This is a genomic window from Planctomycetota bacterium, assembly GCA_026387035.1.
Taxonomy (GTDB): domain Bacteria; phylum Planctomycetota; class Phycisphaerae; order FEN-1346; family FEN-1346; genus JAPLMM01.
In genome coordinates this window covers 1-56,325 of sequence record JAPLMM010000004.1, presented here as the reverse complement: position 1 = coordinate 56,325, position 56,325 = coordinate 1, and the positions used below count along the sequence as shown (strand labels likewise).

General features: G+C 63.3%; 45 protein-coding genes and 1 pseudogene. 24 read left to right on the top strand and 22 right to left on the bottom strand.

The window, feature by feature from the left end:
* From NTX40_00295 to NTX40_00280, 4 genes are all read left to right on the top strand, one after another.
* Positions 1-2,089 (top strand): DUF87 domain-containing protein (locus tag NTX40_00295; GenBank protein ID MCX5647531.1); only part of this gene is annotated, 2,089 nt, incomplete at its 5' end.
* A gap of 553 nt (positions 2,090-2,642) precedes the next feature.
* Positions 2,643-3,491: a hypothetical protein gene (locus tag NTX40_00290; protein MCX5647530.1), complete on the top strand. Its 849-nt coding sequence runs from the start codon at positions 2,643-2,645 to the stop codon at positions 3,489-3,491.
* Between the two features lie 20 nt (positions 3,492-3,511).
* Positions 3,512-4,252, top strand: coding sequence for a hypothetical protein (locus NTX40_00285; GenBank protein ID MCX5647529.1), 741 nt, complete (start codon positions 3,512-3,514; stop codon positions 4,250-4,252).
* 99 nt (positions 4,253-4,351) lie between these two features.
* Positions 4,352-5,488 carry a glycoside hydrolase family 16 protein gene (locus NTX40_00280; protein MCX5647528.1) on the top strand — a complete coding sequence of 379 codons (1,137 nt, stop codon included), beginning with the start codon at positions 4,352-4,354 and terminating at the stop codon, positions 5,486-5,488.
* 72 nt (positions 5,489-5,560) lie between these two features.
* Here the strand turns inward: NTX40_00280 and NTX40_00275 are convergent, their stop codons facing one another.
* The 3 genes from NTX40_00275 to NTX40_00265 all read right to left on the bottom strand — a co-directional run bounded on the left by NTX40_00275 (position 5,561) and on the right by NTX40_00265 (position 7,598).
* Entirely contained in the window at positions 5,561-6,304 is a 744-nt protein-coding gene (locus NTX40_00275; protein ID MCX5647527.1) for a class I SAM-dependent methyltransferase family protein, read from the bottom strand.
* 46 nt (positions 6,305-6,350) lie between these two features.
* Entirely contained in the window at positions 6,351-6,890 is a 540-nt protein-coding gene (locus NTX40_00270; GenBank protein MCX5647526.1) for a hypothetical protein, read from the bottom strand.
* A gap of 78 nt (positions 6,891-6,968) precedes the next feature.
* A complete protein-coding gene (locus tag NTX40_00265) occupies positions 6,969-7,598 on the bottom strand; it encodes a tyrosine-type recombinase/integrase (protein MCX5647525.1) in 630 nt (209 codons plus the stop codon).
* Positions 7,599-8,541: 943 nt separating this feature from the next.
* On the opposite strand from NTX40_00265, the gene NTX40_00260 reads away from it, so the two are divergent.
* The 4 genes from NTX40_00260 to NTX40_00245 all read left to right on the top strand — a co-directional run bounded on the left by NTX40_00260 (position 8,542) and on the right by NTX40_00245 (position 11,926).
* The gene (locus NTX40_00260; protein MCX5647524.1) at positions 8,542-9,513 is read left to right on the top strand and encodes a radical SAM protein; all 972 of its coding nucleotides are present in this window, start codon (positions 8,542-8,544) and stop codon (positions 9,511-9,513) included.
* A 197-nt stretch (positions 9,514-9,710) separates the two neighbouring features.
* The gene (locus NTX40_00255) at positions 9,711-10,214 is read left to right on the top strand and encodes a hypothetical protein (protein MCX5647523.1); all 504 of its coding nucleotides are present in this window, start codon (positions 9,711-9,713) and stop codon (positions 10,212-10,214) included.
* Positions 10,211-10,771 (top strand): nucleotidyltransferase domain-containing protein, encoded by a 561-nt coding sequence (locus NTX40_00250; GenBank protein ID MCX5647522.1) that lies wholly within the window; start codon positions 10,211-10,213, stop codon positions 10,769-10,771. Before NTX40_00255 ends, NTX40_00250 begins: the two co-directional genes overlap by 4 nt.
* A 114-nt stretch (positions 10,772-10,885) precedes the next feature.
* Positions 10,886-11,926, top strand: coding sequence for an AAA family ATPase (locus NTX40_00245; GenBank protein ID MCX5647521.1), 1,041 nt, complete (start codon positions 10,886-10,888; stop codon positions 11,924-11,926).
* A 315-nt stretch (positions 11,927-12,241) separates the two neighbouring features.
* Here the strand turns inward: NTX40_00245 and NTX40_00240 are convergent, their stop codons facing one another.
* Positions 12,242-12,901, bottom strand: a complete 660-nt coding sequence (locus tag NTX40_00240; GenBank protein MCX5647520.1) for a helix-turn-helix domain-containing protein — start codon at positions 12,899-12,901, stop codon at positions 12,242-12,244.
* A gap of 242 nt (positions 12,902-13,143) precedes the next feature.
* On the opposite strand from NTX40_00240, the gene NTX40_00235 reads away from it, so the two are divergent.
* Complete coding sequence (locus NTX40_00235; GenBank protein MCX5647519.1) at positions 13,144-14,352, top strand: hypothetical protein; 1,209 nt, start codon at positions 13,144-13,146, stop codon at positions 14,350-14,352.
* Position 14,353: 1 nt separating this feature from the next.
* Positions 14,354-15,202 (top strand): NAD(P)-binding domain-containing protein, encoded by an 849-nt coding sequence (locus NTX40_00230; protein MCX5647518.1) that lies wholly within the window; start codon positions 14,354-14,356, stop codon positions 15,200-15,202.
* A gap of 189 nt (positions 15,203-15,391) precedes the next feature.
* Here NTX40_00230 and NTX40_00225 read toward each other — a convergent pair whose 3' ends face one another.
* The 9 genes from NTX40_00225 to NTX40_00185 form a co-directional block, all read right to left on the bottom strand.
* Positions 15,392-16,243 (bottom strand): tetratricopeptide repeat protein, encoded by an 852-nt coding sequence (locus NTX40_00225; GenBank protein MCX5647517.1) that lies wholly within the window; start codon positions 16,241-16,243, stop codon positions 15,392-15,394.
* Positions 16,244-16,490: 247 nt separating this feature from the next.
* The gene (locus NTX40_00220; protein MCX5647516.1) at positions 16,491-17,933 is read right to left on the bottom strand and encodes an RHS repeat-associated core domain-containing protein; all 1,443 of its coding nucleotides are present in this window, start codon (positions 17,931-17,933) and stop codon (positions 16,491-16,493) included.
* 558 nt (positions 17,934-18,491) lie between these two features.
* Positions 18,492-19,409: a tetratricopeptide repeat protein gene (locus NTX40_00215; protein ID MCX5647515.1), complete on the bottom strand. Its 918-nt coding sequence runs from the start codon at positions 19,407-19,409 to the stop codon at positions 18,492-18,494.
* A 55-nt stretch (positions 19,410-19,464) separates the two neighbouring features.
* On the bottom strand, positions 19,465-20,937 hold the full coding sequence (locus tag NTX40_00210) for an RHS repeat-associated core domain-containing protein (protein MCX5647514.1): 1,473 nt from the start codon (positions 20,935-20,937) through the stop codon (positions 19,465-19,467).
* A 72-nt stretch (positions 20,938-21,009) separates the two neighbouring features.
* A complete protein-coding gene (locus tag NTX40_00205) occupies positions 21,010-21,501 on the bottom strand; it encodes a hypothetical protein (protein ID MCX5647513.1) in 492 nt (163 codons plus the stop codon).
* Positions 21,498-27,800: a hypothetical protein gene (locus tag NTX40_00200; GenBank protein ID MCX5647512.1), complete on the bottom strand. Its 6,303-nt coding sequence runs from the start codon at positions 27,798-27,800 to the stop codon at positions 21,498-21,500. Before NTX40_00200 ends, NTX40_00205 begins: the two co-directional genes overlap by 4 nt.
* Before the next feature lie 277 nt (positions 27,801-28,077).
* On the bottom strand, positions 28,078-29,208 hold the full coding sequence (locus NTX40_00195) for a hypothetical protein (GenBank protein ID MCX5647511.1): 1,131 nt from the start codon (positions 29,206-29,208) through the stop codon (positions 28,078-28,080).
* Positions 29,205-32,183, bottom strand: coding sequence for a hypothetical protein (locus tag NTX40_00190; GenBank protein MCX5647510.1), 2,979 nt, complete (start codon positions 32,181-32,183; stop codon positions 29,205-29,207). Before NTX40_00190 ends, NTX40_00195 begins: the two co-directional genes overlap by 4 nt.
* A gap of 245 nt (positions 32,184-32,428) precedes the next feature.
* Positions 32,429-33,007, bottom strand: coding sequence for an RNA polymerase sigma factor (locus tag NTX40_00185; protein MCX5647509.1), 579 nt, complete (start codon positions 33,005-33,007; stop codon positions 32,429-32,431).
* 607 nt (positions 33,008-33,614) lie between these two features.
* On the opposite strand from NTX40_00185, the gene NTX40_00180 reads away from it, so the two are divergent.
* The 13 genes from NTX40_00180 to NTX40_00120 are packed head-to-tail and all read left to right on the top strand — an operon-like array spanning position 33,615 to position 46,300.
* A complete protein-coding gene (locus NTX40_00180; protein ID MCX5647508.1) occupies positions 33,615-35,216 on the top strand; it encodes a DUF1573 domain-containing protein in 1,602 nt (533 codons plus the stop codon).
* Between the two features lie 4 nt (positions 35,217-35,220).
* Positions 35,221-37,653, top strand: coding sequence for a hypothetical protein (locus NTX40_00175; GenBank protein MCX5647507.1), 2,433 nt, complete (start codon positions 35,221-35,223; stop codon positions 37,651-37,653).
* A 49-nt stretch (positions 37,654-37,702) separates the two neighbouring features.
* The gene (locus NTX40_00170) at positions 37,703-39,394 is read left to right on the top strand and encodes an ATPase, T2SS/T4P/T4SS family (GenBank protein MCX5647506.1); all 1,692 of its coding nucleotides are present in this window, start codon (positions 37,703-37,705) and stop codon (positions 39,392-39,394) included.
* The gene (locus tag NTX40_00165) at positions 39,395-40,600 is read left to right on the top strand and encodes a type II secretion system F family protein (protein MCX5647505.1); all 1,206 of its coding nucleotides are present in this window, start codon (positions 39,395-39,397) and stop codon (positions 40,598-40,600) included. It abuts the gene before it with no gap.
* A complete protein-coding gene (gene gspG / locus NTX40_00160; GenBank protein MCX5647504.1) occupies positions 40,590-41,015 on the top strand; it encodes a type II secretion system major pseudopilin GspG in 426 nt (141 codons plus the stop codon). Before NTX40_00165 ends, gspG begins: the two co-directional genes overlap by 11 nt.
* 8 nt (positions 41,016-41,023) lie before the next feature.
* Positions 41,024-41,536 carry a prepilin-type N-terminal cleavage/methylation domain-containing protein gene (locus NTX40_00155; protein MCX5647503.1) on the top strand — a complete coding sequence of 171 codons (513 nt, stop codon included), beginning with the start codon at positions 41,024-41,026 and terminating at the stop codon, positions 41,534-41,536.
* Positions 41,484-41,906, top strand: a complete 423-nt coding sequence (locus tag NTX40_00150; protein ID MCX5647502.1) for a type II secretion system protein — start codon at positions 41,484-41,486, stop codon at positions 41,904-41,906. The genes NTX40_00155 and NTX40_00150 overlap by 53 nt, the downstream gene beginning before the upstream one ends.
* Positions 41,869-42,414 (top strand): prepilin-type N-terminal cleavage/methylation domain-containing protein, encoded by a 546-nt coding sequence (locus NTX40_00145; protein ID MCX5647501.1) that lies wholly within the window; start codon positions 41,869-41,871, stop codon positions 42,412-42,414. Before NTX40_00150 ends, NTX40_00145 begins: the two co-directional genes overlap by 38 nt.
* A 5-nt stretch (positions 42,415-42,419) precedes the next feature.
* Entirely contained in the window at positions 42,420-43,298 is an 879-nt protein-coding gene (locus tag NTX40_00140) for a hypothetical protein (protein ID MCX5647500.1), read from the top strand.
* A complete protein-coding gene (locus tag NTX40_00135) occupies positions 43,295-43,768 on the top strand; it encodes a hypothetical protein (protein MCX5647499.1) in 474 nt (157 codons plus the stop codon). Before NTX40_00140 ends, NTX40_00135 begins: the two co-directional genes overlap by 4 nt.
* A complete protein-coding gene (gene gspL, locus NTX40_00130) occupies positions 43,765-45,144 on the top strand; it encodes a type II secretion system protein GspL (protein MCX5647498.1) in 1,380 nt (459 codons plus the stop codon). The genes NTX40_00135 and gspL overlap by 4 nt, the downstream gene beginning before the upstream one ends.
* A complete protein-coding gene (locus tag NTX40_00125; protein ID MCX5647497.1) occupies positions 45,141-45,662 on the top strand; it encodes a hypothetical protein in 522 nt (173 codons plus the stop codon). The genes gspL and NTX40_00125 overlap by 4 nt, the downstream gene beginning before the upstream one ends.
* A gap of 11 nt (positions 45,663-45,673) precedes the next feature.
* On the top strand, positions 45,674-46,300 hold the full coding sequence (locus NTX40_00120) for a tetratricopeptide repeat protein (protein MCX5647496.1): 627 nt from the start codon (positions 45,674-45,676) through the stop codon (positions 46,298-46,300).
* 246 nt (positions 46,301-46,546) lie between these two features.
* On the opposite strand, the gene NTX40_00115 is transcribed toward NTX40_00120, so the two are convergent.
* From NTX40_00115 to NTX40_00100, 4 genes and pseudogenes are all read right to left on the bottom strand, one after another.
* On the bottom strand, positions 46,547-47,077 hold the full coding sequence (locus tag NTX40_00115) for a hypothetical protein (protein MCX5647495.1): 531 nt from the start codon (positions 47,075-47,077) through the stop codon (positions 46,547-46,549).
* Between the two features lie 325 nt (positions 47,078-47,402).
* Positions 47,403-48,617 carry a site-specific integrase gene (locus NTX40_00110; GenBank protein ID MCX5647494.1) on the bottom strand — a complete coding sequence of 405 codons (1,215 nt, stop codon included), beginning with the start codon at positions 48,615-48,617 and terminating at the stop codon, positions 47,403-47,405.
* Positions 48,618-48,681: 64 nt separating this feature from the next.
* Positions 48,682-49,050, bottom strand: a pseudogene (locus tag NTX40_00105) (transposase).
* Between the two features lie 150 nt (positions 49,051-49,200).
* Positions 49,201-50,253 carry a S8 family peptidase gene (locus tag NTX40_00100; GenBank protein MCX5647493.1) on the bottom strand — a complete coding sequence of 351 codons (1,053 nt, stop codon included), beginning with the start codon at positions 50,251-50,253 and terminating at the stop codon, positions 49,201-49,203.
* Positions 50,254-50,255: 2 nt separating this feature from the next.
* On the opposite strand from NTX40_00100, the gene NTX40_00095 reads away from it, so the two are divergent.
* The gene (locus tag NTX40_00095) at positions 50,256-50,501 is read left to right on the top strand and encodes a hypothetical protein (protein MCX5647492.1); all 246 of its coding nucleotides are present in this window, start codon (positions 50,256-50,258) and stop codon (positions 50,499-50,501) included.
* Here the strand turns inward: NTX40_00095 and NTX40_00090 are convergent, their stop codons facing one another.
* From NTX40_00090 to NTX40_00070, 5 genes are all read right to left on the bottom strand, one after another.
* On the bottom strand, positions 50,502-52,214 hold the full coding sequence (locus NTX40_00090) for a substrate-binding domain-containing protein (protein ID MCX5647491.1): 1,713 nt from the start codon (positions 52,212-52,214) through the stop codon (positions 50,502-50,504).
* Between the two features lie 88 nt (positions 52,215-52,302).
* Positions 52,303-52,746, bottom strand: a complete 444-nt coding sequence (locus NTX40_00085; GenBank protein MCX5647490.1) for a hypothetical protein — start codon at positions 52,744-52,746, stop codon at positions 52,303-52,305.
* Positions 52,743-53,888: a hypothetical protein gene (locus NTX40_00080; GenBank protein ID MCX5647489.1), complete on the bottom strand. Its 1,146-nt coding sequence runs from the start codon at positions 53,886-53,888 to the stop codon at positions 52,743-52,745. Before NTX40_00080 ends, NTX40_00085 begins: the two co-directional genes overlap by 4 nt.
* Entirely contained in the window at positions 53,885-54,943 is a 1,059-nt protein-coding gene (locus NTX40_00075) for a hypothetical protein (protein ID MCX5647488.1), read from the bottom strand. Before NTX40_00075 ends, NTX40_00080 begins: the two co-directional genes overlap by 4 nt.
* On the bottom strand, positions 54,940-56,325 hold a 1,386-nt coding region (locus NTX40_00070; GenBank protein MCX5647487.1), incomplete at its 5' end, for a hypothetical protein. The genes NTX40_00070 and NTX40_00075, both read right to left, overlap by 4 nt.

Genomic DNA, 56,325 nt, shown 5'->3' with positions numbered 1-56,325 from the left:
CATGAAGATCGATGACGTCTTCCGCAAACTCAGGCCTGTGATGGGACCAAAACTCGACCTCCTCTGGCAGGAGTACGTGGTTTCCGACGCTTCAGTCCGCAGGGAAATCGAACGCGTCCTCCGCATCGAACTGGCTCAGAGGCTGGACGAGACCTTCGAGAGCAGTCAGGTTCTTCTCAAGCCCCCACCCGCCGCGCTGGTTGCCGGCGACTACCCGGCGGGCCAGGTGTACTACGCACAGGAACCGCAGTACCCTTTCGGCATACGCGAGGAGGAATTCATCCAGCACATCGGCATCTTCGGCCGCTCGGGCAGCGGCAAGACCAACCTGGCCTACCTTCTGGTGCTCGACCTCATCAGGGCCGGTAAGCCCTTTCTGGTCTTTGACTGGAAGCGCAACTACCGCGACCTGCTCTCCCTGCCCGAATGCGGCGATCTCGTCGTGCTGACCGTGGGCAGAAACGTGGCACCGTTCCACTTCAACCCGCTGATCCCGCCGCCGGGGACCCAGGCGACGGTGTGGCTGAAGAAACTCATCGAGATCATGTGCCACGCCTATTTTCTCGGCGAAGGCGTGACGGTTCTGCTCATGCGGGCCATCGACAGCCTGTACCGGCGATTCGGCGTCTACGACGGGGCGCCGGTACGCATGCCCACCCTGGCAGACGTCAGGAACTTCCTGCTCGAGCGGAAAACCAAAGGCAGGGAGGCCGGCTGGATGGAGTCTGCCATGCGCGCCGTGGAGGTCCTCTGCTTCGGCGAGATGGGCCGCGTGCTGAACAGCGAGGCCCCCTTCGACGTCGCGGACCTTCTCAACCGCCAGGTGGTCCTTGAACTTGACGCCCTGACCAACGCGGACAAGACCTTCCTGATCGAATCCCTGCTCCTCTGGATCCACCATTACCGCATGGGCCAGCCGGACCGCGAGGAGTTCAAGCACGCCGTCTTCATCGAGGAGGCCCACCACATCCTGCTGCGGAAGAAGCAGGAGGCCACGGGCGAAGAGACCGTCACCGACGTCATCCTGAGGGAGATCCGCGAACTGGGAGAGGCCATCATCTGCCTGGACCAGCATCCCAGCCTGATCTCGAAGCCCGCCCTCGGCAACACCTACACCACCTTCGCCTTTAATCTTAAACATCGCGGCGACCTTGCCATGATGCAGGATTGCCTCCTCTTGAACAGCGAGCAGACCGATTACCTGGGCCGGCTCGAAGTGGGCTGGGCGGTCGCCAAACTCCAGGGCCGCTGGTTCTGGCCGTTCCTGGTCAGGTTGCCGCTCGTCAAGATAGACAAGGGGCGCGTCAGCGACCAGACGATAAGGGAACGAGCAAATCTGTTGCCGACTCCCTCCCCTTTGGAACCATCACGTCGAGAGACACATTCCGCTCCGATTCCGGCGTCTGCGGCGGATTCCGGGCAAGACGCCACGCAAGATGACATTAAGATTACTATTCCAAAAAAGGAAAAAGGAGACGAGGGGATGATGGGGGATGAGTGCGCAATTCGGCTTACAACGCAGGAACGAAAATTTCTGATGGACGTTCAGGAACGTCCAACATCTTTTGTGGTGGATCGGTATTGTCGTCTGGCCTTACCGGCGCGAAAAGGCACTGCAATCCAGCGCGCCCTGATAGATCGGAGGCTTATCGAGTCGGCAAGCATCTCCCTCCGTGGCGGTAGTGGGAAAATCCTCGCCCTGACAGAAGAAGGAAGGCAGGCGCTTGGGCTGCCCAACGCCGCTTCAAACAGGAACGGCGGGCCGGTGCATACCTACTGGAAGCGCCGCCTTGCCGAGCACCTGAAATCCTGTGGCTACGAGGTCACCGAAGAGTATCCGATTGGCGGCGGCAAGACCATCGACCTCGTCGCCTCGCGCGGCAACGAGCGCATTGCCTTCGAGATCGAGACCGGTGAATCCGACGCGGCAGCCAACGTCCAGAAGTGCCTGGAGGCGGAAATGCGGACGGTTTTCGTTGTCGCCACGTCCACGAGCCGGAGGGACTCGCTTGCCAGGAGGCTCATGTCTTGTCCAAACACAACTGTAGTGACGGGAAGCGAAACACTCGAACGCTTCGTAACGGCGTAGCGCTGGCCGCTTCGCGCTTCAGCACCATTCTCGAAAGGCCTGAGGCCAGAACCCTCATACTCACCCCTTCGCGGCGCGGAACACGCAGATCACTTGGGCGAAAGGGGTATCCGTGACACGACTTCCCTCTGGTACAGTCGAAGAACGCCAGATCGGGGGCACGCCGAATCAGCCGCCGAATCAGCCCACTTGTCGATGAGCAAGAAGGGGTTCGCGGACAGGGGACTTTATTGGTCCAAGTTTGCCCACCGTGCTCAGGAACGACCGCGGTGCAAATGGTTTTGAACCATGAACCAAAAAACTCTTGACAACTTTCCCGTGAAAGCTATACTCGCTCTTATAGAATGAAAATCAGCAGAAAGAACGGTCGATTCTGCAATTCAAGAATTATGAGCGCGGACTCTGACTCGAGGGATTTCCGCAATTGTCTGTAACCGCGTGCTGCGTAGTCAGCATCGTGGTGCCGACCGCCAGGCGAGAACACAGGCACGGCGCTGCGAGACCTACGACCCCAACCGAGAAAGGGTCGAGGCAGCGCTAGGGGGATGTGGACATGCATCAAGCCAGCGACGGGCAAGGGGCAGTAACACCGCACGAGGCCTCTGGGATATCCTCGGGGGCACAAGAAACCCACGTCATATCCGAGATTATCACATGGATTGTCATAGTTTTCGTATTTCCTCTCGTCGCGGCGATATGGCTGCCAAACCCGTGGGACAAGCTCCCACTCTACCGTCGATACCTCTTCCTACTTCCGACATGGCTCGCCATACTGAAATTGATAGCCGAGATCCGAGGGGTGTCTCTGCGTGAAATGGTGGTGCGACTGGCAACCTTTGCAGAGCGTGCTGCGTGTGGACTAGCAGGGCGATTGGCTGATCTCACAGTGCGATTCGTCCGTTGGGTTGACAGTGCTATTCCACGGAAAAGATCTTTGGCTACCCGAATCATCCGTATCCTCATCGCCCTCGCGTTACTAGCTGTGGTATTAGCCGTGGTAACCCTACTCTACAATGTTTGGGTGCTGAATCTGCCGGCGCCAGATTTCGATTTCGGAGAATGTGTGTTTATGAGCCTCCCGGCAGTCGGCGGCGGTGAGGTGTTGCAGATTTCCCTTGCCATAGCCCACCCGGAACTTTACTCTGTTCAACTGACATCTCGCTACTGGCAGAGCGACGAAGAGCGATTGCACAGCAGGGCTTGGTCCCCTGGCCACGGCTACGCCCTGGTCAGGCTGCGGAAGCGAGACGATCACCCAGGGGAAGACCGCGACGGCGAAATCGAAATAAGACTTCATTGGAAAGTGCCGTGGGTGTCGTTGCCCGACAAGGTTGTGCGACGTGATGCGGTTCGGTACATCATCGAAAGGGGTGAGGCAGAGCGTATGGGTTCGCACCCATGAAAAGCTGGGAGGGAAGGCGCATGAAACAACAGGCCACATCCTTTTCCGGCCCCTGGATTCTTGCGGTGGTTGTGCTGAGCGTGTCCCTGGGCGGCTGTGCACCTGAGCCGCAATTTGAGGTATTCGTGACCCCCGACTCCGCCGTCGCCGCTGGAGGCAATGCCCTTGTCGGTGTTCGGGTGACGAACCCACCGCAAGGGCTGAGACTACACGCCATTGCTGAGAGAGGCGTATGCGAGCCCAGTGAGGACATGGATCTTTCTAGCCGTTACACCGCTCCGCAAGAGGCCGGAGAGGATAGAGTGACGCTGGAGGTTCGTCATGGGGCCAAGACCCTGTTTTCAAAAGCCCTGCTACTGACGATCCTTCCCCCGAGATCGGGCAGCCCTCCGCCCGTGCCCTCCCCGGAGATCAAGATCGTGACCGTTCGAGCGATCAAGATGACAACCGTTCCCCCGTACAGCGAACACGGAGGGGCAGAAACCGCGGCCAACATTGCGGGGAAAACATCAGGCGTTGATCCGAGCCTGTTTCGGGTGGTTGTATATGTTCTCACCAATGCCTGGTACGTACAGCCGCTCATTGAGAGCCCGGGTACCGAAATTGCGCCGGACGGCAGCTGGGGCACCTGGACGCATACGGGGACGCAATATGCGGCGCTGGTAGTGCGTCGAGGGTTTAAACCGCCGGCCCAAACACCTGTTCTGCCGTCCCTCGGGGACGACGTGGTGGCCATCACCGTCGTCGAAGGCCGAAGATAGTCTCCAAAATGGTTCAAAAAAACCGGGGAGGCAGGGCCACGGCCTCCCCCGCACCGCACGGGTGCTGGTGCATACTGTGGCAAGAAAGGATGAGGCACCATGAAAAGTAATCTCATCACTTTGTGGTTGGGGATAGGCGCGGTCGCAATAGTCTTCTGCACTCTCGCCGGGGCAACGGCTCTTGGTGACGAGGGGAAAGCAGGGGGCGCTGAGCCCGGCATCATCATTACGCGCTCGCCGCCGGACAGCGTGAAACCGGGCCCAGACTCGTGGGGCACCATCGAGGGCACCGTAAGCGGCGTCAAGCCGGACGACTACAGGGTAGTTATCTACGCGTACGGCGACATGTGGTACGTCCAACCGTTCGTGGCCGCCCCTTACACCGAGATCGGTAAGGATGGCAAGTGGAAAGCCGACACACATGGTGGGTACAAGTACGCAGCCCTCTTGGTCAAATCATCCTACAAGCCGCCGAGCACAACACGGGTGCTACCTGAGGTGGGTGGCGATGTATTGGCTATCGCGCAGGCTAGCGCCGGTGAGGAAAACAAGAAGGAAAAAACACTTCGTTTTTCGGGTTACGTGTGGCGCGTGAAGTCCAGCCAAATGCCGGTTGGGCCGGGGCCCAATTATTTCTCGGACAGTGCCGACAACGTGTGGGTTGATGACGAAGGTCGCCTGCATCTCAAGATCACCCACCGCAACGACCAATGGCAGTGTGCAGAGATAATATCGAAACAATCTTTCGGCTACGGCACCTACCGATTCCGCGTCGATAGCCGAGCCGATGATTTGGACCCAAACGTGGTCCTCGGCCTGTTTACATGGAGCGATGACCCGGCACAAAGCCATCGGGAGATCGACATTGAGTTCGCCCGATGGGGGCAAGCTGAGGACAAGACGAACGCGCAGTTTGTCGTCCAGCCCGCGCAACAACCTGGCCGTCTGATACGGTACCGAATCCCACCTGAGGTCACCCCCGGGATCCACAGTTTCACCTGGAGCAGCGACAAGGTGGTGTTCCGATCTGTTAAGGAGCAAGCGTCTGGTCTGGAGTCCGCGGGATCTCTGATCCAAGAGTGGACGTTTTCCCAAGAGGGGGTCCCGCAGGCAGGCGGGGAGAATGTACGGATGAACCTCTGGCTGCTCGGTGGACGAGCACCGAAGAACGAGCAAACCCACGAAGTGATCATCCGGCGGTTCGAGTTCGTGCCCCTGGACAGCCGTTCCCCCTAAGGCTCATGGTGGGCTGACGGGCGCTTGGCTATACGATGGGTACGTGTGCTCAAGTCTGCGCCACGAGGCCGGTCAAGGCTGTGCAGTGGTAGAAAGAATGCCCCCACTTCCGATGCAGAACACCTTTTCGGGCTCGAGCCAGACCTCCACTTCGCAGTACCCGCTCTCGGCCAGAAGCCGCTCAACCTCCGAGGGTTCTCGATAGACCAGCTGCCAGTTCCCAAGAAGGCTCATGGTTGAGGCCAGGCGGTGGCGGCGCATGTTGGCCAAGAGAACGATGCCGCCTGGTTTGAGTTTCTCGCGAACCCTCGTGAGCACCGACACGGCGGCCTCTGAATCAAAATAGTCCAGCAGGCCGGAGAGTACGGCTACATCCTGGCAGGCCGGCAGGGCGTCCGCACCGAGGACGTTGCCGCGAACGTAATTCACGCTTCCGTCCAGGTCTTTCTGGGCAGCCAGCATTCTTCCGTACCGAAGGGCTTCCGGGTCCCGATCCACACAGGTGGCTTCGACATGTATGCAGTCCTGCACCTGCTCGAGGCAACCGAGGATTTCGTGGCCTGGACCAGAACCAAGGCTCAGGAGATTCACGGTCCCGTCCCTCTGGGCACGCTCTAGGACAATCGCACAGAGTTCTTCCGTCAGAATCTGGAGCCGGTTCCTCGCGCCGCGGGCAGCCCGGCTCGACAGCCATAATCGGTCGAGCAGTGTTCGCGGCTCGTTCCGATAGACGATCTCCAAGCACCGCCAACTGCCGGGCTGTCGCAGAGACTCGCGCGCGAGTTCGCTCAGGTGCCGCACGATGGGCCTGCCCACCCTGACCGCCATGCGGGCGAGAATGCCATTCGGACGGCTGCAATTCTTACGCTTTCGTCTCCCACTCACAGTAGGGGTCCCCCAGGCGGATGCACCTGTTCTCTTTCAGGCGGACGTGTCTGACGCCAAGTTCCATCTCGCCGTGAGCGGCGTAGACGCCCATGAACCACTTGCACGCCACGGACCTGGCGCCGAACATCCTCGCGCCGTGCTCGATGACAGGGTTGTCCCGCACGTGGACAATGATGTGATGGTGGCGGCCCTTGATTTTCACGTGCACAAACTCGGGTTTCCCGAAGCCGATGAACTCGAGCAGCGAGATCACGGCCTTCTGCGTCGCCCACCCGCCTCGAGGCCGCAAGCCCATGTACTTGACGATCTCCTCGGCCGCGTCCTTGCCGGCCTGGTAGCCCAACTCGTAGACAAAGTCTTCGCCGAGTTTCTCGCCGATCGTCTGCAGGTTCAGCGCCAGGGCGCGGGACGGGAACAGCGTCCAGTTCATCTTGCCGAACAACTTGATGCGGCCCTGTTCCGTGCCGAACGCATTCGCCCACAGGAGTTTCTTCAGAATCCACGCCAGACCCAAACGACCACCATCGGAGTGCGCGCGTCCGGCACCCTCCGTTTACTAATTGCCGACGCGGCCTTAAATGCTTCCGATGGTCTAACGGTACAGCCGCTCGAGGGCCCGCCGGACGTCCGGGGCCATCACGTCCGCGTACACCTGGGTTGTCACAATCCTCGCGTGTCCCAGCTGCTTCTGGACCAGGCGCAGGTTGTAGCCGCTCGCCTTGTAAAGCGCGCAGGCGTAGGTGTGCCGCAGGCCGTGAATGGAATGGCGGCTCGGAAGCCCCGCCCGGGCCGCACAGCGTTTGAACGCCTTCTGGACCGCCCGCGTCGTCAGGCAGTTGCCGGTGTTGCTGGACCGGAGCAACGGATCTTCCTGTCCGACCAGTTCCCCTGCTGCCGTCTTCCAGTCCAGGTACTCGTTGAGGCACTGCCCGAACGAGGCACTGAACCAGACCACTCTCCGCCGGCCGCCCTTCCCAGCCCGGACAATGAGCCAGGGCTGGCGCTTGTCCGTAAACACGTCGCCGCACCTGAGCCGCGTGATCTCCATCACGCGCAGGCCGGTGGCGAGGGCCAGTTCGACGATGAAGTGGTCCCGCACGGGCACATTCTTTCCTGCTGCTTGCGCAGCCCGGGCCTCTTTCTTCGACGCGCAGCGCAGCCGTCTGACCTCTGCCGGCGTAAGACACTTGCCCGGATCCAGAACCCAATTGACCTGAGCCATTCTTCCCCACGCGTGTCAGCCCCCATTCCCCGAAGGTTCTCAAATGGTGCGAAAAGTGAACCTTTTCGGGATGGCCGGAAAGGCTGTCCGGGCCCGGCGCATGCGTAGTAGCGGCCCACGGCCTACTGTTGGCGCGAGGGGTTAATAAGCACAGCAGTCAAAGGGCCTGACGAGATAGGCTGGAAGGCTATGGGCAGAAAGCGTCACTCCGAATCGGAAAAACCGTAAGGGAGGACGCCGGCAGGAAGAAAACTCGGTTCAGACTTCGCACCAAATCTGAACCTTTTCAGGAAGACCGGTTGTCATCATAGGGGGCCATCGCGCCATGTCAAGCCAAATGGTGCGATCTAATGGGGCGACCCTAACGGGACGAACCACAAGTCAGGGTGCAAGGGTGTTGACATTCCGGCGCGGATTGGATAAGGTCGCGCAAGTTGCATCGATTATCCTGGTATGGGATGGGAGGCAGTCTCTTGCTAGGGGAGATGTGCGCCGACCCAAGAACACTTCGGTGCGGATAACCGCGGAGTCTCCGGCAGGGTTCTTGCGTCCAAACCGTACGTACCTCGAAAGGAGCGTGTGGTCATGAAGAAGCGGCCGAAGGCGAAAAAGAGTGCGCCCGGGAAAGCGAAGCCCATTGTCACGTTTCACCTGAAATGCATGGATGTCGACAATTACGGAAGGGTGGTCATCAAAGATCCAAAACTAGCACGGATGATTAAGAAACTAAAGAAGCAGAAAACTCGGGTACTCGCCGCGAATTCATACTGCCTGCCGGACAGTTTCTGCCCTCCCCCGGTAAGTGGAGGCGGCTGCGGCGGACATACGAATATCGGGTGCGGATGCCCTCGGCCCGATAGCATGTGCACATGCGTGGCGCAATGCGGGTGCCAACTGACGCTGTGCAATTGCGCCTGATCGCCCGGTTCAGAGGACATCGCGAATGCGGCTGACCGCACCGGACATGCTGGCCGCTGTTGCCGGCGATCGATTGCACCTTATCCTTTATCCCACCGAGGCCTGCAACTTCCGATGTTCGTACTGCTACGAGGTGGTCCGCGGTGGCAAGATGGCCTCGGACGTGGTTACAGGTATCAAGAACCTGCTGCGCGCACGGATGGCGGACCTGAGCGCGCTCAGTATATCATGGTTCGGCGGCGAACCTCTCCTGGCGCTGGACATCATCAAGGACATCTCGCGGCACATTCGGACCCTGATCTGTCGTAAGCCGCAGTTGGCATACGGCGCCGACATGACCACCAACGGGTACCTGTTGACGCCAGGCACGCTCAAGACGCTGGTGTGCCTCGGGGTCAGGGAGTTTCAAATTGCCTTCGACGGCCCCAGGGACGTTCACGACAAGAAGCGCGTGCTCGCCGGGGGCAAGGGCACGTTCGACAGGATCTGGGGAAACCTGCTCGACATACGGAACACCAGGGAACAATGCACGATTCTGGTTCGGCTCCATCTCGACAAAGAGAACTACCGGGCCCTTCCGCCGTTCGTCGACGAGTATGCACGCGTGTTCGGCGGCGATTCGCGGTTCCGTCTTTTCGCAAGACCGCTGTCTCGACTGGGATGTCCCGACGACGCGCACCTGCCGGTGTTTTCTCTGGAACAGGGCCACCGACGGGCCAGGCAAGTGCGCGCCTATGCCCAATCCAAGGGAGCCCGCTGCATCACGACCAGCCATTTCATCCCCATCTGCTATGCTGCCAGGCTCAATTCGCTTGCGATCCGGGCTGATGGCGCGATCAACAAGTGCACGGTGAAACTGTACCTTGATGAGAATCGGATAGGTCACATTCTTCCGAACGGATCGTTGGTGCTCGACCGGGACAGGCTGTTTAGGTGGTGCCGCGGCCTCGAATCCGGACGCAGATCAGAGCTGGCTTGTCCCGCCCTGGGGGAGTAGTCCAGGAGAGGGTTCCTTGGCACTACTTATCTCCTCTCCTGTCTCGGTATTCCCCCAATAGAGCCCCCTGCCAGGATTGTGGTAGCACGATCGGCGGTCGTTGGTGCCACGTAGTACCCACCAGGCCTTGATTTCCGCCCTCATGAAGACTGTTAGGCGTGGTGGCTTAAAAGGTTTGCGAGGAGGGCTCTCATGCAATGGCAGAGGGTGCCTGCGAACGCGTTCCTGACGGCAGTGCCGCCCTCTCAACTCGTCAGGAAGGGCTTCCCGCCCCTCATCCGCGCTTCAACGTTCCACCGCAGGCGCGCCGTAGAAAAGCGCAGATCTGCATGGGAGACAGCGACCAGCACCTCAAGATCGCAAGGGAGAAGCTCTCCGCATTACAGGAGGCCTACAGGAGGCACCAGCATACGGTGGTGGGTGACTTGGCCATCAAAGTCGTGGAGCAACTCATCGAAGCAGACGCGGCCGGTCATGGCATGCACTTCGGAACCCATCACGAGAGACAGGGCTTTGCCAACCGCGAGTATCCTCACCAGATCACCGTCGCCATGAGGAAGATATGGTTCGCTTATGGTGACCTGGGCTATGATGGCACGAACGGTCATCGCGCCCGACTGGTGATGAGACATCTCAAGACCTTTGCGCAATTCCTCGAGAAAAGACTGGGCAGGCGAATATGGAACAGCACAGACTCGTGAGCAGGATCGTGAAGACCGTTGGCCGGCTGCCTGGCGTGGTGGCCATTGTACTCTACGGCAGCTTCGCCCGTGGCGACCACGGCCCGAAGTCCGACGTGGACCTGCTCATCCTCGTGCGCAGGCCCAGCCAAGCCAGAGTCGTCAACGAATGCCTCGCAGAGCGGGAATTCGGCCGCGAGATCCAACCCACCATCCGCTCCCTCCAACAGATCAGAAAAATGGATACGGGCCTGCTCCGCAACATCTTCCGCGAAGGCAAGATTCTTTTCTTGAAGGAGCCACTCGATCTCCCCGCAGCCCGTCTCTTGGATCTGAAGCCCTTCGCCTTGTACACGTTCAGTCTGAAAGGCCTCCCCCAACCCCAAAAGGCCAGATTCAATAGACTGCTCTATGCCCGCAAGACCGCAGGATACCAGTATCGCGGCCTGCTGGCTGACCTCGGTGGCATCCGGCTGTCCAGCGGTTGTTTCCTTCTTCCCCGGGACGGCTGCCGCAGAATCGAGCTCGCTCTCAAACAACACCGCGTGAATTTCCAGTCACGGCAGGTATGGATCTGAGTTCTCATCTCGTGCCGCATGGTGACTTTCCACACAGCCCCGCTTGATCCGTCACCAGCATGCTCCGCGCCCCACAACGGACACATTTATAAAGTTTAGCTTCATATCGTCATTGTGAACGACCACCCCACGCGCATCATCCTAGATGACGCTCCGCTTCGTGAAGACTTCGTCCCGGCCGACCTGATTGCTCGCGACACGCAGGCAAGGCTCATCGAGGCACGCCTCGAGCCCCTGCGGAGCGGCCGAAAGCCGGTCCACCTCTGGCTGCATGGAGTTCCGGGATCGGGCAAGACAGCCACCGCAAGGGCGGTGCTGGCCCGGATTCAGCGAGAGACCGCAGTGCCCTGCCTGGTGGTCAACTGCTGGGTCAGGGACACCCTGTACGAGATTCTGGACCAGATCGTCACGGAGTTGAAGATCTTCCGCGCCGAAGAACACCGGTCCAGCGTGAAGATGGAGAGGTTGCAGCGTCACCTGGGCAACCGCTGTATGATCATCCTGCTGGACGAGATAGACAGGATCGCGCCCTGCGAGCGGGCCAGGGTTCTGTACAGCCTGGACGCCATCGGCAACACTGGCCTGATCTGCATATCCAACACCCTCGGCGCCCTCTGCGAGTTGGAAAAACGGATCGTATCGAGGATCAACCCCCGGACGGTCAGTTTCGAACCCTATTCAGCGGGAGAGGCCGTCGAGATGCTCACACGAAGGGCGGAACTGGCACTCGCTCAGAACGCGTGCCCGGCTCACCTCACAAAACGCATCGCGGCCGTAAGCAACGGTGATGCCCGCGTGGCGATTCAAACGCTTAGGAACGCGGCAGAGGCGGCCCAGCAGGCGGGACACGAGGCCATCATGCCGTCCGATGTCTCCGCCGGCTGGAACGATGCCCACGCAACCAGGTCCGGCCAGATGCTCGCCAACCTGACCGAGGATCACAGGATGCTCTGCCAGATCGCGCGCCAGCAAAAGGAAGTGCTCTGCACCGCCCTCTGGGAGACCTACCTGGACCGTTGCAGCCAGGCGAACCGCAAACCCATTGCTCCACGAACGTTCTCTGCCTACGTCAACCAGCTCGTTCGGCTTGGTCTGCTGACCTGTGAGCGAGCACGGGTGAAGGGGAACGTACGACTGCTAAGGGCCGACAAGTGACGCACTGACTTTGCCGCGACTCAACCGCCCGATTGCGGTCATTCTCGCTCCTGTCTGCAGATGCAGGCCCAACCATGGCGACACCCTGAACTTCGGGTCGCTTGCCGCGCCGTGCGCACTGTTGCCTTCAATCTCTAATCTGCTCTCGGCGTTGTGCCTCGGCGTGCATGGCTCTGGCCCTGTCCTTAACCGACCACCCCTGGTGGGCTTTCTGCTGCAGACAGGAACCGCTCCGGCCGCGAGTATCCACACCAATCAATCAATTGAAGTACGGAGCCACGTTGCTTGACCTTTGGGCCTTACATGTAAGGCACTCTATTTAATAGCCTTCGCGAACTCGGGCATCAGCTTCCCTTCAGCCCTCTTCAGGTGCTCCCTGTAGGTCTGTACGGATACGCCCATCGCCTTCGCAAGCTTCTTCAGGTCTGTCCTCTTGGGCCACGAGTAATAGCCGTGCTCCAGAGCAAGCTCAATCGCCCTCTTCTGTTGGCCGGTGAGTTCCGGAAACAGGTGCATGACGTACACGTCCCGCACCTGCGCTTTTCTCAGACTCAAGACGCTCACTTCTTCGATGTTCCTGTTGCGCTTTTGCGCCAGGATAAATGCGTTGATCGCTCCCCTGTCCCAACTGGCCAGCCGCCAGTATTCATAGCCGTCCAGGTCCACTTCCACAGGCCTGACCATGATGAGCCTGGGATTGTAGAACGTGGAGGGTATCCTGTCTTTCCTCACTTCCGTGAGGAACACGGTGTCGCCGTCAGACTCCATGTGCCTGACCCTCGGGTCTCTGGCGAGGCTGTTTATGAATGACCTGACGTCGTCCGGCCTGCCATACAGGGTGTGAATCTGCGGCGCGTAGGTGATGCCGCGTTCCGTGTAAACGCTGAACGGCATTCCTACGCTCATCGTCCTGAACTGCCTGCAGCGGTTTCCCATGATGCAGTCGTGCCTTATCTTCAACGTGGCGACCCACATGTTTGATATTGGTGGCGCAAGGATTTAATAGGCGCATGGTGGTTCGCCCGCATCGCTTCGGCTGTGGTGTACGCCAGAAAGGCCCCTTGGCGCAAGCACAAATTTCCTGGCATCGAGGAACCGCCGGGCCTAGCATACAAGAGGCTCCTCTGTAGTCGCTGCAGGAACGCTACGGGCTTTCGAACAAGGTGGTTTCGGTCAGCAGAAACCGTGCCAGCATTTCGGCTTGGGGCGAACCGGCAATGGTCGGAAAGACGCGCCTACTCGAGATTGCCGACCGTTTCGGCACGCCGCTGTACGTTTACGATGCGGCCAGGATCCGCGGGAAACTTGCGCGGATCCGCAACACGATCCGGTACCGTCCCCTTCGGATACACTTCGCGGTGATGAGCAACGCCAACCTGGCCCTGCTCCGTCTGGTGCGCGGCTGCGGAGCCGGAGTGCACGCCTCCTCGCCCGGCGAACTCGCGCTGGCCCTGCGCGCGGGATTCAGTGCGGCAGAAATCGTCGTGACCGGATGCAACTTCACCGAACCGGAAATCAAAAAGATCGCCCGGGCCCGCTGTGCGGTCAACGCGGACTCCCTCGGGCAACTGGAAAAGTTCATCCGGATCGGCGGGCTTAGGGAGGTCGGGATCAGGCTGAATTCGGAGATGAAGTCGCCCAGGGGGGCCATCAACGTGGCCGCCGGCCGCAACTCCAGGCTGGGCGTGGACAAAGCCGATCTCCCCAGGGCCCGACGGCTCGCGGAGCGCAGCGGCGCGCGACTCGTCGGTCTGCAGATGTACAGCGGCACCAACATCCTGGACCCGGGACATTTTCTTCGAGAACTGGACGAACTCATAGCGGCGGCACGGGAGATTCCCGACCTCCGGTACGTCGATCTTGGCGGCGGCTTCGGCATCCCCTACAGGGAGTCCGAGCGCCCCTTTGACTGGCGTGCGCTGGAGATGCAGGTCTCTCCTCGCCTGCACACGCTTTCCCTCAAGAAGCAGGCGCCCGTGGAACTGAAACTCGAGCCAGGGCGTTGCGTGACCGGCGACGCAGCCGTTCTGGTTGCCAGGGTCGTGGACGTCAAGAGAAGAAGCGGCACGGTGTTCGTCGGGTGCGACACGGGCCTCAGCAACTTCGCGCGACCGTACGTCTACGGCCAGTTCCATCGCACCACGGTGATTTACAGGAAACGAACCCGAGGAAAACGCTGTCGGCTGGTGGTCTGCGGCAACACGGTGGCAGCCGGAGACATCCTGTCAGAGCCCATCCCCTCGGCCCCGGCGCCCCGCGAAGGCGATCTCGTCGTTTTCCGCGACGTCGGCGCTTACGGGTTCTCAATGAGCTCGCATTTCTGTGGTCGGCTACGGCCTGCGGAAGTCCTGGTCGACGGCAAGGCATTCAGGCTCATCCGCAAGCGGGAAGGGACGAAGAGCCTGTGGCACGGGCAGGAGGCGTGAGGTGGGCATCACACGGACAGGAACCGTGTCCGTTCTCGGCGTTGGCAGAATAGGTTCAGCGCTGGTCCAGGCGTTTCTGTCGCGCGGAATCCTGAGGAAGAAACAGATCATTGGAACGCACCACGACCTTCGCAGGGCACGACGGATTCGCCGCGCGCTCGGCATCACTGTAGTCACGGACAACAGAGCCGCCGTGGCCAGATCAAACGTGGTCCTCCTGTGCGTGAGGCCCCAACAAATATCTAGCCTGCTCGAAAAAATGGCAGACTCCATCCTGCCCAGACACACGGTGGTGTCCGTGGCCGTGGGAGTCCCGCTTTCGTGGCTGAAAAAAAGGCTGCCCCGGTGCGGCGGCTTGTTCCACGTGCATCCCCCATCCCAACTGACGACCGGAGCGGCAGGCATTTCCTTCCTCGCTCACCCGAGAGGAAGCCCCGCTGCAAGCCTTCGGCAGGTGACAAATCTCTTTCGCGGTCTTGGTCCGGTCGTCTGCGTACCGGAGAAGCAGATCGACGCCTGTGCCGTATTTGCCGGCTGCGGCCCCGCTTTCTGGGCACACCTGGGACTTACGTGGGCGAAACTCTGCGGCCGGTTTGGCATTCCGCCCTCCATTGCCAGGCAAATAGTGGCTGCTACGCTCTCGGGGCTGGCCAGGGGGACCGAAGGAGGAACCGCGAATCTCGAGCGGCTCATAGAGAACGTAGCAACCCCGGGAGGGATAACGGAAGCAGGCATTCGTTTTCTGGACAAGGCGCGGGTGGAGGACATCCTGAACGCGATGGTGGCACACTGTCTCGCCCGAATCGTGAGCATCCGGGGGCAATTCAAGTCGGCGTCGATGGCGAAGTAGAGTCGCTCATCGTGGATATTCGGGGGCCAGGATACCTATTTTTCGTGAATTCCCGATACGGAGGAGCGACTTCACGGCCCTGGCGACCACGCTGCGACTCCTCGTTTTGCTGCGAAACTCCGCCGCCTGCCTTCAGCCGAAAATCTCCGCCAGAATCAGGTACTGCGTCCCCCGAATTCCCGATCAATGTTAACAATGTGCAGTTGCGGCTTGCTCAATCTCCTGCATCAGGTCCAATAGGGGCTGGTGTCCTGGTTTCCATCGGAGCGCCTGCTTGCAGGATTTGGCGGCTCGGCGAAAATCACCCCGCGCAAGATAACACTCTGCCAGACCTCCGAAGGCCCAGGAGTTCTCTTGGGGGTCTCCACTCCTTATGCACATGTCGTACGCACTGATCGCCCCCTTCAGGTCACCTAGTTCAAAGAGCGCTTGTCCAAGACCTCGCCACAAGTACGCCTCCTGGGGCATGCGCTTGATCGCCTCGCGCCACAAGCGCGCGGCCTCTTTCCAGTCCTCCTGGTGCATCGCGACATTGGCAAGGCCTACGTAGGCCGCCCCCCAATCGGCCTGCAACTTTAGGCACTTCTCGTAGCACTCCTGCGCCTTTCCTAAATCTCCGAGGTCAAAGTATGTATCCCCAAGCCAACACACCGTGGTGACATCATCCGGCCTCTCCTGAACCGCTTGTTGAAGTTGGGCAACAGCCTCTCGTGCCCGACCGGATTCTTTAAGGTATTTCCCGTAGCAGGCCAGCACGATAAAATCGTCATGCGCTTTCTCCATAGCGACAGCAAAGAGCCTCTGGGCTTGCGCCTTCTCTTTGGCTGCATGATAGAACATAGCTGCCTTAGCGACGGTTCTGGCATCCCACTGATCCAGGTTTGAAACCATCCCGATCGTTCGGAGAAAGTTTTTGTGACGACGGGACCAGCCTGCTTCAAAAGCTAGGTCGCGAATAGCCCCGCCTTGATCCAGGTGAAAGAGTCGTTGGCAAACAGTAGCTATGCCCAGACGCACGTACCACCACATGCGGTCAAGCATGGAACCGATCCTCTTGCCTAACATGGTCCTCTTTTGGGTCTGACTTCACCTGGACGGTGGTTTCGTCTTTTCCGTATTCTGCACCAACCCCGCCGCTCCACCACCACCACCATTCATTTTCTTTAGCCATTGCTTCGCTTCTCTTTACGCTTCCGCTTGTCGTCTCACGTCCTTTGCCGCACACTTTGCTTGCATGCGCTGCATTTCATTTGCCCAGTTAATATCGAGGCGTCGGGAATTCGTACCCCTACTCGTAGTACGGGTTGTTTTCCGGGCATTCTTTCGCGGTGCTTGCTGGCACCTCCGGCCCCACTGGTGTTTCAACCTCCGCCGGTGGCGGGTTTCCCGCACCCTGTTGCTTCCAGGGCAGATTTGAACTGCCGTCATCTTGTGCAGGTCCTTTTGGTGGCAGTCCTTCTTGCGGGGGGCCCTCTCGCCGCCTTCTCAACTCCTCCTCTCGCTGACGGGCTTGGCGCTCCTGGGCCGTCTTGCCGCCGCGCACCACATCACCTGGTCCATCGTCATCAGGCCAGTGGCGCCAACTATAGTTGTATTCGTACTTCTTTTCATAGTCGTATTTCTCCTCTCTCGCATAATCCTTGTAGGTGTCGGCCGGTTGCTCGGGGTCGTTGCCTATAAGTTCGTTTATGCCCCAAGAAACCAGACCACCCCCAACGACAACCTTCGCGATCGTTGATGCGGCCTTTAAAGCCCCCGGCGGCATATCTGGACTCCCGCTGGGGTCGGGCCTCCCAGGCGAGTACTGCCACTCTCCGCCATGTCCGATGTTTCCGATCTGCCTGGGCGTGTCCATCATCCGTGCCAGCGCATGCTGGGCAATCGCGAGCGTTCCCGCCGAAACATACAAAGGCAAGGTGCGCGCAGTAATTGCAACCTTGTCCGCCTTGGCGGCCATGAGACCTATATGTATATCTCTCAATGCCGCCTGCTCCGCTACAGAAGATGATGTCCTATGCGCTTGCAGGATGGCGGCCTCGGTCAGGATAACTCCTGTCCCCACAATACCGACTACCACGGCAGCCTCAGGGTTGGCGGCGATCACAACCGTCGCGGTGGTGCCTACGTCCACGAGGCCCAGCGGATCTAAAGCGATCGTGGCGCGGCTTCGGCAATACTCATACAAACTCATCCCATCGGCATAGCCCGCCGGGTCGCGGGTGATCCAGCCGAAGTAGGGATGATAGTAGCGATTGCGGACGTGGTAAAGGCCGGTCTCGTTGTCACGGTAGTAACCGCAGAAGAGGATGTTGTTGTCGTAGGAGGAGGTGCCGCGCGTCTCGGACCAGTCGTCGTCGTAAATGGTCATTTTGCCGTACGGGTCATAGACGTAGCGCTCCAAAGGCGTGCCGTCCGTGGCGAGTAGCGCGGTCACGTTCATATTCGCGTCATTCGCGTAATAGAGCCGCTCATCATCGCACAGGTCGTCCGAGTCGGTGTTCTTGTCGCGCAGCACCGGGGCATCCATGTAGCGCAGGGACCAGACGTACTGGTATTCCGGTTGGAGGGTTTGCGGTTCGGTGTTTTCGCTCGTCGAGAGGCGCGTCTCCAGGATCTGCCAGCCTGCGTTGTAATAGAAGTGGCGGAACTCATCAAAATCATCGTCGGTGTCCGTGTTAATGAACACCTTCGCCCGACGATTCAGGGCGTCGTACTCGTACCGCGCGATCACGGTTTCCCCCGCTCCGCCACACGGTCTACGCTTCATCGCTGATGCGCTGCAACTGGACGCCACATCTGGGGCAAAACCGCAGACTCCGGCTACGGCGCGTCAGTTCGTCGCAGGACTCACACCACCACCGATAACGCCGCTCCTCAGGGATTTTCACCCCACACCACCCGCAATAGGTCGGGGCCACCATCTCCCCCAGAAACTTGTCGCACGCCGGACACCGCCAGTTCCTTACATGGAAAACGCCTGCAAGGGCAATGAATACAAGCCACCCCGCCCCGAAGGCTATAACCAGACCCAAGAGGTCCTTCCCACTTTCAAGTTGGAGAACCAGAATAAGAACCCAGCCTGCAGACATATAAGCGACTCCGATGGCAAACATCCAAATGAGGCGTCTGCGCCGTCGCGCGAACTCCTCTAGAACGCGTTCATCCGGCGGTGGGCGCTCGCCTTCCGCGACGGGGACAGCCATCTTTCCTCTCCCGCACTTGCACTGTGTCAGCCGGTGCGTCCTGGTCAGATCAACTACACCTCATGGGGACAAGGCACTGACTATCGCTACGGCGTTTCAGGAGAAGGCCTGCCCGATTCGTCTCGGTGCCTCGCCAGGATACCACGCGCGCGCAGATTGGCGCGGCTCGCTTCACCTTTTCGTCCCTGGACGTCCAGAACATGTGCATATTCTTCAAGTAGCGGCACGAGGTCCAAGGCGTGGGTGCCGAGATTGGATTCCGCAATCCCGATTGCCCGCGCGAGGCATTGCTCAGCCTCCGTCCACCTGCCCTGCTTGGAGTACGAAGTTGCTCTATTGTCCCACACGTTGATAAGGCCGGGATCCTCCGACCTCCCGGCCTTGTCAGCCATGCTTATTGCTTCTTCGAACAACCCTTGGGCGGTCGTATGGTCGCCCTCCAGCGAGGCCACCATGCCCAGATTGCTGGTCGTAGCCACCAGGCGCATGTCGCCCGGCGGGAGGGCTTCACGGCACATGTCCAAAGCGCGCCGGTAGAGCGCCCGCGCTTCCGCGTAGTTTCTTTTCCTGGCCATCATCCACGCCAGCCGGCCTATGACATCGGCGGTATTCAGACGGTCTTCGCCTTTTGTTTGCTCCGATGTGACGAGGGCCGCCCGCAGGTTCGCCTCGGCTTCCACATCCTCTCCTTGAGCCTCATGCGCTGAGGCAAGCGCAAGGAATGCAGCAATGCAGTCCTCGTCGCTGTCCAGTTCGATCGCGCGATCGAGTGCGCCCCTGAAGCAATTCTCAGCCTCCTGATAACCTCCCTTGGCATACTCGCGCTCACCCATGCGAAGAAAACCTTGGCTCGACAGGCGCCCAATGCGGAAGTGGAGGTGCAGCGTTCCAGTAGCGAACAATACAACAACCGGCGCAAAGACAGTCACGACTACACCGGCAAGCAGCATCCACTTCCGCATCCGCTTGCGTTTTGGCAGCGCGGTGTTCGCTGCTTCCGTCACCGTCTCTCGCCTCGTTTCTTCCATTGGCGGCACTACCTGCTCAGTCAGGCCCTGCTCAGTCAGGCCACGAATAAATCTTGACCTCCACACCAGGCCCACCAACCACATGCCCTGATCCTACAGGGAGTGCGCCCGCACCTATCTCTACTGCGCCACCATAGGACCGCGTTTTGCCATCCATCGATTTTGTCCCCCCAAGAACACCTCCCAGCGTCACCCCCACGCCGACGTTCCCGCCTCCATTGCCGTGCCAATAGGAAAACGTACTACTCTCGGGAGCTATATCAAGCATTGATCGCTCGCGACGGACAACGGACACCCCGGAATGGAAGCAGGCGCTGGCCGAAGGGGAGCCTCCGCCGAGGCCGGGTTCTACGTACCAGCCGACCTTGAAGCCTGGGCCGTCTGCTCTCGTAGATACACGGAGGCCAATGTTAAATGTGTTGGCAATACCGGCTGATCCCTCAAGACTCAGCGCCCATTCGCCGGAAACCCACGTTTCGGTGTACGTAGTCTCCTGCTCGTATTTCGCATCCCACATCGCTCTCGCTTCTGGACTCATTTTGAGATGCTCTTCGGCGGCGCGGGAGACTTCTGAGTTCAAACCACTGAGAAGCTCAGCGTAGGGCGCATCTTTTCCCCAGAAGGGGTTGCCATAGTCTTTCAGACCTTTTTCCCAATCAAACTGGCTTTGGCCCGTGCTTCGGTTCCGCGTGTCAACACCGCCCGACTGCGGATACTTCTCCCGCAGCCGCCGCGCCAGTTGCGCCTGCTCTTCTTTCGAGAGGCCCTTCGCCCGCTCCTTCAACTCGTCCACGTCCTTGATCCGGCCGTTCTCAAGATCGCCGATGACCTGGTCGGCGGAATCCTTCGCCGTCTTCGACCCGTCGCCCTCCGCCGCCGCGCCCGGCTGGCCTGGGGCCGTGCAGAGACCCATCGCGTCCGTCACGCCCAGAGGTCCGCTGCGACAGTACTCATACAGACTCATGCCGTCGGCATACCCCGCCGGGTCGCGGGTGATCCAGCCCAGGTGAGGATGATAATAGCGGTTGCGGACGTGGTACAAGCCGGTTTCCCAGTCGTGGTAGTAGCCGCAGAAGAGGATGCTGTTATCGTAGGAAGAAGTGTTGCGCGTCTCCGACCAGTCGTCGTCGTAGATGGTCACTTTGCCATAGGGGTCATAAACGTACCGCTCCAAAGGCGTGCCGTCCGTGGCAAGTAGCGCCGTCACATTCATATTGGCATCATTCGCGTAATAGAGGCGCTGGTCGTCGCACAAATCGTCCGTGTCGGTGTTCTTGTCGCGCAGCACCGGCGCGTCCAGGTAGCGCGCCGACCAGACGTACTGAACCTCCGGCTGGAGGGTTTGCGGTTCGGTGTTTTCGCTGTCGGAGAGCCGCGTCTCCAGGAGTTGCCAACCGAAGGTGTAGTAGAAGTGCCTGAAGGAATCGAAGTCGTCGTCCGTGTCGGCGTTGATGAACTCTTTGGTGCGGCGATTCAGGGCGTCGTACTCGTACCGCGCGATCACGGTTTCCCCCGCGTCCGGCTCGCCGTCGGCGTACTCATCTTCCCGATATCCCTGTCCTTCAGGGATGGACCACTACGTCTTGGCGGGCCAAGCAACTCGCCAACCCGGAAGCAGCCGTTCTCTGATGAAATTCAGCCGCTTAATCAATCTCTTCGCATTGTCAGCAGTTGGTTCGGCCTTCACCGGGAAGATATCATCGAGAGGCCGCCCATCAAGAATTGCCTTGGACCAATCATCCATCAATTGACAGTAAACCTCTAGAGCAGAAACAGGATCGCCTGCTTGGTCGAGAACCAAATAGGCCGTTGGTAAGTCACCTTCGACAACCCAAAGCCATTCGTCGGTTCCCCGTATCCGCTGGCCAAAATGGAAGAGGAACACCGCGACAACACCACCTACACCGCATCCTAGGTAGATGCGTTCAATTGGCGGACACCACTGAAAGCCCTGCAAGTAATCAGTGGCGTTATGCAGCATCTCCTTCAACAGGCGGGTTTCCTCAGCATCTTCCCCCGCAATATTCTCGGCCGGGATGAGCTTTTCCAAGTCTACATGCCGCATCATTGGCCACCCCCTTGGCTACGAGCACCCCATCTCTTGAAGTCCCCCTTGTCCATATGATCCTGCATGTGCTCGTCATGCGGCTTGGGCTCAATATTGCTCAGCTCGTCCGTGCCTCCATCGGCTTTCGCTGTCTTATGAGAAACGTCTTGGTTTTGACCGGTTTCTGGATCTTTTGGCCACTGCTGGCTGTTTTCCTCTTCCCATTCCTTCCTTATGGTCTTGCTGGACTTGCCCTCCTGACAGGGCTTTTCCGTATTCCCTTCGCCTTCATCGGACGATCCGCCAACTCGAGCCGACGGGCAGGACATCGCATTTTTAAGAATCCACCCGCCCACCACGGTCTCAACAACGCCTATGACGGTTAGTTTGGCTCCAGCCGCAGTCATGACAGCTCCAGGTGCGCCTCCAACGAGCGCTCCGACCCCAGTTCCGCCGCCGGGCTCCACCCCTGTACCAACCACTGCTCCTCCTTTTGCTCCAGCGGCCATCGTAGCCAATCCCGTACCCATCATGGCACTTCCGAACGCCGTGTCTGCAATTCCTTTCGCGGTCAATGCCGCTCCACCAGCCGCAGCAGTGCCGTGCCCCAGATTCCGTGCATCCCTCTCCAGTGGCGTGGTCGGTGGCGCCACCTCGGACATAGGAATGCCCGTCGCCGCCTCAACAACTCCCAGTGCGCACTGCCCGACTACACCGGCAGCCGTTTTAGCAGCATCCCGCAAGTCACCATACCCGATCATTCCGAATGGATCGTAACGCACGCAAGGGGCACAACCAACATACTCATAGAGGCTCATGCCGTCCACATACCCTGCCGGGTCGCGGGTGAGCCAGCCGAACTGGGTATGGTAGTAGCGGTTGCGGACGTGGTAAAGGCCGGTTTCCCAGTCAAGATAGTAGCCGGCGAAGAGGATGTTGTTGTCGTACGAGGAAGTCTCGCGCGTCTCGGACCAGTCATCATCGTAGATAGTCACCTTCCCGTAGGGGTCATAAACATACCGCTCCAAAGGCGTGCCGTCCGTGCCGATGAGAGCCGTCACGTTCATGTTGGCGTCGTTCGTGAAGTAGAGCCTTTGATCATCACAGAGATCGTCATCATCCGTATTCTTGTCCCTGAGGACCGGCGCGTCAAGGTATCTCACGCTCCAGACGTACTGATATTCCGGTTGAAGCGTTTGCGGCTCGGTGTTTTCGCTCGTTGAGAGGCGCGTCTCCAGAAGTTTGGCCACGACGATTTCCCCCGACTTGACTTCCGTAAGCCGGTTCCACGCATCGTACTTGCAGGCGTACGTGCTTGTCAAGGCCGTCGGCTTGGGGACGGTCGTCATGTTGCCGCGGGCGCTATAAGCGGGGTCGGCCCACTGGGTCTGCTGGGGATCGGCCTGTTCGGTGATGGCGTTGCCGGGGGTGGCGTTCCAGATCTCGTTGACGAGGTTGTGGGTGCGGTCCTGGTCCACCTCTTCCGTGCCGGTATCCGAGTAGTCGCCGTCGCCGTTGGCGTCGATCTGGTAATCGTTCCAGGCGCCTGTGGGGGAGAGGCCCCAGGCCTCGTTACGGACCTTGTTCGTGATGTCGCCGCCGGAGAGGGTGCCGCGGTCGTAGGAGGTCAGGCGGTTGAGGTTATCGTAGGCGTACTTCTCGTCTTTGCCGGTGGTGAGGGTGAGGTCCTTGGAGGTGCGGTTGGAGTTGCGGTCGTAGGTGTACTCGAAGCGGTCGAGGTCGGCCGGCGTGCCGCCGTAGTAGCGCCAGAGTTGCTGTTTCGTGCGGCCGAGGGCATCGAGGCCGGCGTACGTGCCGGCCGTCTGGCCCCAATGGTCGAGGCGGACGTCGGGCTGCGTGTAGTCCTCGACGACGATGCGGCCTGCGCCGTTATAGGCGTAGGCGGCATAGACGTTGGCGTCGTTTGCGCCGCGCGTCCAAGCCGAGGCGAGGGCGGTCGGCCGCGAGACGGCGTCGCCCAGGCCGGAGGAGTCGCCGGCGTCATTATACAGCGCATAGACCCGCCGGGCCGCGACGGCGCTTGCGGGTCGGACGAGGCAATTGGCGCCGACGCTGGGGTAATAGACGCTCGTCAGGCGCCGGCCGTAGGTATAGACGCCGCCGCTCACCGTCGTTGCGAACGAATAAACGACGCGGATGCTGTCGGCATCCGTGGCGCCTTCGTGTTCCTGGGACTCTCCCCAAAGGATGCCGAAGGCGTCGTTGTAGGTCCGATATACCTGGTTCAGGGGCGTGCCGGAGCAATCGTTCGTCGGGTAGGAGGTGAGAAGGTACATCCGGCCGATGTAGTAGGCGTAGGCGATGGACTGGACGGCGGTGTCCACGCCGCCGGCCTCAGTGAGACGCTGGGCGGTCAGGCGGCGCAAGGTGTCGTCGTAGTCGAAGGCGAGGGCGGGACGATCGTTCTGGCCGGCGAGTTTCTGGAGGAGACGCTCCGTGGGACGGCCGTCCAGGGCGTAGGCGGTCTGGGTGTTGTCGTCGGTGTCGTCGCCGTCGGGGTACTTGGTTTGCGTCAGGAGGCCCGCGTGGTAGGGGCTCCGCGTGGAATCGTAAAAGGTGTAGGTCGTGACCTGGTCGTCGGAGTCGGTGGTCCAGACGCCGCCCGAGAGGGTCGTATCGTCCTTGTCGATGTCGGCGATCTGCTGGACGACGTTGGAGAGGCCGTCGTAGCCCGCCAGGGTGGTCCGCTCGTTGGCGCCGCCCTGGTCCTCCTCGGTCTTGACGGTGCGGCCGAGATCGTCGTACGTGGAGCGCGTGACGTAGCCCTTGGGATCGGTGACGGTCCAGGGGCGGCCGGCAGCGTCGTAGGCGGTGGTGGCGACGAGGACGGAGTCGCTGCGGGCCGGGGGCGTAGAGCCGTAGTCCGGCGCGGTGTCCTCGTAGGTCCAGGCGGTCGTGTTCGTGCCGTAGGAGGCCGAGCCGGTCAGGCGGCCGTAGTCGTCGTACCACGAGTAGGCCCACGTCTGGACGTAGTCGGCGTTGTCGAGGCTGATGCCGTCGTTGTTGATCGTGGTGCCGTCGGTTTTGACATGGTTGGCCGCGAGGGTGAGGGACTTGGTGGGGTTGCCGGTGCTGTCGTAGGTGGTGCGCGTTAGTTGGATGACGCCGTCGTCGCCGCCGCTCGTGGCGCCCGGCTGCGGGTCGCGGTACTGGAACTCGCCGCTCGCGTACTTCGTGGTCTCAAGTTCCTTGAGGGAGCGGCTTTCGGTCTGACGGCCGGCGCCGTCGTAGGCGTACTCGGCGGCACCCTGCCCGGGGCTGGTCGAGGCGACGAGGCGGGAATTGAGGTCGTAGTACTGGTCGGCCTTGACGTAATCCCCCGGGCCGTAGGCGACGTTATGGACGCGGGTTTGGTAGACGCGGCCCATTTCGTCGTAAGCGGTGGTCGCCAGGCTGGCGCGTTTGTCGTCGGTGGCGTTCTGGGCGTAATCGTCGTCGCCGAGGACGTTGGACCAGCCGCTGCCGAAGTTCGTGGTGTTAGAGAACTGAGCGACGGCGACGGTGCGGCCGAGGTTGTCCACGTCCTGGACGGTGTAGGGGTTCGTTTCCGGCTGGAGGCCGCGCAGTTGCCCGCGCCAGTTGTACCGGTAGATCGTCTGGACGTACTGGCCGGCGTTGTCGGCGTTGTAGTACTGGCGTGTGCAGGTGACGAGGCCGTCGCCGACGCCGCTCGTGCCGGAACCGGGCGTGGCCTCGTCAAAGAAGGCGGCGCTAGTCTTCTTGAGGGCGGGGTTGGTGGGGTCGGTGGCGTAGGTGGAGCCCATGTCTTGGCCCGTGCCGCTCACGCCGCGCTCGACGGACTCGACGCGCCCGAGGGCGTCGTAGTTGGTCTTGACGACCTGTTCGACGCTGCTCGAGGTGGCCGTGCCGCTGACGACGCTGATCGTGCGCGTTCGCCGACCCTGGGTGTCATGACGATGGAAGGTGCGGTAGTAGTTCGTGGTAAGAGTGCCCGTGCCGCTCGTGGGGATGTCGTGGTAGCGGTCCACGCTCTCCAGGAGCGAGGTGGTCGAGTTGTAGGCGTACCGTGTCCAGGTGACGTAGTCGTCCTGGCCTTCGCCCGTGTCGCTCCCGGTCGGGAGGTGGGTGGTGGCGTTGTATCCTTCCGTCACGCCGGCCGGGTCGAGCGAGTACATCTGGAGGGTCAGGTCGTCCTTGTTGGTCTTCTCGACGCGGATGGGAAGCGCGGCCGTGTGGGTCGCGGTGCTCCAGCCCGGATAGACCCGCGTCTCGTTGTCCTTGTAGGCAGTGCAGACGAGCGTGCCCTTGGGGTCCTCGGCCTTGACCTCGCGGCCGAGGTCGTCGAACTCGCGCTTGGCGACGAGTTGCAGCGAATTGTTGTCGGTGTGCGTAAAGGGCGCATTGCCGCTCCAGTCAATCCACTTCGGCTCATTGCCATCGGTGATATCCGTCGGGAGATCGTCCGTCTCCACGTCGATCATCGTGTAGGCGAGGCCGCCGGTGTCCTCATGGTACGAGTAGTAATTGACGTACCCCTCGCCGTCCTGGGTCCAGCGCAGGCGCCCCCGGTCGTCGTAGTACTCCTTGGTGACGACGGAGACACCGGGGCCGTTCTGTTCAGAGGGGACCGCTTCGCGCGTGACGGTCTTTTCCTGCATTTGCAGATCGGTGCCCGAATCGTGGAACGTGTAGGTCGTGGTGATTAAGAAGCGGGCGGATTCGGTGGCTTCGGTCGTGGTGGCGGTGTGATACACGTACGTCTTCCAGGGGAGGTACTTCGGGCGATTGGCCGCCCCGTCGCCGTATTCGACGACTCGGAGATAAATCGCTGTGGATACGTTGGAGTTTCCCTGTTTCACCCTCTCTTTTATCAGATACCCATCGGCATTGTAGTCGTACACATAGACGACGCCGCTGCTCTGGTTCATGATGCTTGCGCTCGTCCAGGTGTCCTGCACGTCCAGGAAGGTCGTCACCTCGCCGGTCGTGTCGATGCAGGTGTGGGCCGAGGGCAGGCGCTTCTCGACGACCTGGTTGGCATTCTGGCCCGCGGTCTCGCCCATGACGAACGATTGGCACCAGTACTTCGGGGAACTGTCCGGGTTGTCCACGAAGACTTGCCGCAGCGTGAGGCGGTCCTTGTTCAGGCCGTACACCGTTCGCGTCCCGGCCTCCGTGTGGTCCTCGACGACGATCCGCTGGACGGCGTTCAGATCGTCCACCACCGAATTGTTCATGTAATAGTAGGTCCGCGTTCCGAGGTAGCCCTTGTAGTCCTTGCGGACCGTCTGGGACTTGGCAAACCCCGTCTCGTCGAAGTTCGAGCCCCCATACGTCCCCCCAAGGGCCGCCGTGTCGAAGGGCTCGGGGTAGTATTTGTACGTCACGTTGGCGTAGTCCTGGAGCGTCACCGAGCCGGTGACGACCCCGTCGTCGTCCAGTCCCAGGAGTTGGGCCGCCGTCTTGCTCCCGTCGTCCATAGCCTTTTTGACCGACGCCGGCGCCAGGACCATCTTCAATTGGTGGGCGCCGCCGTTGCCGTCGCCCTCGCGGAAATAGCGGTACATCGTGATCTGCTGGATGGAGAAGTCCTCGTCGTCGGATTGGGTCAGGTCGTCCGACGTCGCTCGTTTGAAGACTTCGACCATGATCAGGTCGCCGTCGTCCCCGCAGTCGGTCGAGTAGCCGCTGTCGCTCTCGTAATACTTGTACTTGACGCGCTGGAGGGTCCGAGGAGTTGGGGTGTCACCGTTTTTGACGTCGATCTGCCTGAGCCGGCCGCCGTTCGGGCCGCCGTCCACGTAAGAATAGACGACCGACCACCCCTGGCTGGTCGTGACCGAAGTGATCCGGCCGGTGGAGGTCTCGTCGTCGTAGGAATAGGTGAGCCAGTTTGTGCGATACTCCAGGTCGGAAGCACCATACCGATCGGTGCGGTATCGGAGAAGTCCTTTCTCGTTGTCCTCCCAATCTTCGCTGAAATCGCAGAAGAAGAACGTTTCGCCGCTCTGGGTGAGCGTTAGCCTGTAATAGCCTTTCCCGTCTATCTCGTCCGGAACCACCAATGTGGCGAGGTAATCGGGAGGCGGTGTGAACGTCTCGCCGTCATTGCTGGTAAAGACTCGCTTGCAGAGGTGGTCCAGATAGAGTTCGATGTTCTCCGATCCTTCCACTGGACTCAGGAAAGTCGTCAGCCACGTGCACTTCCAGCCGACGCCCTGGATGTGCGCCCCTTGCTTGAGCGCGCTGCTGTAGTGGCGTTCGTGGAACCAGGAGACCGTCACGCCTGGCAGAAACGCGTCCGTGGCGCTCTCCGTCACGGTCCCATCCGCAAGCACGATTGGCTCCGGTGTGTCGGATGGGTCCTGCTTTTTAGGTGGCACGCCGTCCGGCACATTTCCAGGCAGATCGGGGCATGCCCAGGTGCACGGCGACGCAATCGCCATTGCAAGGGTCGCGCACACCCATCCCAACGCCAGCCTGGCTGCAAAGGACCGCACCGTCCGACGGGAACTACCGGTTGCCTTCCGCGCGTTCATGTCAATCTCCCTGACCGGTTACTTTACCCTATTGCCGACCCGAAAGAGGACCGGGGCAAACGCATCGGCCCTCTTTTCACTCCGTCGTCAGCGCCTCGTAGCGCCTCACCGCCTCTTCGTCTCCCCGCGCCCTGGCTGCATCGAGTCGCTGCTTTAACGTCTCGGCATGCAGATCGGCGGCAACCGCCTTCGCGCGCTCGGCTCTCAGGTCCGCCTCGATCCACAATCTGCTCGTGTCGCGCCGAAGTTGTTGAACGCCTTTGGCGAAAACCTCGTCCTCGAACTGGTGCCCGAGACCGTCCAGCGTTTCTGTAGCCTTCTCGTATTTCCCGACGAACATGTGGCCACGAACGATCTCGTCCAGAACCTGGAAACGGACCGGTGCGGAGGCTGCCAGAGCCAGTGCCTGGTCCAACCATTTCTTGCCCCGCAAGGGAGACGGGAACAGCACCGATGGGACGACCGAGTCGGCGTGAGCCCGGGCGAGGAGCCAACCGGCCTGCGCGTCAGGGCTGCCCGCCGCAGTCTCAACCTGCCCGTCGAGGTACGCCTGCCAGGCCTCAATCCCCCCTGCTGCGAAACGCACATACGTCAGAATCTTCGCCACCCCCAGGCGCGGCTGGCCTGCGGGGTCAATCAACTTGGCCTCGACCGTCTGCCGCGTCTCCGGCGTTCCGAGTAGCGCGGCCAAGTGCATGTAGTAGTCCCACGGCAGACTGGCTGTGAGTTCCCCCTTCCTCACCTTCGTGGCGATGGCGGCCGCCATGGCCGGGTAGCCCTTGCCCTCGCCGGTCAGTTCATACACCTGCATCAACTCGCTGACGATGTTGAGCGCACCCACGTCGGCTCTTTCCCGCGCCTCTTCGGAACCGACTTCGGTTTCGTAGGCTTTCATCACCCATTCCCGCGCCTTCTCCTTGTTGCCGGCCGAGTTCCATGCCGCAACAATCAGCCAGCACACGTTCCAGCGGATTGGCTTCTCAGCGTTCAGAACCAGCCACCGCTGCTCGAAAGCCTTCAGCAAGGGAGCAGCGCTTTCAGGGCGCCCGTCGGCCACGACCCTTGCCAGTCTCGCCAGTTCGACGTCGCCGCCTCCCTTCCAGGAGTCTCCGCTTCCGAACCACGCGAGGACAACATCGGCAGCCCGTTTCCGGTCCAACGAGGCGAGAGAATCGATGAAAGCAGTGAGATTCCCGATCTCCATCACTGCGAGCTCCTCGTCCGACGAGGCAAACGTCGTCTGGAGTGCAGCCAGCCACCGCTGCCGCTCCTCGGGGGGGAGGTCCTCGCCCACCCGGGCGGCGAACACCTTCCACAGCACCGGCCCCGCTTCGCGCATCTTCTCGGGGTCGCCCAGGAGCGAGTCTGAGATGTGTTTGGCGATAAGGAGGCGGGCGGCTTGCAGAGCGCCTCAAGTTCCCCGAGGTTCAGCCCCACGAGGACCGCTTCGCTCCCGCCGTAGGCGTCGCGGATGCGCTGGGCCCACTCGATGCGAGATTCGCTCGTGAGGTCTTGTCTCAGGGGCGCCACAAGTTCGCGCCACGCGGCGCTGCCTATCTCGCGCGCGGCCTCGGGGGTCGAGAGGTACCGCTGCTGCACGTGTGCGGCCAGGCGCTGCCGCACCGAGCGGCCCGCGTCCCCCGCGGCTAAGAGGCTGTTCGCCAACGAGGCGAGCGCGTTGGGCGCGTACTCCTGCCATGCGCTCGTGCTCTCGGCCCAGACGGCCGCCACGGCATCGGCCTCCTTGTCGCCCAGGGACTTGAGCGCCGCCGAAAGGCCCTGAACGTCGCCCAATTCCATTGCGGTCAGTACGCCGGCGTCCTCGACGCAGGCCGCCCGCAGTTGCGCGGCCCACGCGGCCCGGCGCTCGTCGGAGAGCCATTTGGCAACGTGCCCCATCAGTTCCTTCCATTGGCCGCCGCCGACGGCCCGCACCGCCTCAGCGTCGGCGAGGTACGTGCTCTCGACGTGCGCGACCAAGCACTCGCGCGCCGCCCGACCGGCTTCCGTGTCTGTCGTCAGACGAGACGCCAGTTTCGAGGCGAGTTCATTCGGCTTGAGCGATCGCCAGGCCGTGGTGGCTTGAACCCAGGTGGCCAACGGCTCCTGCGCCTGCTTATCCCCCAACGCCTTCAGGGCGTCTCCCAGGCCCAGGACATCGTCGAGTTTCTGCGCGGCCAGCACCTCGGCGTCTTGGACGTAGGCCGCCCGCAGCCCGGCCGCCCACGCGCTTCGCTTCTCCTCCGACAGGTCCGGAACCAACCGGCTGGCCAGGTCGCGCCACTGGGCGGCCGACACCGACCGCGTCGCCGCCGCGTCGGCCAGATAGGCGGTTTCCAGATGCGAGGCCAGACGCTGCCGCGCCGACGCACCCTCTTCTTTCACCGCGGCCAGAGTTCCGGCCAACGAGACCAGGTCCGGCGGCTTCAGGTCGCGCCAGCCGGCGGTCTGGTCCACCCAAAGCGCCACGACCGCTACTGCGTTCTCCTCGCCCAGGGAACTGAGGGCCCGTGAGAGACCTTGAACATCGGCCAACTTCAGGCCCGCGAACGTCTCCGCGTTCTGGACGTAGGCCGCGCGCAGGCCGTTGGCCCAGACCGTTCGGTTCTCTTCGGACAAATCCGCCCCGAGGCGCCCGGCGAATTCCCCCCACTCGCTGCTCGAGACGGAACGCGTCGCCTCGATGCTCGGCAGAAACTGCTCCTGGACATGGGCGGCTACGCGTTGGCGGGCAACCTGGCCTGCTTCCTTGGAGGCCGCCAGGCTCGACGCGAGCGAAATCAGGCCCTTCTGGTCGAGCGCCTTCCAGCCCTTCGTCCGTTCCACCCATGCAGGGGGCACCGAGTCCGCCTGCGCGTCGCCGAGCGACTTCAGGGCGGCGGTGAGGGCCTGCACGTCGCCGAGCATCAAGGTCTCAAACGCCCCGGCCGCTTCCGTGAACGTGGCGCGGAGCGTCGACATCCACCGCCCCCGGTTCTCGTCGGGCAAGTCCTGTGCCAGACGCACAGCCAAGTCGCGCCAGCAATTGAGCGGGACCGAGCGCACAACATCAGGGTTGGCCAGGCACGTGCTCTCCACGTGCGACGCGAGGTGCTGCCGCGCCGATTGCCCTTGCTCCTTTGCCGACGCCAGGCTCCCGGCCAACGAAACCAATTCCGCGGGGTTGAGCGTCTGCCACGCCGTCGTGGTCTCCACCCACGCGGTGACCGGCCGGTGCGGCTGTTGGTCGCCGAGGGCCGCCAAAGCGCCCGAGAGGGCCTGCACGTCCCCCACCTTGAGGCCCTGGAGCGCTTCGCCATTGTCCACGTAGGCCGCCAGGAGATGCCCGCTCAACCGTTCGCGGGATTCCTCGGACATCTTGCCGGCCAGCACGCCGGTCAGGTTCCGCCAATCCCCAAGGGAGACGGACTTCATGGCGGCGGCATCGGCTGTGTACGTCTGCTCGACGTGGGACGCCACCTGCTGAAGGGCCGCCTGCCCCGTTTCCTTCGCCGCCGCCAGGCTGCGGGACAGCGAGACCAGGTCCCCCGGCTTCAGGGCCTGCCACGCCGTCGTGGTCTCCACCCACGCGGTGACCGGCCGGTGCGGCTGTTGGTCGCCGAGGGCCGCCAAAGCGCCCGAGAGCGTCTGCACGTCCGCCAACTTCAGACCGGCCAGTACCCCACCGTCCTCGACGAACGCGGCCCGGAGACTCGCCGCCCAAGAAGCGCGAGATCCCTCGGAGAGGCCGGCCGCCAACACCCCCGTCAGGGCCTGCCACTGGCCGGGTTTGACCGAGCGTGTCGCGTCCGGCTGAGCCAGGTACACCTCCTGCACATGGCCCGCCACGCGCTGGACGGCCGCCTGACCCGCTTCAGCGGCCATCCGCGAGAACGTCGCCAGTTGGCACAGGGTGTCCGTGGAAGACGACTTGTACTTGTCGGAACCTTCCACCCAGGTGGCGCAGATGAGCCCGGCCGCCTCGCGGCCACCTGCACCGACCAGAGCCCGGCAGGTCAGGATGAGTTCGGCCTCGCTCATCCCCACGATGGAGGCGGGGTCCTCCCGGAGGGTCCGTAGCACGGACACCGCCAGGACGCCCGGCGAGTCGGCTTCTTCGGCCAACCCACGGCTCGCGGCCAGACCGAAGACCACGAATGCCGAGAGGACGGCTGCCCAAAACGTGTTGGTGTGGCGGTTCATTGGACTCCCCTTTCTCTGGTGAGGACGCCCGCCGACGGGCGGCGCACTTCCTCGCTCAGATAGTTAGTGTCACGTCGAAGGGGGAATGTCACAGGGGGGCGGAAAATTTTTTTATGGCTGGGCTCGGCCAGCCTTCCGTGAGCCCGGTCGGGCCTTTCAGGCAAGGTGCCGCCGGCCCGACGGCGGAAGAAGAATCACGGAACCCGCCCGGAAAATCCCGCCGAACGAGCGAAGAGGAACGGGCCTCATGCGTCAGGAGGCGCGGGGGGCCGGTTGGCTACCCCGTTGCCATTTTGCTGCTCTTCAAGACATTTGCGCAGCCGCTGGCGGGCCCGCCGACACCGCTCACGGAGAGCGCTCTTGGGAGCATTAATCACCTCTGCTATTTGACGGTACTCGTTGTCCAGGAAGTACTTGAGCGTCAGCAGCCTACGATCCGCCGCGCTCAACTGGGAAAGCGCGAACCGTACCTCATCCCTCAATTCGACCTTCTCCGTCCCTTCGGCACCCTGTGTAGGCCGCGAGCCGGAACCCCCCGCTTTTGCAAACCCGGCCAACACGTTTCGTCGTCTCATTTCCTGCTGGCGGATCCGCCGGCATTTGCGCCGGGTGACCGTATAGGCCCACGTGGTGAACTTGGACTGCCACTTGAATTGCGGCAAGAGCCCCCAGATGGTCAGCAGGATCTCCTGAACAGCATCGTCCGCTTCGCTTGGAGGAAGCAGCGCCATAGCCCATCCACGGACGAGCGGCTCCAGGCATGGGCAGAGATCCTCCCAAGCTGCCCGCTCGCCCGCTTGGGCGCGGCGGATCAGTGGTTCCAACGCCACCTCGGCCCTTCCAGGCCGAGGACTCCCCCTTGCTTCTCCCACCCGGCCTCCCCCGGGCCAACCCAGTTGCCTCTACGGCGCCTGCACAGACGTGTCGGAGCGACAGGTTGGATATGAAGTCAAATCCGGCATTGTTCTAAGTAATGAATTGGAAAGGCTTTATTTTATCGCCTAGCCATCCGTTCGCAAGAACCGCCTCCGGCCTACGACGTGCCGTCACGTACAATATGACAACTCTATGTTACTCTACGGCCATCCTGTGGGAGCGCCTCTCAACCCCACGCCGTGGGGCCGGGGCCTGACACTTCCCCCACATCTGGAGCCTTCGGCGGCGACCGGAGGCGTGCCATCGAGAAGCACGACAGAGACGCATGGCTGTCCGGCTTGGCACGAGCGAAAAAATTCTTGTGGCCCACCTGTGACACAAGGCCTTGGAGATGACACTAATAAGGGGAAAGTGACCCGAACTACACCCGTTGCGAGGGACCGTATGCGCCCAGACCCGTCCAACGACGCTCGGTGGCCAGGGGGAAGCGGAGGAAGTCCGGACTGCGGGACCCGCCGGACGGCGTGCAGCCAGCGCGTTTCGGCGGACCGCGTCGTGCGGACGGCCCTCGGTCTTCTCTTGTTGGTCGCCGCCGCCCTGAAAACCCATCAGTTGGCCACGGAACCGGTGCCGGGCGAGGGGCTGCTTTCAAGCCGCGGGTTCCAGATCGTCTGGGTCGAGGGCGAGATCCTGCTGGGGTTGTGGTTGGTGAGCGGACTCGCGCGCCGCGCGGCGTGGGCGGCGGCGCTCGCGTGTTTTGTTGTCTTCGTCGGCGTGACCCTCCCAAAAGCCCTCACCGGAGCGGACTCGTGCGGCTGTTTCGGCGCGGTGAAGGTTAATCCGTGGTACACGCTCGTTCTGGACGTGGGCGCGGTCGGGGCCTTGACCACCTTTCGTCCCAACCTCAAGAGCCGGCTCCAGCCGCCGCCCCGGGTCCGTCTGCAACCGGTCGCTGCGGTCCTGATCAGTCTGGCGACCGGTGCCGCCGCCGCGATACCGATCCTGCGCTACGAACCGGCGATGCTGTCCCTCGAAGGCACGGTGGTCGGAGGAGGCCGACCGGTGCTCCTCGAACCCAAAGAGTGGATCGGCAAGCCCTGCCCGCTCCTTGCCCACATCGACATCGGGTCCCGGCTCGCCAAGGGCCAATGGATCGTCGTGCTCTACCACCACGATTGCCCCCACTGCCAGGAGCGCGTACCTCAGTTCGAGCAAGAGGCGCGGGAGCGGGCAGAGAGGATGAACATCGCCCGGACGGCCATGGTCGAACTAGCGCCGTATGCGCCGCCCGGCCGCTCGCTGCTCCCGGCCGGAACGCCGTGCGTCCTGGGGCGCGCAAGCGACGAACGGGACTGGTTCGTCGCGACGCCGACCCTTCTAGCGCTCATCGAGGGAACGGTCGTCGAGGCGGTGGTCGGTGAAGGCCGCCCGGGTCCAGCGGAAGCGGGGCTGGCCGTGTGGGGCGGCGCGGCGGGGCAAAAACCCGTGGCCGTCGAGGACGGCGAGTACGCCTTCGGTTTCGTCGAGCCGGGAAGCATCCGGAAGGTAGTCCTGGCGATCCGCAACCCGTCGGCGAAGGCGCTCACGATCCGGCGCGTCCAGTCCGAGTGTCTGTGCATGGCCGCCGAAACGCCGCGCGAGCCGATTCTCCCCGGCCAAACGGCGTCGGTCCGGCTGGTCTTCGTCGCGCCCAGGAAGGGCCTCCACTACGACAAACGGATCCTGCTTCACACGGACGACCCCGAACACGCCCTGATCCCGATTCGAATCCAGGCCGAGGTTGGGTTGGCGATGGAAGTCCGCCCGTCCCCCGTGGATTTCGGAGAACTGGCTCTGGGCGAGGAGCGCGAGGGGACTGTGACGATCCGCAACCGGGCCGCAAGACCCGTGCGCCTCATCTACAGCACATCCAGCGCGTCGGGATGCCTTGTCCGGGTCCCCCGGGAGGCCGTTCCGCCCGGGGGGGAACGGGCGGTGCCGACGGTCGTGCGCGCCCAGGGGCGCGGGCCGCAGAGCGTCACGATCTCGATCCACACGGACCTGGAGTCCCAGCCGTCGTTTGCGATTCCGGTGCGGTTCGACGTGGTCGAGCGGCCGCGCGTCGGCGGCCTGCCGAGCGCGGCGGCATCCGTGCAACTCCTGGAACCCGAGGGTTGACCCCATGAAACTCCCCATTCTCGGCCTCGCGGCGTTCGTCCTCGTGTGGACCGCGGCGCTCGTCCCGGCCCAAGACATGCCGCAGGACGCACCGCCGCCGGTGGATGTCCCCACCAAGGAAACGCCCCCGGAGGCGCCCGCCGAAGCACCCGAGCAGCCGCCTCCCGTAGCGGCCGAGGAATCGCCTTCCCCGACGGTTCCGGTCCAAGGCGGCGAAGAGGAACTCGTGCAGTTGACCTTCCCCGAGAACCTGGAACTGAAAATCCTCGTGGACTATGTGACGACGCGGCTCGGGATAAACCTTCTCTATGACGAGGGGCTCCTGAAGAGGCGGATCACGATCTCCGCGCCGGCGAAGGTCCCGAAGGAGTCTCTCTTCGGCCTCCTCCAGAGCGTCCTCAGGATGTCGGGCCTCCTGATCGTGGACGGCGACCAGCCGGGGTGGAAGGAGATCGTGCCGGCCCAGAACCTCGTGACGGTAACGGAAGGGTTCGAGGAGGACCCGCGGCGGCTCGCCGACGCCGAAGCGACGCGGGCGATGACGCAGGTCTTCACCCTCCGGAACGTCGCCCCCTCGGCCGTCGAGCCGGTCATCAAACCGTTCCTCGGCACGCCGGGGGGGAACAGTTTCGCGGTACCGGACCGGAGCCTCCTCTTCGTCACCGACTACGCGGACAACCTTCGGCGCGTGGCCGAGATGATCCGTCTCTTCGACCAGCCGGGCCCGAAGGCCCAGGTGCACTTCGTAGCCGTCAAGCACTGGGACGCGGCGGAACTCGCGCAGCGCGTCACGGCCCTTCTTCGCGAGCGGGACCGAGTCACCGGCCGGGAGGGCAAGGCCCCGCCGCGGCCTTTGAGCCTCACCCACGAGCCGCGGACCAACCAGGTCATCCTCGTCGCGACCGAAGGCGCCGAGGCCGAGGCGCTCGACCTCCTTGAAGCCCTCGACGTGCCGACGGACATCCAGACGCGGACGTACTACTTCGCGTCGGCCTCGCCGGAGCGGATCGACCGGTTGGCCCGTGAGTTCGCCGGACCGGACGCGGCCCGGACGCGGTACCGCTCGATTCTGGACGCGCAGTCCGGGCTGCTGATCGTGACGGCCTCGCCGGAAGTCCACGCGTGGGTCGAGTCGCTCAAGGCAGACCTGGACGTCGCGGCCGCGGCGGAACTCAGCCCCGTCCGCTTCTACAAACTCGTCAATACGACCGCCGCGGAGGTTCTGGCGACCATCCGAGCCCTGGAGAGTCAGGAAGGCGGCATCGCGCGCCTGGCCGTCGAGACCCTCGGGCCGCCCGTGGAAGGGGCGGCCGCAAAACCCGTGGCGGAGCCGTTCACTGGTCCGAACCGGCCGCCGCCGGCCCCTGGCGAAGAACTGCCCAAACCCCCATCCTACAAGGAACCGGAAAAGGAACCGGAAAAAGCATCCCCCGCGCCCGACAAGGACAAGGGTGCCGAAAAGGCGTCCCCGTCACCCGACGCGGCGCGGCCGCTGACGCGGGTCCAGACGAAGGACGCCGTGGTGACGGCCGACCCGAACACCAACACGATCATCGTCGTCGCCCCGCCGCCGGTGCAGCGGGTGTACGAGCGGCTGATCGCGATGCTCGACAAGCGCCGGCCCCAGGTCCTGATAGAGATCACCTTGGTGACGCTCGACGTCTCGGACAACCTTTCCTTCGGCATCGAGATCTCGGGCGCGAACGAGCGCGACGATTGGCGGTGGCTCTCGTTCAGTTCCTTCGGCCTTTCGGCGGTGGACCTGGCGACGGGGGCCCTCGCGCTCCAGCCGGGGACCGGGTTCAACGGGATCGTCATCGACCCCCACACGGTGGACGTGGTCCTGAGGGCCTTGGCCACCAACGGCCACGCGCGGGTCCTCTCGGCGCCAAAGATCCTCGTCAACGACAACGCCACCGGGACGCTGTCGAGCGTCGCCGAATCGCCGTTTACGAGCGTCAACGCCTCCGAGACGGTCGCGACGACGAGTTTCGCGGGGTACGCCTCGGCCGGGACGACCGTCACCGTGACGCCGCACATCAGCGAAGGGGAGCACCTGCAACTCAACTACTCGATCACGCTGAACAGTTTCACGGGGGCGGGTGCCGCAGGCATCCCCCCGCCGCGGCAGACCGACTCGATCACGAGCCTCGTGACCGTCCCGAGCGGACACGCGATCATCGTGGGGGGCCTCAAGCGCCGGGACACGAGCGAGACGGTCTCGAAGATCCCGCTCCTGGGGGACATCCCCGGCCTGGAATACCTCTTCAGCAGCCGGACGCAAAGCGACGCGGAGACGACCTTCTTCGTCTTCATCCGGCCGGTCATCCTGCGGGACGACCGGTTCGAGGACCTCAAATACCTGTCGGAGCGCGACCTTCGTCTGGCAGAACTGCCGGCGGAGTACCCGGCGAGCGAACCGATGCTGGTGAGATGACCCCCGGCGGGCAATCGCGGCGGTCGGAAAGGAGGAGCAGCGAGGAAACATGGCGCCGGTGAACGAAAAGTTCGCTCTGGCCTTGAAGAGCCGCCTCGACGGCCGGTTCGAGGAGGCGCTCCAGAACGGTCCCCTCGACTCTCCGGGCCGGGCCCGCCTGGCCGGCATTGACGGGGACGTCGTGGCGGGCGCGACGGCCGACGCCCTGGGCCTGCCGTACCTGGAGAGCTTGGCGGGTCTGGCGCCCGACGCGGGGTTCCTGGCGAGGGTGCCGATCGCCTTTGCGCGGCGCCACGGCGTGCTGGGCCTGGCGGGGAAGGATGGCGTGGCGCTCGCGGCCATCGCGGACCTGGCGCAGTGGCTCCAGGTTCAGGTCCTCGGGAAGGTGCTGGGCGGCGTGCTCGTGCCGGTCCTGGCGCCCCGGGCGGAGATCCTGCGGGCGATCGGCGCCGCCTACGAACTCCAGACCGGCCAGGCCCAGCGCGTCATCGAGCAACTGGACGAAGCCCAAGTCCTCCGCGAGGTGAACGAGGCCGTCCGGAGCGAGGATCTCCTGGACGTCGCCAGCCGGGCGCCGGTCATCAAACTTGTGAATCTCGTCCTCTTCGAGGCGGTCAAGCGGCGCGCCTCCGACGTTCACATCCAGCCGCTGGAGGACCGCCTGGCCGTGCGGTTCCGCCTGGACGGCGTCCTCTACGACGTCTTCGACCCTCCGCGGGCCCTTCACCCCGAGATCGTCAGCCGCATCAAGGTCATGGGCGGGATGAACATCGCCGAGCAACGGCTCGCCCAGGACGGTCGGGCGACGGTCGAGGTCGGCCACCGGGTCGTGGACCTTCGGATCGCCACCCTTCCGACGCACCTCGGGGAACGGGTCGTCATCCGGCTGCTCGACAAGAGCGCCCGGCTTTACACGCTCGACGAACTCGGGATGGCGCCCCACGTCCTCGTGGAGTTCCGGCGGCTCATCCACACCGACCACGGCATCATCCTCGTCGCCGGGCCCACGGGCAGCGGGAAGACGACAACCCTCTACGCCGCGCTCCAGGAGATCAACGCGAAGGAACTCAACATCCTGACACTCGAGGACCCGATCGAGTACCGCCTCGAAGGCATCAGTCAGACCCAGGTCAGCGACAAGAAGGGCATGACGTTCGCGAGCGGTCTTCGGCACGTGCTGCGGCAGGACCCCGACATCATCATGGTCGGGGAGATCCGCGACGCCGAAACGGCCCGGATGGCGATCCAGTCGGCACTCACGGGGCACCTCGTCTTTTCGACGCTGCACACGAACGACGCCGCCGGCGCGGTCGCGCGCCTGCTGGACCTCGGGGCGGAACCGTACCTAATGGCCTCGAGCCTCCTGGCGGTTCTCGCCCAGCGGCTCGTCCGGCGCGTCTGCACCCAGTGCCGCACGGCCCACGACATCGCGGAAGAGGAGCACCATGAGTGGAGCCGGGTCGCGGGCCAGCGCGAGCTGCCCGAGAGGCTCTACCACGGAAGCGGGTGTGAGGCATGTCTCGGGACCGGGTACCGCGAGCGGGTCGGGGTCTTCGAACTCCTCACGGTGACCGAACCGATCCAGGAACTCGTGCTGGGGCACGCGAAGTCGTCCTCGATCAAGGCCGCGGCCCTGGCCGAGGGGATGACCACGCTCCGGGCCGACGGCCTGGCGAAGGCGGTCGTCGGCGCAACGACCCTGGAGGAAGTGGTCCGCGTGACCGGAAGGGACGAGTTCTAAATGGCGGTCTTCCGCTATAGCGCCGTGGACGTGGACGCCTCGACCGTCGCGGGGACGGTGATCGCCGACACGCCCCGCCAGGCCCGGGACGATCTCCGCGGCCGGGGCCTGACGGTGGCGGAGATCGCGGCGGTCGGCGAGCCCGCCGCGCCGGGCCTCTGGGAGCGCCGCCGCGGCCAACTCGCCCAGAGCGAGGTGGACGCCTTCGTCCGGGAACTGGCGACCCTCCTGGGTGCGGGGATCCCCCTCCTTGCGGCCGTCGACACGCTCATCCGCCAGCACCGCGGCCGGTTTCGAACGGTCCTCCAGGGCCTCAGGGACCGGATCGCCTCCGGCTCGAGCCTCACCGAAGCGATGGGCGCGCGGCCGGCGTACTTCGACGAGTTGTCGAGAAGCATCGTCCGCGTCGGCGAGAGCACGGGGACGCTCGAGACGGTCCTTGCGCGGCTGGCGGAGTTCCGCGAGAAGGCCCACCGCCTGCGGAGCCGTCTGGTGACGGCGCTCGTGTACCCGGCCGTCGTGTGCGTCATCGGCGCGGCGGTCGCGACGTTCCTCATGACTTACGTCGTGCCGCAACTGATCGGGACGCTCGAGGAGGCGGGCCGGACGCTGCCCCTGGCGACGCGCCTCGTCAAGGACGCAAGCGACCTGCTGCTGGGGTGGTGGTGGGCCCTGCTTCTGGCCGCCGCGCTCGCCGTCACGGGCCTGAAACTCCTGCGCCGCACGGCGCGGGGGCGCCTGGCCCTCGACCGGTTGGTCCTCGCGCTGCCGCTCGTCGGGGACGTCGTCCGCAAGGAAAACACGAGCCGCATGGCCGTCATCATGGCCTCGCTCCTTCGGGCGGGGGTCCACTTCGACGAGGCCGTGCGGATCACCGGGAGAACGCTCCGTAGCGCCGTCTTCCGAAGGACGATGGAGACCTACGAATTGGCCATCGTCTCCGGCAGCGACATCGCGGGGCCCCTGGAAGCGTCCAGGGTCTTCTCCCCCCTGGTCATCCAGATGCTCGTCGTGGGCCAGCAGGCCGGTCAATTGGAGGACATGCTCGCGCAACTCGCGGAGGCGTACGACCAGCAGGTCGCCACGGCCACGCAACGGTTGACGGCCATGCTCGAACCGTTGCTGATCGTTCTCTTGGCCGTGGTCGTCGGTTTCGTCGCCTTCGCCACGATCCTGCCCATTCTGGAGGTGAGCGATGTGCTCTAACCGCAAGCGACGTCGGGCACGGGGGTTCAGCCTCGTGGAACTCATGATCGTCATCGTGATCATCGGCCTCCTGGCCGGCGTCGTGACGATCAACGTTCGTCACCATCTTCTGCGGGCCCGCCAGAGCACCGCCCGCCAGGAGATCGCCACCATCGTCCACGCCCTGAACGTCTTCTACGCCGAGTGCGGCCACTACCCGACGAACGAGGAAGGGCTGGCGGTCCTGAAGAGCGCGGGCGAAAAATTCCCCGAGCCGCTCCTGGAAGGCGGCCTGGAAGACCCCTGGGGCCGCCCGTACCAGTACAACTCCCCCGGCGCAAGCGCGCCGTTCGAGGTAATCTCGTACGGCGCCGACGGCCGCGAAGGCGGCGACGGGATCGACGCCGATATCACGAGCGACGCCTTGAAAGGGTAGGTTTCACCATGCGTCGAAGGGCCTTTACGCTCACGGAACTGGCCGTCGTGCTTCTCGTCCTCGCGCTCCTCGCGGGGGCGGTGGCGCTTCGCTTGGAATCGCCGCTCCGGCGGGCCCGCCTCGAAGACCTGGCCCAAACCATCGTCGCGTTCGACCACCTGTCGCGCGTCTATGCGCGGCAGCACGACCGGTCCGTGCGGATCGAGGTGGACCTCGCGCAGGGGCGCCTGCGCCGGACGGACACGCGCGGCCAGGACCTGGGGACGGCCCTGGAGTTGCCGGACGGCTATCGCGTCGCCAGGCTGATGGTGCGCGGCCAGGATTACTCGATCGGCTGTGTGGCGATCCACTGCAGCCGGCTCGGCTTGACGCCCACCTACGGGCTGCTCCTCGAAGGTCCCGCAGGGAGGCGGCAGTGGGTTCTCGTGGCGGGCCTGACGGGCGAGTCTTTGGAACCGGAGACTCTAGATGAGGTGCGCGCGGTGCTGGCGGCAACGGGGACGGGGCTTCACGCTGGTTGAGGCCGTCGTGGGGACCGCCATCCTGGGGTCGGTCCTGGCGGCGGTACTCCTGGCCAGCGCGCGGATGCAGGTCCAGGCCCGCCGGGCGGCCGAGCGGACGGAGGCATGCCGCGTCGCCGACGAACTGCTGGAATCGTGGTGGCCGAAGCGCGACAAGATGCCCCTCGAGAGCGAGGAACGGGTGCCCGGCCGCAAGGGTTGGACGTGGCGGGCCCGCACGGTCCGTCGCGAAACGCTGGGCGGACTCGAGGCCGAGACGATCGCCGTCGAGGTCTTCCGCGAGGGACAGGCTGGGGGCGAACCTGCAGCACGGGTGGAGGTGATGCTTCCGAATGCAAGCGCGGACGAAAAAAGCGCTGACGCTCGTTGAACTCCTGGCGGCCCTGGTTATCACGAGCCTCCTGGTGGTGGCGGCGCTTCGAGTCTCGACGCACCTGGCGCGGGCGGAGATCCTCACGCGCCGGACCCGCGAGGACTCGTGGTCCGAGGCCCGCCTGCGGGACCTCGTGACGATGGACGTCGCCCACACCGAGGCGTACCAGGAAGACCGCGAAGGGCTCGTCCTCTGGACCTCGGCGTGCCTGGAGGCCAAGACGCTGGAACTGGAGCACGTGCCCGGAAAAGTCGCCTACCGGGTGCAGACAGTTGGCAACCGCGAGTGGCTCGTGCGGAGCCAGGAGTCCGAGTGGCATCCGCCGGTCACGGAACTCGTGGGCCGGGGCGTCAAGGCCGTCCTCCTTCGCGCGAAGGACGAAGACAAACCGTCCGCCGGGGAGCGAAAGGCGCTGCCTGCGGCCGCGACGATGGCTGTGGAGTTCGACGAAGAGGGGCGCCCGCCCGTCCAGTGGACCGTGCGCAGCCGCGCCATCCGAGGGTGAATCCCATGAAACGCCGCCGCGGGTTCGTGCTGCTGATGGTTCTGGTGGTCCTGGCCATCGCCGGGACAGTCCTGGCCGCCGGCGCGCGGCGGTGCGGCGAAGAGGCGCTCCAGGCGTCGGCCGAGGAACGCACGCTCCAGCAGAAATGGGGCGCCCTGAGCCTCGAAGCGCTCCTTCTGCCCCTGGCCGAACAGGTTCTCACGCGTCCGGACGAGGAGTCCGCCGAAGGGCCGACGGCGATCTTCCGGGCACAAGTCACCCTCGGCGCTATTCTGTTCGAGGTCGTCCTGGCCGACGAACAGGCCAAGGCCAACGCCAACCTCCTCGCCCACCGCAAGGGCGAAGAGGGACTCGCCGAGAGCCTCCGGGTGCTCCAGGCCCACGCACGCGAAGTCCTCCAGGTCCACTTGAGACCCATCAAGCCCTCCGATGAGGCGGCCGGCACCTTCCCCGTCCGCTACGCGAGCCTCGAGCAACTGTACGCCGCGGCGACGCCGACAACCCTCCTCGGGCCCGACGCCCAGAATCCCGGACCCGCCAGTTCCGTGACCTGCTGGGGCTCCGGCCAAGTGAACCTCCGGCGGGTCGACGTGGCCGTCCTCCGCGAGGTCCTCTCGGGCCTCCTTTCGGAAACAGACCTTTCCAAGATAGAGGACTTCCGGCGCAAGACCCCGGAGGCGACGGCCACGCAGATGCTGGATCACTTAGATCTTGGGCGAGAACGGCGCGCGGCGGTCGAGCCGCTTGTCACCGACCGATCGCTCTGCCACAGCCTCTGGACCATCGCCGTCGCAAAGACGCGCCGGGTATACCGGCTGGCGGTTCTGGAGACCGGCGCGGCCGCAAGCGCCGCTTCCGTGCGAACCTTCGCGTGGGGACCATGAGAGAACGCACCCAACGACGGCTACTCTGGACTTTGAGCGCGACGCTCGGGCTCGGCCTCGTCGCCGCCGTGTTGGGTCTTGGCGTCCTGCCCGTCGAGTTCGGTCCGGCGACGGCGGACGCCCCGGGGCTCCGGGGCGAGGCGCTCGCCCCACGTCAAGTCGAGCCGCTGAGCGCCTTCGCCGCGATCTTCGAGCGGGACCTCCGGCGTCCGCTCTACGACCCTTCGCCGGCAGCGAAGGCCGATCCGCCGCCGCCCCCACGCCCGCAGGTGGACCTCGTCGGCACGGCCGTCGAACCGGGGTACACCTACGCGTTCCTCAAAACCGGCGGAGGCAAGGTCAAGATGGTGGGCCTCGGCCAAGAGGCGGACGGCGTCAAGGTGACGGCCATCGCCGTCGGCGCGGCCACCATCGAGTTCCAGGGAAGGACCTATGCCCTGGAGGTTCAGAAAAAGGAGGCCCCGCGGTGAAGCCCGCCTTTTTCGTGGCAATGGAATCCGGCGGATGGTCCGTGTTGCGGGTCACGGAGGACGAAATCCTCCTGCGCGAGGTCGCTGCCACAGAGGACGAAGCGAACGTCGGCCAGGCGGTCGCCGAGTCCCTCAAGGAACTCGGGTACCAGGGCCAGGCCATCTGTCTCGGCCTGCCGGCCGAGATGGTCCTCGCCGCCGAGATCGACGCCTCCGGCCTGCCGCGACGCAACCGCCGAAGCGCCATGGTCTATCGCCTGGAGGAACTCGTCCCCTGCGAGGCGGAACGGCTGACGGCGGACTTCCTCGCCTTGCCCGGCGGTCGGGCGTTCGCCGCCGCCGTCGAAACCGACCGCGTCCGCGCGATCCTGGACCGCCTCGCGCCCGCGGGGGTCGAAGTCGGAGCCGTCTGCCCGACGGCCCTCCTTGCCCTCCAGGAGGCCGTTGCGCCCCGCCAGGATCCTTGTGAGTACGTCCTCGTCGCGGGGCCTCAGGCTGTGAACGTCTTCCGAATGAGCGACGGCCGACCCACGGCATGGTATACGGCGCCGCCGCAGGCGCCCGAACTCGTGCGCCTCTTCCAGGCCGACCTCCTCGCCCGGCCCGCAGAAGGTGAACGACTCTCGGCACGTGTCATCGGGTCGCTCCCGCCGGACATCGCAGCGGCGGTCGAACACGAGACCACTCTTGCGCTCCAGGCAACCGACGCCGGCCCAAGCGCCCTCGAGACGGCCGCGCGCGGGGCGGTCGCCGTCCTGCAAGGCCGCCGGGAACCGTGGGCGGACTTCCGGCGGGACGCCCTGGCAGCCCCGAACCGCTGGCGGCGCCTGGCTGCGCCCGTGGCCACCGCCGCCGCGCTGGCCCTCGTGCTGATTGCCGCAATCGGAGGCCTGTCCTACTGGCGCAGTCTTCGCTACGATCGTCTGGCACGGCGGTTGGAGGGCGAGATGCGTGCGATCTACCAGAACCTCTATCCCAACCAGCAGGTCCCCGTCCAAGTGGAGAGGCGGCTGAGGAGCGAACTCGCGCGCCTGGCGGCGGTCAGCGGCGTGGGCGGCGCCCTCCCGAACCGGCCCAGCGCCCTCGTCATGCTCCGCGACGCCGCGAGCGCCCTGCCGAAGGACCTCCGGGTCCGAATCGTCGAGGCCCGGATGGATTCGGGCGGACTCCTGCTGGAAGGCGAGACCCGAAGCCACACCGACGCCGAGGCGGTCGCCCAGGCGCTCGGCCGGTCGGGCGCCTTCAGCATCGAACCGCCCCGCACCGAGCACCTCGCCAAGGGTGGCGTGACCTTCACCGTCGTCGGCGAACCCAGGCCGGAACGACAACCCGCGCAACCCGGCGGAACGTCCCGCCGGGAAGGAACGACGCCGTGAGACGACGCATGGCCATCTTGCTGGCGCTCCTGGCCGCGCTCCTGGGCGTGGCGGCGGTCTGGTGCTGGGGCCAAGTGGCGGCCCGGCGACGAGCAGCCATTCAGGCGCGAGACGACCTGGCGGCCTGCCGGCAAATGACCGATCTCATCGCCGACCTCGGCCGCCGCCAGACGATCGCCGAGGAGCGCGAGCGGCGGTCCTCCGAGGTCGCCGGACCCATCGAGCAAGCCGCCAAGGCAGCCGGCATCGCCGCGGGGGAGATCATCCGCATCAACCCCGCGCCCCAGCGCCGCATCGAGGGCACCGCCTACAAGGAAAAACCCACACAGGTCTTCCTGAAGCGCGTGTCGCTGAAGGCCCTCGTCGCCATGCTCCACGCGCTGAGCCAGTCGGACCAGCCGTTGCACCCCTCGGCGATCCGATTGACCGCCCCTAACCGCGAAGACACCGGCAGTCAGTGGGACGCCGAAGTGGTCCTCACGTACCTCGTCTATGACCCCGCACGGACAACACCATAAGGAGCCGCGACATGCCACGATCCTGGATGCTGACGCCTCTGGCTCTGCTCTTGGTCATCACCGGTTGCCAGAGGGCGGCCCTGGTCGGCGAGTATGCGACCGTGGCCGCCGACCCGCGCCGGGACACCGAACGGGCCCGCGAGAAGAACAACAAAGCCGTCGCCCTCATCAGCAACGGTCGGCTGGAAGAGGCCGAGAAAGTTCTCAAGGAGGCCCTGACGGCCGACGTCTTCTTCGGACCCGCCCATAGCAACCTCGGGACGGTGTACTACCGCCAGCAGAAATTCTACCTGGCGGCCTGGGAGTTCCAGTACGCCGCCAAATTGATGCCGCACCAGCCCGAACCGCGAAACAACCTCGGCCTCGTCTTCGAGGCCGTCGGCCGACTCGACGAGGCCGCCAAGTGGTACGACGAGGCCGTCGCCCTCGAGCCCGACAATCCCGAAATCCTCGGGAACCTGGCACGAACCCTCATCCGCAACGGACGCCGGGACGACCGGACCCGCCAAGTGCTCTCCGACCTCGTGCTGAAAGACACGCGACCGGACTGGGTCGCCTGGGCCAGGGAACAGTTGGCCTTGATCCCCAGCCCACAGCCGAAGGCAGTAAACCCAGACCAGCCAGGACCCGGTCAGTAAGAAACGCGCGTAGCGGCTTCACCACGGTTGGGCTGCGGCCGCTTGCGGCCGTAGCACAACCGATGTTGAGAACCGCCTGATCGGCAAGCCAGACTCGCGACTCTTTTCAGGCACATTCCTATCAGTCACACATGCCCTTGAAACCGCAGGCTGACAGGGCTGCTGCCCGAATCCCCACCCAGGAAGAGCCGAAAGAGGAAAGCGAAGAAACCGGCCGCTCTGAGCCCGAGTGGATAGAAATGGTTCTCAACCTTGCGCGAGCCTCCGCGCCACCAGTCTTTTCTCGCAAGGGCCGTCAAAGGGCAGGCTACTGCAACCCGTAGTGGGAGATCCCGAATCTGAGGCAACACTCGCCTTGAGCAAGCCTTGCGACCTGCAAGCGTCGCCAGTAGCGTCGACTGGTGGTCCATTTCCGCCGCTATTCTCCCTGCTCGTGGTTCCGCGTTCTGCCAGTGCTCCGCGAATGGCTTCCAACACCCCGGGGTCCCTGATCACCAGATCCAGAATCTCATCCGCCTTCTGCCTTCTCTGAAGAAGCTTCCTCGCCGCCTCATCCGACAGCGGGAACCCGCACTTCCCGCACTGAACCGAGGTCGGAACGTTCTCCAGTCCGCACCGCAGACAACGCACAACATCGACCGCCGCATTGGTCTCCAGGTCGATCCTTTTCTTTCCGAACACTGCCAGGATCTGGTCGTCGACCTGCTTGCCGCTGAGGTGCGTGTACACGGACGCCGTCCTGCCGCCCTGCCTCCAGCCGAAGTGCTCGTTCATCACCGCTTCGGTCCTGTTTACTTTTCCAGAAGTCCGCCCTGCGTCACACACACCCACTACTCGCTTCCGCGAATTCATCGAATACACGACGAGCATAGCCAGCAACGTGCGTAGGGAAGGCTCATAAGACCGAACGTGATGGATTCCTGTGGTTCAAATGGCCCGAACCTGGCAGGAAACGGTGGACTATATCTTCGGTACCGCGGAGCAGCACGCAAGGCATCCTCGGCGTAGTGTTAGGGATGATGGCAATTTACACCCCTCAGAGCTGGGCGGGTGTGAAGCCGCTTGATCTCACCCCGACTTTGTACTCGTCACGCTCTGTCAGCTAACCTTCGCTCAATCCCGTCCCCGCCGCGGTTTCTCTCAGCTTTTCCGCTACCAGACGGGCTAGTTGGTCCAGCATATCCTGTGTCATTACGGAGGCAATCAAGTCCGACCTCTCCGATATCTCCCTGGAGGCTTCCTCCAGATTCAGCATTCGTCCGCAGCCGGCGCATCGCCTGTCAAAGGCCCTGTTTATGGATCCGCACTTCCAGCACCGCTGGGGCTGCAGGGTGGCTCGCGTTCTGTCTGCGGCTCCGTACTTTTTCCTGATGGCGTCCTCGAAGCCCTTCTGGGAAAGTTCCACATAGAACATGGCCGTCTCAATCTGCGAGTGCCCCGCGTATTTCTTTATCTGGTAGGCGTTGTAGCCGTCGTCAGCCATGTGGGAGAGTTTCGCCTTTCTGAGCAGCTTCGGGGTGACTGTCCTTATCCTGGCCTTTTGAGACAGCCGGCTGAGCATCAGCGACAGGGTGCACAGCGACAGCGGCTCTCCCCGCGCGTTGAGGAACAGGTAGCTCTCTCTGTCGCTCCCATGGGGGTGTTCGTTAATCCAGTTCAGCAGCGTACGCCCGACAGTCTCGTCCGCCGCCAGTGGCAACCTTCGCGAGCCGGTCTTGCCGGCAACGTTGAAATAGACGCTGCCATCGCCATTGACTTCGATGTCGCCGATCTTCATCCGGACAAACTCCGAAGGCCTCACGCCGGTGTGATACAGCATGGTCACGATGGCCAGTTCCCTGGCGCTGTCGCTGGCCGCCCGGCACAACTCCCGCAACTCCTCCTGGGTCAGAATGACCAGTTTCTTCTGCCTGTGCTTGCGGTAGACGGACTCGATCTTGTTGACGGCTTTGAGCACAGGGACGAGCCGAAGGTACTCCTCCTGTTTCTCCGGACGATCGGCAATATCCTCGACGTAAAACCTGAAAAACGTCTTCAGTATCTTCTTGCGGTCCACGAACGTCCATTCCTCGCGGGATTCCTTCTCGATCGCCTGGACGAGCCGGCCCACGTCTTCTTTCTGCATTTCGTTGAAGCTTTTGCCCAGCAGACACGCAATCTGCCGCAAGCTGCGGATGTACTTGTCCTTGCGATTGCCGGAGACGGGTTTGTAGTGCTCGAGGAACCAGCGAATCCTGTCCTTGTTCCAGCGCGTGGTGTTGGCTTCCTCCAACAACCGATACTGCTTCTCAAGTCGTCCGGACCAATCATCCGACATGCACATCCCGTTCCGTACTGGCGGCTTATCAACCAGACGCGCGGAATCTGCAAACCAGACAAAGCCCCCACAGGGCCTCGGTGATGTCCTCCACGCGCCGCACCGACACGCCTGCCAGGTACATCTCCATCAGGGCCTCCTCCACGCTCGACTCGCGACGCCGGTACCGCTCGATGATCTGCGTCTCGAACGGCAGCGTGCGTAACTTCGGCACCTTCAGCGTCACCTCGCCCGCCTTGGTGTGCAGCCGACGCGCGTACTGGCCGGCCCGCGTGTCGGCACGCTCCGCCGACCGCTCGTATCGCCTGGCCCGGCACAGCCGGTCCGCCTCGGCCTGGAGCATCCCGTTCAAGGTCTCCTCGACGCTCTGGCGGACCATCTCCCCGAGGTGGGCCTTCACCTCGGCCTGGTCCACCCGAATCACGTCCGACAGCCCCTTGCCTTCGCCGTCCGTCTTGGTACGATGCGCCATGGGTAGCCTCCTTCTGCTGGTCCTTGGAAAACTTCTCCAATCTCCAATTCGACCAACTCAGGGGCTACCCGTCTACTTCCTACCTTCCGAAAGTGCGAAACTTATCGTACGTTATCTGAGGCCGAAACCGCTCCGCGGGTCGAAGCCGGGCTGTTCGAGGTCCATGGCGGAACGCCTGAGGTGTTCCACCATCTGGGCTGGTGTCTCGACCGGTGTCTCGCCGCCTTGGGCGACATGTTTGGCGAGGACCAGGGCGACGACGCCAGCGACAAAGGCCCCTGCCTGGCTCGTTCCGGTGGCGACCGCGTACTTGTCCGGGGGATAGGTGCTCAAAACCCGGACGCCGGGGGCGACCAAGTCCAGTTCCTGTCCCGTTGCTGACAGGCCTGAGACGTTTATGCGATCCCCGAGCGGTAACGAGGGGTCGTTACTCACCAGTGCGACGGATCCGACGGCGATCACTCCATCGTATCTGGCGGGATACCGGACTGTGCTGCCCGTGAACGGCCCACCAGGCTCGTTACCTGCGGCTGCAACGAGATAGCAACCCGCGTTCAGTGCCTTCGTGACCGCCTGACGAATCGGCGGATAGCTTTTCTCGGCCGCGAAGCTCATGTTGATCACCCGCACACCTTCGTCTACCATCCAGCGGATGCCGGCGGCTACACTCTTGGCATCGCTCTCGTCGCCGCGGATGACCTTTGCCACGTACAGTTCCGCTTCGGGGGCGACACCGATGACGCCCCGGCCGTTCGCTCGGGCGCAGACGATCCCGGCACAGTGCGTCCCATGGCCCGTGTCGTCGCTAGCCCATTCGGGCTGGGTCGCCAGAGTGAAGTCTTTCATCCTGGCGATCGGCTGAAGGTCGGGATGGAAGGGCGCGACGCCCGTATCGAGGACGCCGACCCTGATGCCCCGTCCGCGCGTGACCGTCCAGACCTGCGGGACACCCGTCTGGCGGAGGCCCCAATCGACCGTCTCGGCCGGCCGGTCGCAGACGTCCTCGAATCGCTCCGGCGCAAGGTGCGCGAGACGCCTCGCGGCGCGATAACGTACAGGATAACGTACGATAAGTTTCGCACTTTCGGAAGGTAGACGGGTAGCCCCTGAGTTGGTCGAATTGGGGATTGGAGAAGTTACCCAAGGACCAGCAGAAGGAGGCACCCATGGCGCATCGTACCAAGACGGACGGCGAAGGCAAGGGGCTGGATGGCGTGATCCGGGTGGACGAGGCCGAGGCCCACCTGGGGGAGATGGTCCGCCAGAGCGTCGAGGAGACCTTGAACGAGATGCTCCAGGCCGAGGCGGACCCGCCCAGGCGGGGCGAAGCGGTACGAGCGGACGACGCACACGGACCGCCCGGACTTCTCGGGCTGGCGGTCAGCGCCAAGGATAGACCGCTACCTAAATGATCAGGGGGCCGGTGGAGGCTGGCTGGTAGGGACAAAGCCGTGCTGACGGAACACCGCATCGCAGGCGCCGGAAAGGATGAACCTGACGAAATCCTTCGTCGTCTCGCTGGCACGCGGCGATACGTAGAGCACGAGGGGTTTCGACAAAGGGTATGTTCCATCGGCCAACGTTTTGCCGTTCGGTTTCACGGCCGTACCGGCCGGGCCAACGGCCACGACCCGGACGGCCGTGCTGTCCTGCGGAATGGCCGCTAAGTCCACAAACGCGATCCCCTGTGGGTCGAGAGCCAGGGCCGCAAGAACCCCCGCCGTGTCCTTCTTCGCCTGGAGATTCTTGCACCGCGTGCCCCTCATGACGCCTGAGAAAAACATCGCGGTCATGGGGTCGGCGGCGCCAAGCCCATAGCAGTGGATGTCTTTTTGCGCCATGGCGAGGCTGTCACCCCACTGGCCGACCTCGCCGGCGAAGATGGCGCGGACGCGATCCAGGGTCATCGCCCCTTCTTTGTTGACGACGCTCGTAACAACCGCGACCGCGCGGTCGGCGATAGGGTGAGCCTCCACCTTGAGTTCCGCCCACCTGGCACCGTGCACCTTTAAGGCCGCCTCGCCCGGAGGCCCCTGAAGCAGGAGCAGTTCCTTGCCGCCCAGGAATTGCCCCACGGCGGCCGCCTCGTCAGTCACCGCGTACTGCACCTGCACAACGGCTTTGGCCTTGACATATTCGGTCGCCAGGTCCTTCAGAAGCGGGCTGTACACGCTCCCCACCGCCTCGATCCTGACGCCTTTGCCCGCCCTCATCTCCTCCAGACGCTGCGCGGCCAGCATCTCGTTCTTCGTGGCCCGTGGGAAGTAGCCGTTTTCCCGGACGATCTCAGCCGCAGCGTCGCTCACGGCGAACTGACAGAACTCACGGACCGCAGGCGACGATTTGTCGGAGAAGACGAAACGAAACTCACGGACGACGGGATATTTTCCCAGGACGATGTTCTCAACGGTCGGAGGCACGGGCTGAGATGTCGAGTCCTTGGCAACAGAGAGGAGTTTGACTTCCACCGGCGGCGTGGGGCCGATCACGATGATGCCGATGCCGTTCGGGTCTTGTGCCACGGCCCCGATGACGTCGCGGTTGGAGGTCAGGTTCTGAAGGTCTTTGCGCCACTTCCGGTAGTCCAGCAGGTTATCGCTCAGCAACGAACCGGCCAGTTGGCGGGAGGGCTGGATCGTGTAAACCACGATCGGGGTGCCGGATCCGCCGACCTGGGACCACTTCGTCACCGTCCCGGACCAGATGCCGCAAATCTGGTCGATGGTAAGCGCGCCTGCGCGATTGCCCTTGTTCACAACGAACCCCAGCGCGGTCTGGGCGAAGGTCCACTCCGGGCCCGGCTGCGCGATGTCGGGAAAATCGGACGGCCACATCTTCCCCAGGATTTTCCGCAGCGGCCACTCGACGTAGGCCGCATCCGCCCGACCTTCTTTCAGGGCGGTGACGCCCATGCTCGCAGCACCCCCGCCGAACTTGATCTCGATGCTCGGATGCTCCTTCTTGTACGCCTCGGCGAGGCCGCTCAGCGCCAGGTAACAACTCGGCGTCCCCTGCAGGCGCAAGGTTTGCACGCCACCGGGGTTGATTTCGGCGGCGGACGCAGCCAGCCACCCGGAAGCGATTACCACCCCAGCAAGAATCACCAGAGCCAAGGCGCTTCGCATAACACAACCCTCCTTCAATCCCTATTCCACCGGCGGCGGCCTCTTCTCCTTCACTTCCGGCGATAGAGCCTTGTCCGCAAGTTAGATCTCAAGAACCAACGCGTCGCCTCTTCCACCCGATTCGCATTACGCCGGAGAAGCCCCAAAAGGCAACCTGGGAAGGCAAGAGCGCGAACAAGGTGTGGACGATAAAACGTTCCGTAAGCGCAAGCCATGGCTTGAGCACCGGCAAGGCCTCGATGAAGACGCTTCCCAGGAAGACCACGAGGAAAGAGGTGATAGCCAGAAGGATGCCCCACCGCCAGGCAAAGCAAAACCGTTTTTTCCAGACGGCGGCGGCAATGGCCCCAACCAACCAGGAGCACAGAGAAAGTCCTCCAAGGACAAACAGCGAAGATCCCATCGGCCCCCAACCGGATTGGAGGAAATCCAGGTCTCCCGGCCCGCCTCCGAGTAACACGGCTAACACGGCCAAGGGGGTGACGCAAAGCACAAGAATACAGATCGCGATTCGAGCCAGTACGTATTTCATTGGCCTTGAAGACCTGCCACTTGTTGCTGAACGGCCTGGACCGACGCTTCCCACCGGGGCTCCCACGGGAGCCAGTCGTCGTCGGGCATGTACATGACGTAGTCGGACCCTGCCGCGCCGTTGCCGGTGTAGGCGTTCGTCAGGCCCTGGTTCACGGTGACGGTCCGGTTGGCCCGATCGATGGCTGTGATGGTGCGTGTTTCGAACGCGGAGCCGTCGGCCGTGTAGATGCGGACCTGCTCGCCGACTTCCCAAGGGTACATGTGCTTAACGTGGAGTACGGTGGCACCGGCGCCGGCATTCTGCGTAAGCAGCTGACCGTAATCAATGACCGCCTCGGTATACTCGTTGGTCCAGTCCATGTCAAGAACACCGCCATGCTCGAACTCCCAGTTGTTGATGGTGGTCTGCGCCGCCGTGCGTGCGTTGTTCGCGCGGGTCTGGACGGTAGCCGCCGGCTCGGGCCAGATGGTCTCGGGCTCGGTGATGTCGGTCCGGCGTTGGTTCTTGAGGTAAACGGACTCGGCCAGTGAGATGAGGCCCCAGTGGCCAGGCCATTGGATGGCGAAGCCGCGGTTGACGTTGCCATTGCCGCCGTTACGATTGCCTTGCGCGTCGAACGTGACATTGAAGGCAATGGCGAGGTTATTTTCGCAGATCTTCTCGACGTAAACGAGGATGTCGACTTCGGCCTCCATGCGGGCGTGCTGCAGCCAGTTTATGCCACTGACGCCTCCGCCAGGGAAGTATTCAAAATGGACGACGTCGTCGGCAGCTATGTGGGCTCGCCAGCCGAGAGCGGTATTCTCGGCAACGGTTTTCTCATTGCCCTGGAGGGCGTTGAGCTTGTTCTTCAGCAGTAGCCACATGTCGACGGCCGGATCCTCGACGCCCGGCGTGGGTGTGGCCCAGCCAGTGCCCGTCAGGCGGTTGTGCGTCCAGGCGAAGAACCTGCTTGGCATTAACTCGACCATGCTGGGGTACGTGTCGGGCAGGTTCGCGTAGAACCTGAGGTTGTTGTAGCCGGCTTCCTGGGTGATGAGGACATGGCTCAGGCCGGGCCAGCCGAAGGCCACTTGAGCTCCGGCGGCAAGCAACGTTACGGCCAAGACCATCCGTAAGAGTACACGGAAAGCGGTCATTTCTCGCCCTCCTCATCGCGATTCTTCTCGCCCTTAGTAGTAGGCACCAGTGTGAACAAGGCATCGACCCGATCCGAGAGCGTTGCCCAGGCGACACGCTTCGTTCCCCAGGGGGCCACCTCCCGTTTCCGGTCGTAAAGTTTCTCTTCGGTCGGCATCGCCACGATCAGCGACCGGTCGGCCGGGACGATGCCGACGACCGTGACGTGGCGGCGTTCGAGGAGCGGCTCGTGAAGCCGCAGTATGACGGGGATTTGTTTCTCGATGAGAGGCACAATGGTTTCCCACGCGGGCTTCGGTTGCTCCTGGGCGATCCAGTCGAACACGCCGCGGGACTGGAGGAAATGGTTGAGGCCCTCAACCAAATCACCGTCTTTGTCGTTCAGGTAAGCGTCCACGACGTAAGACCACGCTTGGCTCTCGTGATGCGAGTACCGGGGGATGCAGACGATGGCCGCCGCGGCCTCGACCTCGGCCTCGATGGTGGTTTCTCGATCGGGAATGTTCTTGGGGCTACGCAGATGCTCTCGGGCCATGCGGAAGGCCAGTTCGGCGTAATCTTTCTCGCGGTCCTTCCGCGGGACGTAAACGGTGACCTTGCGGCCGTCGGGCAGTTGGCGCTCGGTGGCTTCGACGAGGTCGCTCTTTTCGAGGGCCCCCTTGAGGGCCTCATCGAACGTAGGCCCCTTGCCGACAGGCGGGTGAAAGACGTGGGGGCCGGGCTCGAGTTCCTTCTCCTGGGCCATCAGCTCGAACTCGATGAGAGACTTCTGGTAGAGCAGCAGTTGGCGGTCCGACTGGCGGAACGGGTGCCGCTGCGCCGCCTGCAAAGGCGGCATCAGCAGTTCGACGGCGGCGGTCGCCTGGTCGGAGACGCCCTCGGTCGGCGGCACAACGACAGCGAACGGGATGCCGCGAGTGCCGGCGTCCTCCCACAATTCCTTGGTGACGGGCACGAGGCTCGGGTCGGCCGCGCGGGCGGTGCCCGCGACGAGTCCGAGGGCGCCAAGCAGGCACATTCCCCATGCCGTGGCGAGGTGGGGTGGTTTGGTCATGGTGTCACCTCCGTGAATGTGTGTTCGAGTTGGTAGTCGACTTTGATCTGGCTTAACTCCAACGCCTGTTCCTGCGTCGTGTCCTTCTTGCGTTTGGCGCTGATCTTGAGGACGTATTCTTCGCTTTCCCGGATGACCTTGGGTGTTGCCAAGGGAGTACCGAGCCCCGAGAGGTCCGCCACGTCGTGGATCTTCTCGGAGTCGTCGTCGAAGCCTTCCCACTCGATGGTCCTATCGGTGGCCGCCTGGAGGTACATCGCGGCATCAGCCACGGCGTAGGTGCGTTCACCGTTGATGTCACCGCCGCTCGCCTTGACGGTGAGGTTGTTGAGTTCATCCGTGAATTCGCACTCGATGGCCATGCCGTAGGCGCGGTTGAAGTACCAGTGGTGGTTTCCGCCGTCGCCGTCCTCGGCGTCCATCTCGCGGACAGGGGTGTCTTCCCAGCGATGGTCGTCGTAGTCGGGCCGTGTGTATGGCGAGAATCCGTCAGTGAACAGGTTCGTCGGCTGCCACGGACTGTAGGGTGTGGCAAGCCGGTCGATGAGCGGCTTGATCGTGACCTCTCGCGTGCACACTTTGGACTCGTTCGCCCAGAGTTCGAACGTGTACTTGACGCCGGTCTGCGTGATGCCCTGTGTCAGCAGGGTGGCTTCGACGAAGATGCGGCCTTGGGCATCGGTGTCGGCGCCGTTGTTCTGGTCTTCGTCTGTTTCGAAGTGAAAGATGCAGAAGCCGCCCTGTTCCTGGTAGCGCGTGGAGGTCTTGTCGAGGGTGAACACAGCGACGTCGTTACAGCACAGCTTGACCTTGTAGTTGATGCCGGTGAGCTTGGTAACCTTGACCAGAGCCTCGTTGGCCATCAGGACGGCCTGTTTAAATCGACCGGCCCACTCGGGGTGCCCCTGGTCGCCGGGGGTCTGGCAGTACAGATGCTCGAACTCGGGATCGTGAGTGACCAACCATTCTGTTGATTCCATCTCAAGCACTGTTATTCGCACCACGTCCATGGCGACTTTGGTTTTGGTGGCACCCTTGACGGTCAATTCCAGGCCCAGTTGCACCTCGCCGGCCTCGACGCCGGTGATGATGACGTCGTGGTCCGAGCAGTCCTTCAGCAGGTCCCACAGGCTATTGCCGTCGCCGTCCTCGGTAGTGGATTCCTCTTCGGACGTGTCCAGCATCAGCACCGGGTCCTCCCCTTCGCGCACCTTCCAAACCTGAACGTCCCCTTCACCGGACACTTTCTTGAGCGTGACCTCGGGATCGTGCGGATCCAGAACATCGCTGATCGTCATCGAGTAAAGGCCGCGCAAGACCCCGTTCGGATCCCCTTCCGGCGGCTCCTCCGGGTCTTCCGTCAACGACACGACCATGCCCGG

Excerpts from the sequence above, each read along its gene's own strand:
- NTX40_00290 (MCX5647530.1), top strand. The coding sequence starts at position 2,643 with ATGCATCAAGCCAGCGACGGGCAAGGGGCAGTAACACCGCACGAGGCC.
- NTX40_00285 (MCX5647529.1), top strand. The coding sequence starts at position 3,512 with ATGAAACAACAGGCCACATCCTTTTCCGGCCCCTGGATTCTTGCGGTG.
- NTX40_00280 (MCX5647528.1), top strand. The coding sequence starts at position 4,352 with ATGAAAAGTAATCTCATCACTTTGTGGTTGGGGATAGGCGCGGTCGCA.
- NTX40_00265 (MCX5647525.1), bottom strand. The coding sequence starts at position 7,598 with ATGGCTCAGGTCAATTGGGTTCTGGATCCGGGCAAGTGTCTTACGCCG.
- NTX40_00260 (MCX5647524.1), top strand. The coding sequence starts at position 8,542 with ATGCGGCTGACCGCACCGGACATGCTGGCCGCTGTTGCCGGCGATCGA.
- NTX40_00255 (MCX5647523.1), top strand. The coding sequence starts at position 9,711 with ATGGCAGAGGGTGCCTGCGAACGCGTTCCTGACGGCAGTGCCGCCCTC.
- NTX40_00240 (MCX5647520.1), bottom strand. The coding sequence starts at position 12,901 with ATGTGGGTCGCCACGTTGAAGATAAGGCACGACTGCATCATGGGAAAC.
- NTX40_00235 (MCX5647519.1), top strand. The coding sequence starts at position 13,144 with ATGGTCGGAAAGACGCGCCTACTCGAGATTGCCGACCGTTTCGGCACG.
- NTX40_00225 (MCX5647517.1), bottom strand. The coding sequence starts at position 16,243 with ATGCTTGACCGCATGTGGTGGTACGTGCGTCTGGGCATAGCTACTGTT.
- NTX40_00205 (MCX5647513.1), bottom strand. The coding sequence starts at position 21,501 with ATGATGCGGCATGTAGACTTGGAAAAGCTCATCCCGGCCGAGAATATT.
- NTX40_00190 (MCX5647510.1), bottom strand. The coding sequence starts at position 32,183 with ATGAACCGCCACACCAACACGTTTTGGGCAGCCGTCCTCTCGGCATTC.
- NTX40_00175 (MCX5647507.1), top strand. The coding sequence starts at position 35,221 with ATGAAACTCCCCATTCTCGGCCTCGCGGCGTTCGTCCTCGTGTGGACC.
- NTX40_00170 (MCX5647506.1), top strand. The coding sequence starts at position 37,703 with ATGGCGCCGGTGAACGAAAAGTTCGCTCTGGCCTTGAAGAGCCGCCTC.
- NTX40_00165 (MCX5647505.1), top strand. The coding sequence starts at position 39,395 with ATGGCGGTCTTCCGCTATAGCGCCGTGGACGTGGACGCCTCGACCGTC.
- gspG (MCX5647504.1), top strand. The coding sequence starts at position 40,590 with ATGTGCTCTAACCGCAAGCGACGTCGGGCACGGGGGTTCAGCCTCGTG.
- NTX40_00155 (MCX5647503.1), top strand. The coding sequence starts at position 41,024 with ATGCGTCGAAGGGCCTTTACGCTCACGGAACTGGCCGTCGTGCTTCTC.
- NTX40_00150 (MCX5647502.1), top strand. The coding sequence starts at position 41,484 with ATGAGGTGCGCGCGGTGCTGGCGGCAACGGGGACGGGGCTTCACGCTG.
- NTX40_00145 (MCX5647501.1), top strand. The coding sequence starts at position 41,869 with ATGCAAGCGCGGACGAAAAAAGCGCTGACGCTCGTTGAACTCCTGGCG.
- NTX40_00140 (MCX5647500.1), top strand. The coding sequence starts at position 42,420 with ATGAAACGCCGCCGCGGGTTCGTGCTGCTGATGGTTCTGGTGGTCCTG.
- NTX40_00135 (MCX5647499.1), top strand. The coding sequence starts at position 43,295 with ATGAGAGAACGCACCCAACGACGGCTACTCTGGACTTTGAGCGCGACG.
- NTX40_00120 (MCX5647496.1), top strand. The coding sequence starts at position 45,674 with ATGCCACGATCCTGGATGCTGACGCCTCTGGCTCTGCTCTTGGTCATC.
- NTX40_00110 (MCX5647494.1), bottom strand. The coding sequence starts at position 48,617 with ATGTCGGATGATTGGTCCGGACGACTTGAGAAGCAGTATCGGTTGTTG.
- NTX40_00095 (MCX5647492.1), top strand. The coding sequence starts at position 50,256 with ATGGCGCATCGTACCAAGACGGACGGCGAAGGCAAGGGGCTGGATGGC.
- NTX40_00090 (MCX5647491.1), bottom strand. The coding sequence starts at position 52,214 with ATGCGAAGCGCCTTGGCTCTGGTGATTCTTGCTGGGGTGGTAATCGCT.
- NTX40_00085 (MCX5647490.1), bottom strand. The coding sequence starts at position 52,746 with ATGAAATACGTACTGGCTCGAATCGCGATCTGTATTCTTGTGCTTTGC.
- NTX40_00080 (MCX5647489.1), bottom strand. The coding sequence starts at position 53,888 with ATGACCGCTTTCCGTGTACTCTTACGGATGGTCTTGGCCGTAACGTTG.
- NTX40_00075 (MCX5647488.1), bottom strand. The coding sequence starts at position 54,943 with ATGACCAAACCACCCCACCTCGCCACGGCATGGGGAATGTGCCTGCTT.